Genomic DNA, 57,671 nt, shown 5'->3' on the forward strand with positions numbered 1-57,671 from the left:
CAACTGGTCGGGCAGGGCTTCGAGGACCTGCTGAACTTCCACATGATCAGCGAGGAAGAGAACTACGACCGGCTCGACATCTCGCCCGGCGACGATATCTACGGGGCCGGCGAGCCGGCGACGATCAAGGAACCGTACAGCGAGGACTTCACCATGCTGCGGACGTGGGTGATGCCCTCGCTGTTGATGGTTCTCGAGCGGAACACCCACCGCTCGTACCCGCAGAACCTCGCCGAGATCGGCTTCGCGGCTGCGGTCGACGAGAGCGAAAACACCGGCGTCGCCGAGAGCCGCCACATCGGAGCCGTCCTCGCACACCACGAGGCCGGCTACGAGGACGCCAAGGCACGGCTCCAGGCGCTGGCCCGCAACTTCGACGTCGACCTCGAGACGCCGCCGACCGACCACCCGACCTTCATTCCGGGTCGAACCGCGGCGGTCGTCATCGACGGCGAGGAAGTCGGCGTGATCGGCGAGCTCCATCCGAAAGTACTCATCGAGCACGATCTCGAAGTGCCGGTGTCGGCCTTCGAGTTCGATCTCGAGGCGCTCAGATAGGGCCGCGAGGGATCGAACGCGGTTCTTCGGGGGTTACCGGATCTCGCCGTAGGTTCGGACGAGGTCGCCATCGCGATAGCGCCGCTGCTCGAACCCGAGGGCATTGCACACGAGCGTATGCCCCATAAACGAGAGGGAGTAGTCGGCCATGCCGAACGGATGCAGGACCGTCTGCTGTGCGGGCGGCAGAACCGAGCCGAGGACGTTGATCTCGGCGTCGCCCGCGGTGAGCGTCCCGACGCTGACGCCATCGTCGGTCGTTCCGGCGGCGCGACCGCCGGCAGCGTCGAACGCGTCGCCGTCGACGATCGTCGCCGGCTGGTCGGCGCCGGTGGTGTACCCGAGTTGCGGCCCTTTCCACAGTTCCTGTTGTCGCGGGCGGATGCCATCGAGCAGCGGGTGCTCGAAATCCCTGTCTTCGAGGGTCGCGAACCGGACCGTGACGGTCTCGAGGTCGGCGGGATCGATCGCCGCCGCGTCCCCGACGTCGAGCGCACCGAGGAGGTGGACGCCCGTATCGGTCAGGACGAGGTCGCCGCCGGCCGCGACGAACGATTCGATCGCCGCGATATACCGCGGGTTGTCGAGACCCACGTCGTGAGAGACGACCAGTTTGTCGTAGTGGCGCTTGCCGGAGTTCCCGCGAAGCAATCGACCGTTACAGACGTCGCGAACCCGGAACGCGTCCATGTCGCCGTCCTCGAGGTGGTCGGAGAGATCGGCGAAGAACTGCATCGGGTTGACCGTGTACTCGCGTTGCTCGTACCCGAGTACCGCTCGCGGATCGGGATACTCGTCGTCGGTGTCCAGAACGGTCATCTCCACCTCGATGTCGGCGTCGCTTTCGACTTCGACGTCCCACCGGCCGGCGTCGGGTCGATGGCGGAACCAGCCCTCGAAGTCGTGGGGCCGGGGCGTCGGGTCGTCAGGGTCGGCCTTCGCCGCGAGGTCGATTTCGTGAACGGTCGTTCCGTCGGGATCGGTGATACGGATGTAACCGTCGCTCGCAGCCCCGAGGCCGGTAAACCGGACCGACAGCGAGTGCGACGAGTCGGTCGTCTCGGTGCCGACGGTCCCGCGGTCGGCCGGTCCGGATCGGACGACCTCGTGACGGCTGTGGACCTCGGTCGCGCGGCCCCGACCGGGTCCGCGACCCTTGCCCGGGTGTTGATCGGTGTACGGCAGATCGGTGGACGAACGCGTGAGTTCGTCCGTCGTCACGTATGCGGTGTCCTGACCGCCGGTCGCGACGGTGGCATCGGTCTCCGCCGCGGTCATCTCGGCGTACTCGCGCATCGAGATCCGGTAGGCGGTGACCAGATGGCGTTCGATGTAGGGTTTCCACTCGATCCGGGCGTCGGGAGTGTGGTTGGCGAAGATGATCTCGGGAACGACGGTGATCGCTCCGAGCCCGCCGTACTCCGTCGGTTGGCCGGCCCACCCCAGAAGCGAGCCGGTCACCTGATAGGCGAGGGAATCGTAAACCGTGCCGTAATCGAACAAGCCGTCAGGAACGTAATCCGAGGCACCGTACTGCTCCTCGCAGGCGCGTTCGATGTCGTCCGCGATCGCCTCGACGCCGCCCCAGTGGGCCGCCATCCCTTCGCCGATGCGGATGTTGGCCTCGTCGAGATCGTGGGTTCCGTCGTGATCAAGCGGGGCGTTCGTCTCGAGGTTGAACACCATGTGCTCGGCGGCGTACATCCCGTGGTAGTCACAGAGGTACGTCACGTTCTCGTACTCCCGAAGGTGATCGACGACCGCCAACGAATCCGGGACGACATCGTCGTAGTCGTCGGGTGCGCCGTCGGGTTCGGCGGGCCAGAACGCCGGATCGACCCAGCCCATCGTCGGGTACTGCCGATTGGTGTCGACGTCGGCCGCGTTCCCGCGCCGGAAGTTGAGCCGGGTCTCCCCTCGCGGAATGTCGAACTCGGGCTCGCGCGCCACCCACCCGTCGGGGTTCGTGAACACGAAGACGAACGCGATATCGTCGAGCAGGTCCTCGAAACCGTCGGCCTCGCCCCGAGCGAGGTCCTCGAGGAGTCGGGCACCGGTCTCGACGCCCGCGCGTTCGTCGCCGTGGATCGAGAGGGAGTAGACCACTGTCTCCTTGTCGGCGAACGACGCCGCGTCCCGGACGTCGTTCGTGACATCGACGACGTAGATGTCCTGTGGGACGGGGTCCGTTCCGGTGTACCGGTTCGGCCAGCCCGGCGACTCTTCGAGGGTGTGGACGCGCACGCGGTCGGGACAGGTCGCCTCGAGATGGGCGATCCCCCGACCGACCTCGGGGTAGGAGACGAACGATCGGGCCTCCTCGACCGGCGGGAAGACGCCGTCGACGTACGGGGCCTCGAGTTTCCACCACGGGTTCGCGCCGGGTGAGACGTCCAGTCGCTCGACGCCATCGATTTCGAGGACGGCCGTCACCTCGTCGGCGGTGAGATGCGCATGCGCCGCCGGCGTCGGTGACGCTCGAGTGACCACCTTCGGTGGTCGGGACAGGTCGGGATCGGGGGTTTCCTCGTAGTCGGCCGCGAACGCCTCGAGTGCGGCTCGGTCGGCGAATTCGATGACGGTCGCCGCCTCGTACCCCTCGGGGGTGTGATTGACGACGAACTCGAGCTCGTCGGTCATCGGTTCGCCGCGGACATCCGCGGTGGCGGAGCCGGGGAGCGCGAGCGCGGCACCCGTTGTCGCGGAGAGCGAAAGGAACGTTCGTCGATCGATGGGGCTGTCGGCGAACGCGTCGTCGAAACCGCGGTCGGCAGCATCGTCGGTCGGACGGTCAGCGGGTTGTCGTGGTCGTGTATGGTGAGGGCCGTTTGACATTGCCGATCATGGGGAGGTTCCCCGGACACGGACCACAATAGTACGAAATAAATAACGTAACGAACGAGAGAATGTCTCTGAGAGACGTAGATTTATGTGCTCGGGGACCATCGGCGGCCGCTGTTCGGAGCCAGCGGAGCGAGGACTGCTGGCCCACAGCTGCCGAAAAGCCCGTAAGATCGTACCCGGCGGTAGTGGGACAGTGGGAGACCGGTCGGGACGTAAGAGCGGACGCCCGGACGATTAGAACTCGTGTTCGACGTCGTCTTCGTCGGCCTTCTGAATGATTATTTTCCCGTCCCGGACCCGGACGAAGACCTCGTCGCCGATATCCATGCCCGCGACCTCGAGTTCGTCCTCGTGGAGGTTGAGGTGGACGTTGTGGTAATTCCCGTCGTCGTCTTTCGCACCGCTTGGACTCAGCTTCTTTTTCCGTACCATCGCGGGATTCTATTCCGAACTTCGCCGTAGGATATACTTAAGTGTTTTCGACGCCCGAACGACTGACCGCGGGACGGACTCGTCGGCGCGACAATCGCGGGACGGCGACGAGCGGGGGGCGCGAATAATGCAAGGAACTCGCGTCGGCGATACACTTAAATATACCGCCGCAGTCGGTCGATTTGCGGGGATATCTTTATCACTGATCGTGTGCTGACTTGACACGGAGGCGAAAATCATGGTACGCGAAGACGGGAAACGAAACTTTGCACTGCGCGAATCGGGCGGTGACGAGTCGAGCGTCTTCTCGGGCAACACGCCCCGACAGGCGGCGCTCAAGGCAGCCCGACGGCTCGAGCCCGGCTCGAGCGAGGACGAGGCGGAACGGGTCGAACTGAAACTCCGCGAGAAGGGAACCGACAAGGTTCACATCTACGATGGCTGGGCGTGGGAGGAGACGGCTCCCGACGACAAGCCCGACTGGATGCCCGGCGAGATCACGGAGGCGAACGTCTCGAAGAAAGGCATCGAGCACCTCGACGAGTAAGTCGTCAATCCGACAGCTTTCTCCGGCACGAGCCCGTCCGTGAGCAGTGCCTTCGCCCGTCTCGAGTGTCGAAATCGGGCGGCCGACGGCGAAGCCGGCGAGAGGAGTCCCGTCTCGGTCGGTGTCCGATAACAGCACGTTCGTTCGATGACTAGACGGAATAATATTGGACGGATTTGTTGGGACACTGCCCAAGAGGTGGAAAGACGCTAATAATCAGATTTATACGACAGTCGGCGGTCGAGTCGGGTACGGATGTGGATGAGCGTCGAAGGAATCCGGAATTTAGGTTTAGTAGTCAGAAGTAGTTCGGACATCAACCGAACAAGTGAATCAATATATCCGATCATAGAGTGGCATAGACAACGGGATCAGGCCGGCATCTCCGCAGGTGAGGTGCCATGATTCCGATGACGAAATGGCGGACGCTCGTACTGGCGACGATCGGATTCAACTTCTCGTTTCTGATCTGGTTTTCCTTCGCTCCCTTCACGGGACCGATGGCCGAGGAATTCGGCCTCTCGGTGACCGAAATCGGAATCCTGGCGAGCGCAGCGATCTGGCTCGCGCCGTTCGGGCGGATCTTGACCGGTTGGCTCTCCGATCGCTGGGGCGCGCCGACGGTATTCGCCATCGTCCTGGCCTACGTCGGCGTGTTCTCGATCGCGTCGGCGTTCGCCCGATCGTACGCGGTCTTCTTCGTCGAGCGCCTGATCGTCGCGACGGCAGGGATCACCTTCGTTATCGGCATCCAGCACGTCTCGGAGTGGTTCGACGAGGAGGAACTGGGCACTGCCGAGGGGATCTACGCCGGCGTCGGCAACGCCGGTGCCGCCGGCGGAGCGCTCATCCTCCCCCGCGTGTTCACCGACGGGTGGAGCGGCCCGCTCTTCGAGAGCAACTGGCGGGCCGCCTTCTTCTACACCGGGATCGTCTCGATCCTGCTGGCGATCGTCTACTACACCGTCGGCGAGGCGGCCAAGACCGAGCAACGCCGTCGGGCGACCGCCGAGAGCGCGACGCTCAGGCAGTGGCTTCACACCGCGACCCGGTACGGAACCGTGGTGCTCGCGCTGGCGTACGTGATGAGTTTCGGCCTCGAGTTGTCGATGAACGGCTGGCTGGCGACCTACTACCGCGAGGGGTTCAACACGGACAATCTCGTGCTCGCGAGCACGTTCGCCGCGACGTTCTCCGTCGCTGCTGGCCTGTTGCGGCCGATCGGCGGCTACGTCAGCGACCTGCTCGCTCGCAGGGAAACGAACATCCTGCCGATCTTCACGGGCCGGTACCGCGAGCAGTGGACGTTCGTCTCGCTGTGTTTCATCGTCGTCGCGATGGTCGGAATGACGCTGGCCGGACTGACCGGGCAAGTACTGCTGGCCGTCGCCGCCGGCTTCGTCGTCGGGATGGGCTGTGCGTTCGCCGAGGGGGCCATCTTCGCTCAGGTGCCGGCCATGTTCCCCGACAGTTCGGGCAGCGTCGCCGGGGTCGTCGGCGGCGTCGGGACCGTCGGCGGGATCGTCTACCCGCTGGTGTACGCCGCGCCGGTGATGCCGACCCTCCACACCGGCTACGCCGTCGTCGCGGCCACGATGCTCCCCATCGTCGCGCTGTGCGCGTGGGTCTTCCAACCCCACGTCGCCGCTCGAGCGACCGACGACGGCTTCGTCGCGGCGAGCGAGAAGCCGCCCCGCACACCGAGCGACGACTGACCCCGCTTGCGCACCGACCAGACACGCGAGCGAAATTTCGCGGTACCCGACGGTCTTTTGACCCGTTCGCCCCTATCGGCGGGTAATGGCTGCAGTTACGCTCGGCCCCGAAGGGACCTATTCGCACAGAGCCGCGAGTGCGATCGCCGACGACGACGAGATCGACTTCCGACAGTCGGTCACGACGATCGTCGACGCCGTCGCGAGCGGGGAGTACGACCGCGGCGTGATTCCGATCGAAAACAGTATCGAGGGCTCCGTAACGGAGAGTTTGGACGCCGTCGCCGACTACGACGTCGCCGTCGTCCGCGAAATCGTCACCCCGATCAGACACGCCTTGCTCGCACAGGGGCCGGCGTTCGACACCGTCGCCAGCCACTCCCAGGCCCTCGCCCAGTGTCGGACCTACCTCGAGCGCGAGTATCCCGCCGCCACTCTAGAGGCCGTCGCGAGCACGGCACAGGGCGTCGAGTTCGCCCGCGACGATCCGTCGGTGGCGGGCATCGGCCATCCGGCCAACGCGGGGGACGGGATCGAGGTGTTGGCCGAGGACATTCAGGATCAGGACTCGAACGCGACGCGGTTCTTCGCGCTCGCGCCGGCCGAGCAGCGCTCGAAAGGCGGCGGCAAGACCTCGCTGGTGGTCTACCCGAACGCGAACTACCCCGGCCTGTTGCTCGAGTTGCTCGAACCGTTCGCGGATCGCGACATCAACCTGACCCGCGTCGAGTCGCGGCCGAGCGGCCAGCGACTGGGCGACTACGTCTTCCACGTCGACTTCGAAGCCGGGCTCTACGAGTCCCGAACGAGCGACGCGATCGCGGATCTCGAGGCCCTCGCCGAGAACGGTTGGGTCCGGCGGCTGGGGTCGTACGATACCGAACACGTGGTCGAGTAAGCGCTTCGGGACGGCCCTCGAGCCACGGCCTGGGAGCGGCTTCGACGGCGCGACAGTCCGGGTGCGAGAATCGAACTACGCGTCTCAGCCTGCACAGGCTGAAGGATGACCACTACCCCAACCCGGACACGGGCACGGCGCACTCGAAGCGACCACGACCGACTCCTAATGTGCTGGGAGCGTCCTCACGAGCTGTGAATCACGGGAAAATACTTGGCGGGGGCCGAAACGGGGCGGCAACCGACGGCACGCGATCGGTGGCGAGCGGGTCGCTTCCGGACCACAAACGGTTTTGCCGCGTCACCCGGTACCACGAGTATGCCACTCGCTGCAGGCGACGACGCGCCGACCGTGACCGCACCGAACCAGGACGGCGAGGCGGTCACCCTCGCGTTCGAGGAGCCGACGGTACTGTACTTCTATCCGAAAGACGATACCCCCGGCTGTACGATCGAAGCGACCCAGTTCCAGCGCGAGCGCGAGACCTATCGGGACGCCGGCGTCGACGTCTACGGCGTCTCGACCGACGACGTGGAGTCCCACCGGTCGTTCTGTGACGCCGAAGGCCTCGAGTTCGACCTGCTCGCGGACCCCGACGCGGAGATCGCCGAGGCCTTCGACGTCGAACTGCGTGACGGCGTGACCGTGCGGACCACGTTTTTGCTGGCGGACGGCGAGGTCGCGGCCGTTTACGAGGGCGTCGACCCGGACGGACACGCTCGCGATATCCTGCTCGACGCGCTCGACGACGGCCTCGTGACCCTGCCCGAGTAGCCGCTCCTTCTGTCGTCGCCCCGCGGGCAGAATTTATCCCCGTCGGGCACCTACTGCGACGCATGCGAGGCAACCCGTTCGACGAAATCGAAGCAATGCTCGACCGCGTCAGCCGCCAGGTCGAAGAGGGAATGACCGCCGGCGGGCTGCAGGTACCGGGCTCGGTTCCGGTCGACGTCGCCGACACGGACGAGGAGTACGTCGTCACGGCCGACCTGCCCGGCTACGAGACCGACGATATCGAGTTGACCCTCTCGGACGGCACGCTCCGACTCGAGGCCGATCGGATGGACGACGACCTCACCGCCGAGGGGACGTATCTCCGACGCGAGCGGACCAAAACGTCGGCGAGTCGTCGGATTCGACTGCCGGAGCCGGTCGAGGAGGAGTCGGTGGCCGCCGGATTCGAAAACGGCGTGCTGACGGTACGACTGCCGAAAGTCGCGGGCGGCGAGGACTCGAAGCGGATCGATATCGAGTAGTCGTCGCGTCCCGCCCGCTCGAGACCGATCCCGGGAGACTTCTGCTAGCGGTCGCGAAGCGGCCGGACGGGTCACCGCTCGAGCACGGCGTCGGAACGACAATCGCGAGCCCGCGCCGATGTGGACCCGCACCGGAGATCAGTCGGGCGATTATTGTATTCGGATGATAACTGTCCGGTCATGGTCCAAGTGTTCGCACTCGTCGTCGCCGGGGCCTTTCTCCTGTTCGGGGGCATCGTGCTGTCTCGAGCCGGCGAGCTCGACGATCGCGAGGAGACGATCGGCGAACTCGCGTCGGCGGCGAACGAACGGATCGAACCGGGCGACGAGACGACGATCAGCGGCCGGGTCCGCGTCTCCGACCCGGCGACACCGACGCGGACCGGTCCCGATTCGGACGGGAACGAGTCGGCCGCGCTCTGGGCGTGGCGGGTCCGCCGGAAGCGGCCCTCGGCGAACGGCAGCCAGTGGCGGACCGCCGAGGCCGAGCTTGCGGTCGGCGAGTTCGCCGTCGATCACAGTTGGGATCGCGTCCGCGTGGACGCGGCGACGCTGGCGCTCGACGCGGACGACGACCCCTTCGACTCGTCGGCGCTGTTTCTCGGCGATCCGGCGACGGAGTCCTACCTCGGCGACCTCGGCCCGATCAATCGCTTCCTCGAGCGGACGGGGTTGGCGGACGAGGACGGGCTCGTCAGCGACCTCGAGTTCAACGTGAGCGTCGGCGGAAAGACCACCATGCCCGACAAGTATCAGGCAACCGTCGTCCGCGACGGCGACGAAGTGGTCGTTCGGGGCGAACTGACCGAGACGGCTGACGGCTACGTCCTCCGGGGCACCGAGGAGACGCCGCTCGTCATCGCGACCGGCACCCTCGAGACCCAACGGGAGCAGGTGCGCTCGGAGATCAGGGTCCAGCAGGCCGCGGGTGGGATACTCGTCGGTCTCGGCCTGCTCGTTGCGGTCCTCGCCGTCCTTTAACGACGTGTCTCGAGTCGAGCGGGCTAGTACCAGGCGCCGCCCGACGAGACGTTGATATCCTGGCCCGTGACGTGTCGCGACTCGGCGCTCGCGAGGTGGACGGCCAGATCGGCGACCTCCGCGGGCGGCACCAGGTCGTCGAGCATGAGGCTCTCGCGGACCTCCCCTTCGACCGCGTCGACGGGAACGCCCGCCTCCTCGGCCTGCCGTTCGAAGACGCTCCGGATGCGATCGCCCTCGACCGGGCCGGGACAGATCGCGTTGACGGTCACCCCGTCGGCGCCGAACTCGGCGGCCAGTGCGCGCGTGACTCCGATCAATCCCATCTTCGAGGCGGCGTAGGGAGTTCGGTTGGCGTACGGCCGCTTGCCGCCGATCGAAGCGATGTTGACGACGCTCCCCTGTGCCGACTCGCGGAGGTGGGGAGCCGCCGCCCGCGTGACGCGAGCGACGCCGACGACGTTGACATCGAGGGTCTCGAGCCACTCGTCGTCGCTCGTCTCCTCGAGCGGCGCGGTGGGGCCGGCGATTCCGGCGTTGTTCACGAGACAGTCCAGCCCGCCGAACGCGTCGACCGCCGCGTCGACGGCGTCTTCGACCGACTCGGGATCGGTCACGTCCGTCTCGACCGCCAGCGTTCGATCGGGAGCGTCGATCAGTTCCGCGGTCTCGTATATGCCGTCGCTCCTCGCCGCGAGGACGACGGTCGCACCCTCGTCGGCGAACGCGACGGCGATTTCGCGACCCAGACCCTGACTCGCTCCCGTGACTAAGACAGTGTCGTCTGCTATCATAGCACCTGATGAATCGGGTCGAAGATAAAACCACCTGCTATCGGACGGAAGTTAGGTAGAATTTTCCAAGGACTCATTGCTTATTTTTTCATACCTTGTCGTGTCAACAGAGCCACCAGAAGAAAACGTAGTCTGAGAAACGATCGATACCGTTCCTCCTCCATCTACCTCAGCCGCTAACGTACCAGACTGTTGGTTAGAGCCATCCCATTCTCTATTCCACTTGTCAACTATATCATCAATGATCAACAGGACTGTCGTTTTCTTTGGTTTCAAATCCATATGTTCAGGACATCTGATGTCAATAGTTGTGTGTATATTGGCGTGTGAATTTTTTAGTACGACATCTGGGACGAATATTGTCTGTGAAACGTCGCTTGAGATTCCGTTCCATACTGAACTCGATTTAATGTGGCGGTGAGTCGTCTTGACTTGCTTGTTTTTTCCTGACATACTACAACCGCTGAATCCAAGAACGGAACTGCATCCTATCGTGGTCAAAAAGCCACGTCGGTCCATACAGTATAGAGACTACCAGCGAAATAAATATCTTTTGACACTATAGGGTCGCAGTTTAGAATCCGAACAACGTCACTCGTCGCCGTTCAGCGGCGGTCTGAACGGCGAACTGACGACGGTTCAGTGGACTCACCGTTGCTGTGCGCTCGAGCACACGCCAAGTGTGCGATCGGTACGGAGGGCTGTCGTCCCATTGATGCGAATGCTGCTGGAACCGGTTCGTGCGCACCCGGTTCGAGCGTTCTCGTCAGCCGAGTCCAATACCAGGGTGACTTATGTGATTCACTTTGAAACGTTACGGCGATGCACTTCATCGTCGTCGGGGCAGGGAACGTCGGCAGCCTGCTAGTGGATATTGCATCACGCTCTCGAAACGACGTGGTGGTCGTCGAGCACGACGTGACGAGAGCGAACGACGTCGCGAACGAGTACGATTGTCTGGTCCTCAACGAGGACGCGACGAGGGAGGAGACGCTCAAAGAGGCGGGCGCTGCTCGGGCCGATGCGCTCATCTCGACGCTCGAACTGGACGCAACGAACCTGTTCGTCTGTCTGCTCGCAACCGAACTCGGGATTCCGACCGTCGTGTCCGTTCTGCACCAACCCGAACACCGGGAACTGTTCCGCAAGATGGGCGTCAACGCGGTCAAAAGTCCCGACCAACTCGCCGCCGAATCGCTCTACCGGACGGCACGACAGCCCGCGATCATCGACTACATGCCCGTCGAAGACGATGCGGAAGTCTTCGAGATCGATGTCGCCGACGCGGCACCGATCGCCGGACAGACCCTCGAGGAAGCCAGATCGGGCGGCTTGATTCCCGGCGACGTGCTCGTCGTCGCCGTCGTCCCCGAGGACGGCAGCGGGCCACGGATCGCTCGGCCGACGACCGAAATCGGGGCTGGAGACCGGCTCACCGTCTACTCCGGGCGCGGGACCGATCCGGCGGTGACGGATCTCTTCGGGTTCTTCGACGATTACCGATGAGAACCACAGTGGCACCGATCGGACGCGATCTCGGGTGGATGCTACGGGTTCTCGGGGGGCTGGTCCTGGTGTCGATCCTCGTTCCGCTCGTCTGGGGGGAGTACTACGCGATTCCCGGCCTCGTCGTGTCGGGGGTGATACCGGTAACGATCGGGTGGGTGCTCTCGACGGCGTTCGCCGATGCCGCCCCGCCGGACAAACTCCACGGCATGATGATCGCCGCCATCGGCTGGCTCGCCATCGCGGCGTTCGGCTCGCTGCCCTTTCTCACGACCGCCTGGGTCGTGACGGTCGCACCCGCCGGGCTCGAGACTCCGCCTCCAACGGAGAGCATCGACGCACTCGCGAGTCCGCTGAACGCGCTCTTCGAGAGTATGAGCGGGTTCACCGGGACGGGATTGACCATGACCACAGACGAGAGTTCGCTTCCCCGGACGCTACAATGGTGGCGGAGTATAATCGAATGGGTCGGTGGCGTTGGTGTGATCGTGCTGACGACGGCGATCCTCGCCCGTCCGGGGAGCGGGTCGTTGACGGTGTACGAAAGCGAAGCGCGCTCACAGAAGATTCACCCGAGTATCGTCTCGACCGTCCGCACCATCTGGTGGATCTTCCTGCTTTTCACGTCGATCGCGATCCTGTCGCTCTGGCTGGCCGGAATGCCGCCGTGGCAGGCGATCAATCACGGCATGACGGGTATTTCGACCGGCGGGTTCTCGGTCATCGACGGCTCGATCGGCGCATACGACAGCGTCGTCATCGAAGCCGTCTTGCTCCCGATCATGATCGCTGGCGGCATTGCGTTCCCGATCCACTACCTCGTCCTCCAGGGTGATCTGCGGGGGCTGTATACGGACGTGCAGACGCGATGGTTGGCCGCGGTTCTCCTGCTCGGATCGGGGGCGCTCTGGCTGTCGGTCTCGACGGCGTACGATTCGGTCACGGAAGCGCTCCGATACGGCGTCTTCCAGTTCGTCTCAGCAGTGACCGCCGCGGGTTTCCAGACGGCGACCGACCCGACGCCCCTCTCGCTGGGGGACTGGCCGACGAGTGCGCTTCTCACGCTGGTCTTCGCGATGGTCGTCGGTGCCGCCGCCGGCTCTACCGCGGGCGGCATCAAACTCATTCGATTGATAATGCTGGTGAAGGGCATCCGGTTTCGCGTCTCCTACGTCTTCTACCCCGACAGTACCGTCCATCGGTTTCGGATCGACGACCGCGTCCTCGACGAGGAAGACGGCCCTCGAGAGTTCGGAGAAGCGGCGATCATCGCGCTTCTCTGGTTCGTCTTCCTGGCGGTGAGCGTGTTCGTCCTCTTAGCGACGCTCCCGAGTGGAGCCTATCCGCTGGAACAGATCCTCTTCGAAATCGCCAGTGCACAGGGGAACATCGGTCTCTCGACCGGGATCACCGGCCCCCACTCGCTGCCGACGGCTGGCAAGGTCGCGTTCATCCTGAACATGTGGATCGGGCGACTCGAGATCATTCCCATTCTCGTAACGCTTCGCGCACTCTTTTGGCGGGGTGGCATCTACGAATGAGCCGGCGCCGCTACCGCAGTCGGCTCCTCACGTGGATCGTAAACGCGGGACCGAGCGATACGGTTTTGAACCTCTATCTGGTTCTCGGACCGCTCCTGATCGTGCTCGTCACTGTCGTCGGCAGAACCGCAGCGACGACGATCATCGTTGCGGGCTACGTCGTCGGATTCGTCGGCTACACGATCTACAACGCCCTCACGACGACGGGACGCCCCGACTGGATACGACATCCATAACCCGTGTTGGATCGGGGGACGAGCCACGTCGGCGGCGATCGACCGGCCGCGTGAGACGTCGCGACGACGGCCCGTGGGTCGGCGTCATCGATGGGGTTACACGCCGGTTAGGCTCCGAGTAGCGCTTTGAGCCGCGCGGTACCGGTCGCGTCGGACGTGACACCGCGATCCCACAGGACCAACGCCGGCGGCAGGGCGACGATGGATGCGGCAAACGAGTAGAACACGCTCAACGCGATCAGGAGCCCGAAGTCACCGAGCACGGGCGTGATCGCGAGCATCAGCGCACCCGTTCCGATCGATGTCGTGAGCATACTGCCGGTGAGCGCACCGCCGGTACTCGACAGCGTCGTCGTAAGCGCCGATACCGCCTCCGGGTGGGCAGTGTATTCGTCGACGAACCGGTGCATAAAGTGGACCGCGTAATCGACGCCGAGTCCGATGGCGAACGAGAGGAGCAGCCCCGTGACGGCGTTGAGCGGCATATCGAGCAGCCGCATCGTGCCGAGCAGACACGACACGGCGATCAGGATCGGAAACACGTTGATGAGACCGATCCACGGCTTCCCCTCGAGAACGCCGTACACGATCACGAGAAAGACCGTCGAGAGCACGAGTGCGAGTACCATCCCCTGAATCGATGAGTCGAACAGACTGTTGGTGATCGCATTGTAAATGAGGGGGGTGCCCGTCGCGGTTGCAGTGTACCGGAAGGAGTCGGCGTGATCGGCTCCGTCCGCTGCGATTTCGTCGATCGTGGCGTCCGATTCGATGGTGTACTCGACCTGGGCCGCTCGTCGGTCGGGAGTCAGGTACCGTTCCGCCGATGGCCCTGCCGGCGACGCGAACAACTCGTCGTAGATCCGGTCGAGATTGCTGTCGGGAATGCCGTTCCCGTCCCGGTCGTTACGGGCGACCAGCGCAGCGAACTCGGGGTCCGCGTCGGCATGGGACCGAATCACGGAGACGATACTCCGTGATTCCGCCCGTCCGTTCGGCCCGACGGCGAGCGTCTCCGGGGGATCATCGTCAGGGGCCGCCAGTGCCTCGAGCGCGTGGTCCTCCTCGAACGGCCCCTCGACGTACATCGTTATCGACTGATCCTGATCGGCCGCGAACCGCCCCTCGAGCAGGTTGAGCGTCTCCGTGGCGGTGTACTCGCCCGGGGCGAACGGTTCCGGGACGTAATCGACGTACCACGCCTCCTCTTCGGGCGGGAGGAAGTCCTCCTCCTCGAACGTGGTTTCGACGCCGGTACCGTACGCACCCATCCCGGCCCCGAAGAGTAAGAGGAGAACGACCATGATGACCGGAGCGCGCTTGCCGACCGTCGCGGAGACGGCCAGCAGCCGACCGAGCGAGGATTCCTCGGAGGCGATCGGGGTCGAGTTGAACTCCCGGACGTCGTGTCGGTCCCGGAAGCGGTCGGCCTGCAGCTTCATCGCGGGCAAACACCCGCTGAAGATGACGAACGTAAAGACGATCCCGGCGGAAGCCACAAGACCCATCTCCCGCATCGGCTCGAGGTCGGCGAAGACGTTCGCTCCGAAGCCGAAGACCGCGGTGGCGGTCACGATGAAAAAGGCGGCCGATAGCTGGCTCGTCGCGGTACGCATCGCGGGAACCGTGTCGTCACCCCGGAGCTTTTCCTCGCGATAGCGGTTGATGATGTGGATCCCGAAGTCGACGCCGACGGCCAACAACAGGACGGGAACGATGATCATCTCCTGCCCGAACGGTATCCCGACGTAGCCGAGGAACCCGAACGTCCAGACCATCGTCATCAGCAACGCGATCAGACCGAGTAGCAGATCGAAGGGGTCCCGGTAGGCGACGGCAAGGAAGCCCAAAAGCAGCGCCACGACGACGGGCATGACCATCACGAACGAATCGCTGATGACGTCTTCGAGTTCGGAGTCGACGATACCGCTACCGAACGCGCGGATATCGGCCGGTTCGTCGGCCGCCATCGTATCGATCGTCGTCAGGATACCTTCCATGTCCTCGTCGTCGAACTCGGATGGCACGTCGTGGGAGATCACCGTTATCGACGCCGATGCCGACGCCTGATCGCGGTTGAAGTCCTCCGAGACCAGCCTCGAGAACGCCCGCCTCGAGCCGACTTCGCGGACCGCCTGCCGAAGTTCGGTGTCCGTCGCCCGTTCGACGGCCCGGCGCTGTTCGGCCGGCGTGTCCGCACCGGGCTCGAGCGCCTGCGCGACCATCGTCGCGGGGCCGTTCGCGGACTGCATTCTGAGCGTCGGCCGATCGTCGATTCGCTCGAGCAGGCGGAGAACGTGGAGGAGTTCCTCGCGCGTGAGGACATCGGTGCCGTCATGGACGAGTCGCGTCGTCTCACCCTCGGCCGTAAACGGTCCCTCGAAGTCCGCTTCGACGGCGTCTTGCGCTTCTTTGACTGCGAGGCCGTCGGAATATCGCTCGCGGAGATCGGTCTCCGTTTCGACCAGCGGGATTCCGGCGGCGAACAACGCGGTCAAGAGTAGAAAACAGATAACGATTACACGCGGGCGGGAGACGATGAGGGCGGTCGACTGCGTGATCGCCTCGTCGATCCAGTGTCCGACCCTAGTCATGGGGACGAGTTGAGCGTCGATCGATCGACGGCACTGTCTCGCTCTCGGGTTCGGGTCTCGAGCGCCGTGCCAGCGGTCGCGGGTCCCGACGTGATCGAACCGCCACAGCCCGCCACGAACCGGCACCCCGCGCTACCTGCGGGCCGTCGTCCGGCGACGGCAACGTGACTACGTGGCGACGGCATCGGCACGATGACGCTACGCGGCGGTTGGACGTTCCGTCACCCCCCGTTCACTCGTCCGTTCGAGCCCGAACGAGCGGCGACGCCAGTGTTGGCACCTGTCCGATCGGATCGTCATGCGTGGTATATGAAATTATTATATCAAAATACTTTCGCAGATATCGGACTGAATGGGAATTTGAGAAAGGCTGAAGCACGTTCGGGCCCGGTTTTGCTGGACTAAAATAACACTCTTTGCTAGTTGAATATCATTTTAATACGCGCTCGAGCAACTGCCACAACACGGGCACGGTGCGATCGGTACGGCCGAACGGACACCGCTGACAAGGGGATCGAGGCACCGGCACGAGCGCGGCGACGCGGCATCGGCGAAGGGGACTACTCGCCGCGCTCGAGGACGCGATAGTAGCCACTGCAAGTCAGTGCACACCTGACCGCATGACGACGTTGCGGGCAGTGTGTCAATCGGTTCAGTGGCGACTATATCGCCGACCGACGGACAGCCGTCTCGAAGCTGCCATCGCCGGTCCGGGCAAAGCGAGCTAGTGTATGGAAAGGTATAGGGTGGCGTCCCGTTCTAGAGGTATATAAGCAAATGAGCGACGCGGGATACGACCACGCGACGGTCGAACGGCGCTGGCAAGAGGCGTGGGACGAGGCGGACGTCTTTCGGACGCCCGACAACGTCGAGGACCCGACGTACGTCCTCGGAATGTACCCGTATCCGTCCGGGAAGCTCCATATGGGCCACGTCCGTAACTACACGATCACGGACGCATACGCTCGCTACCGGCGGATGCGGGGCGACGACGTCCTCCACCCGATGGGGTGGGACGCGTTCGGGCTCCCCGCGGAAAACGCGGCCAAGGAGCGCGACACGAACCCCCGCGACTGGACGCTCGACTGCATCGATACGATGCGCGACCAGATGACCGCGATGGGCTTTGGCTACGACTGGGATCGGGAGATCACCACCTGTACGCCGGAGTACTACCAGTGGAACCAGTGGCTGTTCTCCCGGTTCCACGAGGAGGGGCTGGTCGAGCGCCGCGACGCCGAAGTCAACTGGTGTCCCCACTGCGAGACCGTCCTCGCCGACGAGCAGGTCGAGGGCGAGGCCGAACTCTGCTGGCGCTGTGATACGCCCGTCGAGCAGCGCGAGCTCGAGCAGTGGTTCCTGCAGATCACCGAGTACGCCGACGAGTTGCTCGAGGCGATCGACGACCTGGAGGGGTGGCCCAACTCGGTGCGACAGATGCAGCGCAACTGGATCGGCCGCCAGTACGGGACGGAACTCGAGTTTCACGTCGAGGACCACGGCCCGGTCGAGGCCTTTACGACCCGCGTCGACACGATCCACGGGGCGACCTTCTTCGCGCTCGCGCCGGACCACCCGATCAGCGAGGCATTGGCCGAGGAAGACGACGAGATTCGTCGGTTCATCGACCACGAAGCCGATCCCGACGGCGACGAACCCAACGGCGTCGAAACCGGCCTGACCGCCACGAACCCCGCTACCGGCGAGGAGATCCCGGTCTACGTCGCGGACTTCGTCCTCTCGGACGTCGGGACGGGTGCACTGATGGCCGTGCCGGCCCACGACGAGCGCGACCACGCCTTCGCCGAAAAGATGGGGATCGATGTCCGGCCGGTCATCGCCCCCGAACCCGACGGCGACGAGGACCCGACCGCGCCCGACGTGAGCGAGGCGGCCTACACCGAGGACGGCGTTCTGATCGACGCCGGCGAGTACAGCGGGCTGGACAGCGAAACCGCCCGCGAACGGCTGACCGAGGACATCGACAGCGCCGAGGAGGCCACGCAGTATCAACTGCGCGACTGGGGAATCTCCCGGCAGCGCTACTGGGGAACGCCGATCCCGGTCGTCCACTGTGACGACTGTGGCCCCGTGATGGTCCCGGACGAGGAGCTGCCGGTCGAACTTCCCGAGTTCATCAACACGACCGGGAACCCGCTGGACGCCGCCGAGGAGTGGCAACGGACCACGTGCCCGGAGTGTGGGGCCGACGCGACCCGCGAAACCGACACGATGGACACCTTCGTCGACTCCTCGTGGTACTTCCTGCGGTACGTCTCGCCGGCCCTCGAGGACGCCCCCTACGACCGCGAGCGTGCCAACGACTGGATGCCGGTTGACCAGTACGTCGGCGGCATCGAGCACGCCGTGATGCACCTGCTCTATTCCCGGTTCTTCACGAAGGTGCTGGCCGACAACGAGGGACTCGAGCACCGCGAGCCGTTCACGAACCTGCTGGCACAGGGGATGGTCCAGTTGGAAGGCGAGAAGATGTCCAAATCCAAGGGGAACGTCGTCTCACCCCAGCGGATCGTCGAGGAGTACGGCGCGGACACCGCACGCCTGTTCATGATGCAGGCCGCCCAGCCCGAACGCGACTTCGACTGGAGCGAAGAAGGCGTCCAGTCGACGTACGCCTTCCTCGAGCGACTGAAAGGGATGGTCGAAAGCTACGTCGACGAGCAACCGGACGGTGACGCGGACGCCGTCGCGAGCTACGTCGACGCGGAGATCGAGGCGACGATCGCCATCGCGAGCGAGGAGTACGAGGCCCTGACGTTCAACAAGGCGCTGCGGGAAACGCAGGACCTCGTGCGAACGCTGCGCCAATACGCCGACTACACCGAGCCCCACGCCGAGACCTACGAGCGCGGACTGTCGGCCGTGGTCCGCCTGCTCTCGCCGGTCGCGCCCCACATCGCGGAGGAGTTGTACGACGAACTGGGCAGCGACGGGTTCGTCGCCGAGGCCGCGTGGCCGACCGCCGAGGTCGACCGCGACTACGTCGACAAGCGCCGCCGACTGGTCGAGAACACCCGCGAAGACATCCGCGACATCGTCGACGTCGCCGGGATCGAGGACCCCACCGGGATCGACGTGGTCGTCGCGCCCGAGTGGAAGTACGACGCCTTAGAGATCGCGATCGAGAGCGACGCGGAGAACCTGATCGGCGAACTCATGCAGGAGAGTCACATCCGCGAACGGGGCGACGCCGCGGCCGATTACGGACAGGACCTGCAGGCCGAGCGCGAGGCGCTGTCGATGTCGCTCGAGTCGGACGACGAGTACGCGGCCCTCGAGTCCGCGGCGTGGCTGATCGAGCGCGAGTTCGACGCCCCCGTGCGCGTCGTTCGCGCCGCCGAGGCCGACGAGGACGTGCTCGCGAACGCCGAGCCCGGACGGCCCGCGATCGAAATCGACGACTGACAGCGCGCCGACCGAACCGCCATCGGAACCGACAGCAAGCGATCCGATTTATACCCCGGCTCGTGGTAGGGTCGTGACAGCACCGGGTAGCGTCGAGAATGAACGCACACCGTACGGCTCCCGTCCGACGGCCGGTCGTGGATGGGGCGTCGTCGACCGCGCCACACATCACGTCGATGACGTGGCGTGACGGGCTGTTCACCCACTGGCCGGTCGACCCCGACGCGCTTCGTCCGCACGTCCCCGGTCAGTTGACGCTCGAGACGCGGGACGGCCGCGCCTGGCTGAGCGTGCTCCCGTTCGTGCTCACGAACGTGGGGCTTCGCGGCATCCCGTCGATCACGCGGCTGGCCTTCGGCGAACTCAACGTTCGGACCGACGTCAGACATCGGGGCCATCCGGGCCTGTTCTTCTTCAGTATCGACGTCGGAAACTCGTTCGTCGCGGCGACCGTCGGCCGGGCGGCGAGATTGCCCGTCTACCGCGCCCGGATGCGGATCGGGGCCACCGAAGCCAACCACGTGGCATTCCACAGCGAACGACAAGCGGGTGAGACGGCGCACGACGGTCTCCCCCGGTTCGACGCGACCTACCGCCCCGACGGCGAGGTCTTCACCGCCGACCCCAGCACGCTCACACACTGGCTTACCGCGCGCCGACGGTTCTACGCTCCGGACGCCGACACCGTCCTGACCGGCGAAATCGCACACGACCCGTGGCCGCTCCAGCCGGCTACGGTGACGATTCACGAGAACACGATGCGTTCGGCCAACGGCCTGCCGACGCCGACCGGCGACCCGCTCGTCCACTACGCGGACGAACTATCGATGACCGGTTCGGTGCCGCGGCGACTCGAACACTGACCGCGCCTCGACGGGAAGCCACAACCACCCGTACGGGGCCGTCGGCGGGCCGTCGAAACGCCGAGACGGTCCCGTGTCGCGTCTCGAACGCGAGCGCCACGGACCTGTCCCGTGTGGACGCGTATCGTTAGGTTTGTTAACTATGATGTGAAACAATATCTCCACACAGTATCGATGTCAATGACACGCACAGGAACGACCGGCAACGACCGGAATTCGTTCATTTACGTCGTCGCGGCGTTGGCCGCGCTCAACGGGCTACTGTTCGGGTTCGACACCGGCGTCATCTCCGGCGCGATGTTGTACATTCGAAACACGTTCGAACTGGCGACCGTCTTCGGCTATTCGATGAACGCCTCGCTGATCGAGGGGATCATCGTCAGCGGGGCGATGATCGGTGCGATCATCGGGGCGGCACTGGGCGGCCGCCTCGCGGATCGACTCGGTCGACGGCGACTCATCCTCGTGGGTGCCGTCGTCTTCTTCGTCGGGTCGCTTATCATGGCGATCGCGCCGACCGTGGAGATACTGATCGTCGGTCGAATCGTCGACGGGATCGGCGTCGGGTTCGCCTCGGTCGTCGGTCCGCTGTACATCTCCGAGATCTCACCGCCGAAGATCCGTGGGTCGTTGGTCTCGCTCAACCAACTGACGATCACCAGCGGCATCCTCATCGCCTACCTCGTGAACTTCGCGTTCTCCGCCAGCGGCGAGTGGCGCTGGATGCTCGGCCTCGGCATGGTCCCCGCCGCGGTCCTGTTCGTCGGCATGCTGTTCATGCCCGAGAGCCCCCGCTGGCTCTACGAACACGGCCGCGAAAGCGACGCTCGCGAGGTGCTCGCCAGTACCCGCGTCGAGACCCAGGTCGAGGACGAACTGCGCGAGATCAAGGAGACGATCCACACCGAGTCCGGGACGCTCCGCGACCTCTTCGAGCCGTGGGTGCGACCGATGCTGATCGTCGGCGTCGGCCTGGCGGCGTTCCAGCAGGTGACCGGCATCAACACGGTCATGTACTACGCGCCGACGATCCTCGAGTCGACCGGCTTCGCGGACACCGCCTCGATCCTGGCGACCGTCGGTATCGGCGTCGTCAACGTCGTCATGACCGTCGTTGCGGTGCTGTTGATCGACCGTACGGGCCGCCGTCCGTTGTTGCTCCTGGGACTGGCCGGGATGAGCGTCATGCTCGCCGTCCTGGGAGTCGCGTTCTACCTGCCCGGTCTCTCGGGCGCGATCGGCTGGATCGCGACCGGGAGCCTGATGTTGTACGTCGCGTTCTTCGCGATCGGACTGGGGCCGGTCTTCTGGCTGCTGATCTCCGAGATTTATCCGACGGAGATCCGCGGGACGGCGATGGGCGTCGTCACCGTCGTCAACTGGGCCGGCAACCTGCTCGTGTCCCTGACCTTCCTGCGACTGATCGACGTGGTCGGACAGACGGGGACGTTCTGGCTGTACGGCGCACTCTCGGTGCTCGCATTGCTCTTCTGTTATCGGCTCGTGCCCGAGACCAAAGGGCGGTCGCTCGAGGCGATCGAGGCCGATCTCCGCGAGACGGCGTTCGGAGCCGAGGCCGGCGAACGCCCGCAGGCGACGGAAACGGACGACTGACGCTCGAGAACGGCGTTCCGATCGAAAAAATAGCGATCACGTCGGCCGGTCGACGGCCGGCGAGTCGACGTCTACTGGTCGGTATCGATCAGTCCGAAGTCGGTGCCGGCACCGTCCTCGCGGGCGGTCTCGTAGACGACCCGCGCGGCTGCGACGTCCTGAATCGCGAGCCCGGTCGAATCGAAGACCGTAACGCCCGTCTCCTCGGTCCGTCCCGCCTTCGAGCCGACGACGAGTTCGCCGATTTCGCCGTGGATGTCGTCGTCGGTCAACACGCCCTCGTGGTAGGGAACGTTGATCTCGCCCGAGTGGGTACACTGCTCGTGGTCGTCGATGACGATCCGCGCCGCGTCCAGCAGTTCGTCGTGCAGTTCGTGTTTCCCCTCGGCGTCGGCCCCCATCGCGTTGATGTGTGTGTGCTCGCCGACATCTGAGAGTCCCACGATCGGATCCTCGACCGGCGTCACGGTCGAACACACGTCACAGTGACCGGCTTCGGAAATCGAGCCACTGCGGATGTCGAAGCGGTCCTCGTAGGTCTCGACGAATCGCTGTACGCGCTCCTCGTCGGGGTCCGAAACGACGACTTCCTCGATCGGTCGAATCTCGCTGATCGCCTCGAGTTGCGTGTACGACTGGACGCCGGCCCCGACGAGTCCGAGACTCGAGGCGTCCTCGACGGCGAGGTAGTCGGTGGCGACGGCGGCCGCCGCACCGGTTCGTTTCATCGTCAGCGCCGTCCCATCCATGATGGCAAGCGGGAGCGCGGTCTCGGGATCGGAGTAGATCATCGTCCCCAGTACCGTCGGGAGATCGTGATCCGCGGGGTTGTCCGGATGGACGTTGACCCACTTCAGGCCGGCCGCGTCCCAGTCGCCCGTATCGAGGTAGGCGGGCATCGATCGGAAGTCACCGTTGTACTGCGGGAGATCGATGTAGGATTTCGCGGGCATCTGTGTGGTGCCGCGCTCGAACGCACCGAAGGCCTGTTCGATCGCATCGATGACGGCGGACAGTCGTGCGTACTCGTTGACATCATCGCTATCCAACAGAAGCGTAGTCATACTCGCGGCTATTGCGGGCTACTACTTAGTTTATCGTGGTTCAACGGGTGTATGCGGTATGAGAGCAATATGTACACTAATCAACACTAATGAGCAGTGGCAATCGACCCCACGGACCAGGGTACCGGCACGTCGAGTACAGATGTCGCGTCCAATGCCAGCCGACGGGCCACTCGAGGGCCGCGCCGCGTTCGAGCGACCTCCCGCTCGGCTACCCGTCCGCGGCCCCGCCGAAGGCACTGCCGACGGGTCGTGTCGGAGCGGCGGCGTTCGTCATTCGCAACTATTATCGTGAAAATACATGAACGTTTCGGGACGGCCGGTCACGAGCGGTCACCCGTCGAGAGGGCGATCGCAGCGGCTCGAGGATCGGATTCGGAAGCGAGACCAAACGGCAAACGAAGCTGGGCCGACTCGAACCGGCGGAACGAGCGGGCTGACAGCCGATACGGAGGAACGCGAAGCGTCCCGAAACGAAGAGTGGTGTCGGACCGAATTCCGCTTCCGGGACAGTACGCCACCCCGGAACGGGAAGTCGGTTGCTGGCTCGCGGCGTCGTCTCGAGGTCGTCGGTGTGCTCGGACCTCGCTTACATCATGCCGCCCATGCCGCCGCCCATACCGCCCATGCCGCCGCCCATGCCACCGGGGCCACCGGCGGGCATGTCTTCGTCGTCGTCATCGTGGGAGACCGCGAGGTCGCCCGCGGCGATGACGTCGTCGATGCGCAGCAGCATGACGGCCGCCTCGGTGGCGGACTCGATGGCCTGGGTCTTCACGCGCAGCGGCTCGTAGACGCCCTCGGCGTCCATGTCGATGGTGTCGCCGGTGTAGGCGTCGAGCCCGGCGGCGGTGTCGCCGCCGTCGTGGGCACTGCGAAGCTCGACCAGCGAGTCGATGGGATCGAGACCCGCGTTCTCGGCCAGCGTACGCGGGATGACCTCGAGCGCGTCCGCGAAGGCTTCGACGGCGAGCTGCTCGCGGCCGCCGACGGAGTCGGCGTAGTCGCGCAGCGAGAGCGAGATGTCGATCTCGGGTGCGCCGCCGCCGGCGAGCACCTTCCCGTCCTCGACGGTCGTCCGGACGACACCCAGCGAGTCCTCGACGGCGCGGTCGATCTCGTCGATGACGTGCTCGGTACCGCCGCGGAGGATCAGGGTGACGGCCTTGGCGTCGTCGACGTCCTCGACGAAGATGCGCTGGTCGCCGGCGATCTCCTTCTGTGCAACGCTACCGGCAGCGCCGAGGTCGTCCTCGGTCAGGTCGTCGACGCTCGAGACCGGCGAGGCACCGGTCGCGCGAGCGAGCTGGGCCTGGTCGCTGGACTTGACGCGACGGACGGCGATGATGCCCTCCTGTGCGAGGTAGTGCTGGGCCATGTCGTCGATGCCGCCGTCGACGAAGACGACGTCGGCACCGGCGTCGGCGACCTGCTCGGCCATCTCGCGCAGCTGTGCTTCCTCCTGTTCGAGGAACTGCTCGAGCTGGTCGGGGTCGGTGACGTTGACCTCGGCGTCGATCTCGGTCTCCTTGATCTCTAAGTCGCCGTCGACGATCGCGATGTCGGCGTCCTCGGCGAAGTACGGCATGTTCTCGGAGACGCGCTCCTTGTCGACGATGACGCCCTCGACGAGTTCGGAGTTCTCGACGGAGCCGCCGACGACCTTCTCGACTTTGATGTTGTCCGTGTCGACGCCGTCGTCGTCTGCGACCGCGCGAACGGCCTCGACGATGAGCCCCGAGAGCAGGTCCTTGGCGTTCTCCGCGCCCTTGCCGGTCATCGCCGTCGCGGCGATCTGCTCGAGGATCTCGGTGTCGTCCTCGTCGACATCGATGGCGATCTCTTCGAGGGCCGCGGTGGCCTCTTCGGCGGCCTCTCGGTACCCCTGTGCGAGGGTGGTCGCGTGGATGTCCTGGTCCAGCAGGTCCTCGGCCTGGCTGAGGAGTTCGCCGGCGACGACGACGGCGCTCGTCGTTCCGTCACCGACTTCCTCTTCCTGCGTCTCGGCGACTTCGACGATCATGTCGGCCGCGGGGTGATCGATCTCCATCTCCGAGAGCAGCGTGACACCGTCGTTCGTGACGATGACGTTGCCCGAGGAGTCGACGAGCATCTTGTCCATCCCCTTCGGGCCGAGGGTCGTCCGAACCGACTCGGCGACGGCCTTCCCGGCCTGCACGTTCATCGACTGCGCGTCCTCCCCGGAGGTTCGCTGGCTGTCCTCCGAGAGTACGATAAGGGGCTGGTTGCCCATCTGCTGTTGAGCCATAGTCACTCGAAGGATTGATTGTGATTCTATATAAGCTTTTCCCAATTAATCGGACAGGGTGGCTCGAGGTACTCCCTGTCGTGCGTTTTCGATGCGAGTGCTCTCCGGGTATATATAGTCACACTGTATGAGAATCGCCGGGTAGATCCCGCGTCGCTGGCGATTCGGAAAGAAGGCGGCTACCGATGGAAAAGCGGTTCGAACGATCGGCCCGGTCGTGGACAACGGGATCCGTGATGCGCGGCAATCGTAACGGGAGAACGGTCAGGACTGTCCGCCGGGGAACCGGTGGTACTCCATCCCCTTGTGTTTCATCTCGTTGTGCTTCTCCTCGAGGAAGGAGTAGACCGCGCCGTGGGGCGCGCCGTCGAGGAGCATCTCGGCGGCGGTGCGGACGGCGTCGACCTCCTGTGGCGCACCGATGATGCCCAGCGTCGAGCCGTAGATGACGACATCGGCACCGGTTAGCTCTTCCATTAGTTCGCGGGTCCGGCCGCCCTCGCCGATGAGCCGCCCCTTCTTGCGTTTCATGTCGTTTTTGTTGCGCGCGGCGGCGTCGATGTCGACGACGTCGAACAACATCATGTCGTCCTCGAGCAGCCGCAGGGCGTCCTCGGGCGCGAAGCCGCGGCCGATCGCGCGAACGATTTCGGGGCCCTTGAGGCCGAGCACGGGATCGCCGACCGTTTCGACGGCGACGGAGCCGTTCTCCGAGTCGATGTCGAGTCGCACTTCGGCCGCCGCCTCGATCTCGCGCATCGTCTCGCCGCCTTCGCCGATGAGAACGCCGATGCGGTCCTGCGGAATCTTCACGTGCTGCATACTGTCCGATACTGGCTGGGCGAGGTTAAGCGCTTGGTCCGCGAACACCGGGTGCGCCGTGACATCGTCGCACGCGCTGGCTCGAGTCACGGAGCGATCGAAGGCAGCTACTCGCGAAGCGACCGGAATCGGACCGATTCGGAGCGAGTATCGACGATCGCGACCGTGCGGTCAGCCTCGGACGCCAGCACGTGTGCGCCGGGGTTGAGTACCGTCGTCCGGCCGGTTTCCGACAACTCGCGTTCGTGGTGGTGGCCGTAGCAGACGAAATCGTAGGTCTCGGCGGCCGCGATCGACTCGACCTCCTCGAGACTCTCGCCGTGGAGGACGGCGAACGAAAGGCCGTCGAACTCGAGGTGGGCGAAGCGGCCGTGGAGGCGGCTCTCGCCGCCGAGTCGGTCGAACGCCGCTTGGATGTTCGCGACGTCACCGTCGTGGTTCCCGAGTACGCCGTGAAGTTCGAACCCCTCGAAGTAGTCGACCATCAGGGGCGCGACGAAATCGCCGCAGTGAATGACGACCTCAACGCCGTCCGCCGCGAAGACCTCGGTCGCCCGTTCGACGGCTGCGACGTTGTCGTGGGTGTCGGAGACGATGCCGATGTCCATACTCGAGTGCGTGATGAGGGTAATAAAGAACGTTGGGATGATCGGAAGGAAAAACCACGAACTCGCGGGAACGCGTCACCGCTTGCTCCGAGTCGAAGCCGCGTCCGTGCCCCGAGTTCGAACGGTATATTTGGCCACCGAGTATCCACGAGGCTGGGTCTCGGTGCCGAATTCGACGTTCCGTGCGATGGCCTTCCGCTCGTTAGCCACATCGGCACCCAGTCACCACCGGAGCAAGTCGCGACCGGTGTAAGCGGCCCGATCTCGAACGCGCCGGCGACGGCGCTCCCTCAGTCCCGCGACGGGTCCGGCTCCGGGCTCGTGACGAACTCGAGGAGGTCGTCCGCCGTCACCTCGAGCCCTTGCCGCGAGAAAAAGCCCGACACGTTTCGACAGTCCCGCTCAAGGAAGTCGCGGCTGTTCGGGTGATGAACCGTCACGGCCTGGCCGAGGTCGATGAACACGAGTTGGCCCTCGGTCTCGTCGAAGACGACGTTGTACTCGCTCAGGTCGCCGTGGATCAGGCCGGCCGAGTAGAGCCGGCGCATGTACTCGCGCATGACCTCGTAGGCGGTTTGCGGGTTCTCGATGTGGACCTCGCCGAGCCGTTTCGCGCGGCCGTCGTCGGTCCCGATGTACTCCATGACCAGCACGTTGCGCTCGGTCGCGATCGGGTCCGGAACCCGCACGCCGGCCGCTTTCGCCCGCCGGAGGTTCGCTAGTTCCTTTTTCGTCCACGCGAGGACGACGTCTTTCTTCTTACCGCCTAACCCCTCGAATCGGGGATCGCCCTCGAGATACTCCCGCATCTGATTGAAGTTCGAGGCGTTGATCCGGTAGATCTTGACCGCGACCTCGCGGTCGTCGCCCAGCGCGTGGTAGACGTTGGCTTCCTTACCTGTCGAGAGCGGCCCGCCGAAGGCCTCGACGTAGCCGTCCTGGACCAGCTTGTACAGCGCCGCGAAGGTCGCGTCGTCGAACACCGACTGCTCGACCTTGAACTGGTCAGCGTCCTTGATACGCTCCTCGAACTGCTCGAACTCCCGGTCGCGCTTCCGTGCGATGCGATCGGCCTCGGTCTCCGAGATATCGATCTCCTCCCACTCGTCACCCGGGGTGTCGGCTTCCTCGAGGTCGACCAGTCCGAACTCCGTTCCCTGTCCCATCTGTCCGGCCCTACGCGCCGGGTGCGGGTAAATACTGGGGCTCGGTCGATCGGGCGCACCGACGGCGAGCGGACGGGCGGACACTCCACTCTTTTTCCCCTGTCCGTCGTATACCCGACCGTGAGTTCCACGACCGAGCGGCGACCGACAGTCGAGGGCCACCGATGACGAGCTACGACGTGACACTCGAGTGGACCGACGGCCGGACGCGGACGATCGACGTCGACGAGAACAAGACGGTACTCGAAGCGGCCCAGCGACTCGGCGTCCGGTTGCCGTACGACTGCCGAGCCGGGACCTGCATCACCTGCGTGGGCCGACTGCTCGCGCTCGAGGACGACGACGAATCCGACGACGACGGGACGGACCGGCCGCTCGACGTCGCGGACGCGTTCGGCTATCAGCGGCCGCCACAGGCACTGACCGACGACGAACAGGGCGACGGCTACGTCCTGTTGTGTATCGCCTCCCCACGAGCGGACTGCCGTATCGAAGTCGGACCGCGGGTCCGTGCCGAAGTCGGTGACAGCCCCTGGGCGTAAGGTCCTCGCGGTCCGTCGGATACGACCGCGACCGATCGCTTTTTTCGCGAGACGGACCCCGCTCTCAGCACGTCCGAATACTGCAGTTTCGGGAAATGCGAAAAGCAGGAATCAACCCATACGGACGCAACGATATTTCCCGGGTGACCTCGAGCATGGCTGACAGGCTACGTGACTGAACTAGCAGCCATAACCAATGCTTTTACTCCTTTGTGTCGTGGTCACAGATATGAGCCAGGAAGAGCAGAATGAAGACCTCCAAGAGCTACCCAGATGGTTGTTGGATGCACCGCATTTCATCGACGACAAACGAATAAACTCGTTCTACGACGCCGTTATTCGCCCAAAAGCGAAAATAGAGGAGTCGATCACGATCACGGTTCAGAAGGAAGACGTGAAAGAGATAAAGAAGGAGTTCGGGATCGGTATAGAGATTCAACCGCCGGATATCGTTAACATGGTGACGCCGTTTTTGAGAGCAGGCGGTGGACAAACAGGTAGCTACACGCGGTTTGGGAGAAGAAAAAACGAAATCAGACTCAACGAGATAAATACCCCACAACGGCAGTTGATACAGCTCCTACTCCAGTATTTTATAAAACACCCGGATCGGATAGGCGTCGTGCAAAATCGGCTATCACAAGATGGCTGGTATGTCAATCCCGAACGGATACGGAAACCACCGAAGCAACTGATCTTGCTCGATCTGCCGCCGAAGAACGTCGTTGTCGACACGCCGAGACCCGAAACGATGCTGATTCCGACATCTGCGGAGTTCACGAACGGTGAGATAGTTAAATTATACACCGACGATCGCTTTCAGTCCGCGTATCAACAACGAGAAGAACTCAAAAAGAAAGGCCGCGAGTCCTGGAAGCCGTTTTTGGAGGCCTACGATCCTCTCGATGCAACCGAAGTTATAGAAGATACAATCAGTGGAAAGATAGAATGGATAAACTACCGGCTCCCACTCAATAAGGAAGGGAAGACGGCCCAGATTCGATTTTCACCCTCCGGAGAGTACCACAACGGGGATTTTGCCTATAATTTGGTCTATATGGGGCACAAACACGGGCTACGGATCGTTGGAACGGTCCAGTCGGAGCCGGAAATAAACGTCTTAGCAGCGTATCGCAAATGAGAATCGGAGGCGGTTGGAAGCCGTCGATTTCAGAGCTATCGTCCCGTTCCACGAAGGCGAGTATTGGACAGAGGACTGTTCGATAAAGCGGACCCGCCGGATGGGGCGCGTTCATGAACGGATTCCGTTCGAAGAGCGATCGGTAACACGAACACGTTCGGTACGGTACCCGACTAGACTTAACTACGTGTTTGTGGTCGGGGAATACGATGAGTGACGCTAGTACAAATAGCGATGCCGAACCGGACCACGACCACGAACAGCACCACCAGGGGCCCGGCTACGCGACGCCCCAGGCCGCCATCGAGGAAGGCGAGCGAGAAAAACTGGCCTACGTGATGAGCCTCTACGTCGGCACGGATGTCGACGCGCCGGACTTCGTGGCGGTCGTCGACCTCGATCCCGACTCGGACACCTACTGCGAAATCGTCGACCGCATCGAACTGCCCAACCGCGGCGACGAACTCCACCACTTCGGGTGGAACGCCTGCTCGTCGTCGTGTCACGTGGAGGAACTCGAGCGGCGACACCTGATCGTTCCCGGGCAGCGTTCCTCGCGGATCCACGTGATCGACGCGAAAGACCGGCGGAATCCCGAATTGGAGACGGTAATCGAACCCGAGGAGGTCTTCGAATACGACCTCTCGGCACCGCACACCGTCCACTGTATCCCCGACGGCGAGATCCTGATCAGCATGCTCGGCGACGCCGACGGCGAGTTACCGGGCGGCTTCCTCGAGTTGAACGAGGACTTCGAGATCGAAGGGCGGTGGGAGCCGCCGGGTGAGATCGAGATGAACTACGACTACTGGTACCAGCCCCGCCAGAACGTGATGGTCTCTAGCGAGTGGGCCGCGCCGAAGACCTACTATCCGGGCTTCGACCTCGACGACGTGGAGGCCGGCAAGTACGGTCAGAAACTCCACTTCTGGGACTGGGAGGACGGTACCGTCGAGCAGACGATCGATCTCGGCGAGGAGGGACTGATCCCCCTCGAGGTGCGATTCCTCCACACCCCCGAATCGACCCACGGCTTCGTCGGGGCCGCGCTCTCGTCGAACATATTCCACTTCTGGCGTGACGACGCGGGCGAGTACCACGCAGAGAAGGCGATCGACTTCGAGAGCCGGGAGCACCCCGACTGGGAGATGCCCGTTCCGGGCCTGACGACCGATATCCTGATCTCGATGGACGATCGGTACCTGTTCGGCTCGAACTGGCTCCACGGCGAGGTCTGGATGTACGACATCTCGGACCCGGCAAACCCGCGGCGAGCCGACTCGCTCTCGGTCGGCGGTACCTTCGGCGACGTACAGGAAGTACAGGACCGCGAACTGAACGCCGGCCCACAGATGATACAACTCTCGCTCGACGGCGAGCGCCTCTACTGGACGACGTCGCTGTTCTCGTCGTGGGACGAACAGTTCTACCCCGAGGAGGGTGAGCAGGGGTCGGTGATGCTGAAAGCCGATGTCGACTCCCGCAACGGCACGCTCGAACTCGACGAGGACTTCCTCGTCGACTGGGGGGAGTGCCCCGAGGGACCTGCCCGCGCCCACGAGATCCGGTGGCCCGACGGCGACTGTACGAGCGATGTCTGGCAGTGAGCGGGCACTCGAACGACCGGTCGTCGAGCCACGCGGTCACCCTCGAGTGGCCCGACGGTCGGACACGGACGATTTCGGCTCGCGAAGACGAGACGGTGCTTGAGGCCGCCGATCGGGCGGACATCGCCCTTCCCCATGGCTGTCTGACAGGCGCCTGCGGGACCTGCACTGGCCGACTGCTCGGGAACGACGGGCCGAGCCAAGCGGCTGGTGATAAGGACCCGGACGCCACCGTCGAGGACATCTTCGCGTACCAGCGCCGACCCCGTGCGCTGAAGGATCGACACCGAACGGAGGGGTACGTGCTGCTGTGCGTCGCATCGCCACGAGCCGACTGTCGGATCGCGGTCGGCTCGAGCGTGCAGTCGGAACTGGTCGAAAACCCCTGGAAGTAACTCAGGAATCCGACGATGCAATATCAGTCACCGAACTGCTTTCAGAGAGCGTTTCGAGTGTGAATCCGCCACCCCCGACAGCACAGATTATCCGTCAGACTGGACTATAATACAGGATGTTAATAAACGGTATAATCGAGATGATCTCTCGGAGAAGGGGATATCGTGTAATATGCCACATTTAATCTCCAAACATATAACAAAATATTAATCGCTGGGGGGAGTATCTAACTGCTGTATTCGGGTCGTTACCGACTCGGCGACGAAACACAGGAGACAGACATGAGCAAGCAAGGAGACGACGACACGCAAATCGTACAGTACACCGAAGAATTGGAATATGACGAATCTTGGCTGACCGCAGCCGACGCTGACCGGCCGTTTCTGGCTGTCGAAGACGAGGATACCGTGGTGTACGACATGCTCACCACCGATCAGTCCCTCACCCAAGAGGGGGTCGCAGAGATTACTGCCGCAGCCGAATCGAGCGACGTACGCATCGTGTCGCTAACGCCGGTCGCAGGACGATTCAAGGCAGACGACGAGATGAACGCCGAGGCGTTCGTGGACCGAATCGCTAGCGTCGTCCGTGACTCGGCCAACTGGGAACCAGGACAGACGTTCGAAGCGGCGATTGCCGAGTGACGGGACCGCCGATTCGATGACCGACCCGGACCACCGTTGACCGGATACTCAGATGTGACCGATAACCATCGTCTTCACGCCGAGGAAGATATCGAGGTTGCCGACGACATAGGCGTACACCGGGTACTCGCCAGTAGGGAGTTCGGACGTATCGACGACGAACGAAGCAGTTCGCCGTTCGTTCGGGTCGAGTCGGAGCTCGACAGATTTCGGCTCGAACCAATCGGTGCCGCGGATCGCGTCATCGTCCGAGTGGAGCCACGGGAAGTATGTCGCCCGTAGCGGCACGTCGTGGGGATTCTCGAAAGTTACATCGAACTCCACCTCGCCGACCGATGAGTCGAACAACAACTCTCTGTCTACTGTCGGGTACGACGTGTCGGTCCCCTCAAAGCGAGGGACATCGAAGATGTTGAGACACCGGGGACACATCCCTCGATCTCTCGTGACACTTCCCCGAATATTACGGAACCGTTTCACGAACACCGGCCGACCGCAGTACTCACACGGTTCTTCGGCCTCAAACACGTCGCTCGGGATGGTTCGGTCCGTGTACTCTCCGGACAGGAAGCCCGGACCTCGTTCGGTCAGCTTCTCTCGGAGACGGTGTTGGATTCGGTCGATACTGTCGAGTGCAGTCTCGACCCGACGACGAACATCCCGATAGGCGTTCATCCGGGAACGTTGCGCCGTGAGATCGTCGGTGAATCCGGCGATCTGATTTTCGAGGTCTTCGAGTTGCCCCTTCGCTTTGCGGTCGAGAAACCCGATCTCTCCCAGCCCTCTGCCGTTTTCCACTGCCTGATAGATAGACATGAGCTCGTCGCCGCGATAGGGGGCGTCGTCGACGACGAGCCGCAGGTGGTCCGTTTGAATCGTTCCCCACGAGTACAAAAGAATACGAACCGTCTCGCCCTCCTCGAACGCCGTGAAGAATAGCGGTGCGTCGGCGTGTTCGTCAGTAAGGTTCCGTACGTAGTACTTCCCGTCTTGGGCGTCGAATCGGTCTCGGTCGAGCGACACGTCGACGACGTTGCAGTCGATATCGGTCACACTGAGGATGCACCGACCGTTCTCGGTCGTGATCGTCGCTTCGTACTGTTGTTCGACCGGCTCGGCGGTCGTGATCTCCGGACGACCGAACACGCAGAATGGGTGAGATTTGACGCTCCCTACATGTGCGTTCCGGTTCAGCACCTCACACCGTTCGGCCGCGGTGTACCCGGCCCGCAGTAGCGCGTAGTGAAGTGCCATCTCCTGATTCTTCCCGTCGTATGGCCGGTAGCCAGCGATCACCGCTCCCGACTCCCGGAGCAGTGACAGGCCGACGTGGACGGGTAGACCTGTTCCCTCCATATTGTTGGCTGGGACCATCGGGGAGCAGGAGTTGAGAAAGACGTTGTCGAACGACCACTCGTCGGCCATCACCAGCGTTCCCTCGAGCGGGCAGTCCTGTTCACCGTCGGTAACGCAGTGGGGTTGTGGTCCGTCAAACGACCCCACGTCCATCGTCGTTGGGAATCCACAGAGGTAGCCGTCGGTAAGGAACGAGTGAATCGTCCGCCCGTTGGTCAGCATCGACAGCGACGAGTACTCCTCAAAACGGTCCTCGATTCGGTCGGCAGTCGCGTCCTCTCGAACCAACACCTCACTGTCGTCGTCGTACGTATGGATCGACTGGTTTTCCATCCGCAAGACGATTCCGTGGTCGCAATTGCCTTCGACCTCATACTCGTACAGTTCGCGTGCTTCCTCAACGGTTCGTCCCGTGATGATTCCGACGTCGCCCTCCGTTTCGAGTGTGTGTTGCTGAATAGCTAGCAACTCCGATTCATCCAGTTCCGCCGCTGGACAAACAAATATATTGTCCCGCATAGCCGACAGTTCATCGAGTGTCTCGGCGAGTTTGTCGTCACGGTCGTCAGCAATGTCGGCTGCGAGCGAACGATATTCGGAACGTCTAGTGTTACAAACCACTGCCATAATAAAATATAATATTATGGTTAGCAAAAAGAATGTGGTTATCATACAGTCCCCGAATCGACACAAGTAGCCGTCCTTCAGACCGAAACACCCTCTTCGAGGAGCCGAAAGCTCCCCTCTTCGGAGTCCAGTTCGGCCTCAACGCCGTATGGGAGGGTCAGCTGCGGATCGGTGTGGCTGACGTCGACACCGTAGAGGATGGGAAAGTCGTACTCTTCGGTAACCGACAGAATTATTTTTCGGAACCGCTTCGACTCCTCGCTGTCGTACTGTTCGAACCGTCCAACAACCAGTCCTTCGATCTGCTCGAACAGTCCGGCGTTCCGTAGATCGATAAAGTACGACTCTATCTCACGAAGCGACGACTCCTCCATTGTTTCCTCTAACACAAGGATACTCCCATTGTGATCCGGCCAGTAGTCCGTCCCGATAACGTGTAATAAGGAGTACGCGTGGCCGCCCAACAGTCGCCCGCGTGCGCTCCCCTCTCGGAGCCACTCGTATCCGTTATTGTCGTGTAGCTTGCGGCGTCGTTCCAAGTCACGACGCTCGAACCAATCGAGGAACTCGTCGGTCCAAGATTCCGACGGTTCGATCGTACCTGCCAACTGTCCCGAGATCGCGTCGAAGAAATGGTCGATCGTGTACTCAAACGGTTTCGGATACTCGCCGAGTTGAGGCATCGCCGTTGGACCGTGGAACGTACAGAGTTCGCTCTGGGACAGCAGCGCGTACTCCAACACGGTGAGATCAGAATAGCCAGTCAGTATCGTCGGGTTGACAGCGATTTCCTCGTAATCGAGGTGCGGCAAGAGTGCACTCGTCCGGTAGCCCCCAATGGTCGGCACAATTACGTCCACATCTGGGTCACGGAACGCCGCCATCAGATCTTCGGCGCGCCGTTCTGCTCGGCGCTCACCCCACGATCCTGACTCACGTGTCGTCTCGTACTCACGTACGTCGAACCCGACCCGTTCGAGGAATGTCCGCGCCCGGTCGACCCGATGGTTGGCAACAGACGCCAGCGATGAACTCGGAGACACCAGTGCGACCGTACTTCCCGGCGTTGCTGGACTTGGCTTTTTCATACATCCATAAGTAATATAATATTTGAATTGTATAAAACTTTTTGGTTAGAACGGGAGTGTACCGTCACTGAACGTCCGAGCGGGTCGTGATCAAGAGGAGAAAGATACCAGCGACAGCGAACAGGAAGTCGACGGTGAGGAGGACAAAGAAGGCCTCGAGTGGACTGTTGGCGAGTGGGAGATTGCTGACGACGTTCCGACCCAGGATAATGGAGCGAGCGACATCGACCCCGTACGTAACGGGGTTGACGAGAGCTACCGGCTGAATCCATTCGGGAAGCGCTTTGATTGGGAGAAAACTACTGGAGAGAAACAACAGCGGTAACTGGAGGAGATTGGCGACGAGGGTGGTCGACTCTTGGTCCTCGGTGAGCACTGCCAGTGCGTTCGAGAAGGCTAGATACCAGCCAGAGAACACAACACCGACGCCGACGACGCCGAGTATCCCGAGAACCCCGGTTTCGATCTGTGCGCCGAGTAGGAAACCAATCACGACGACGACCGCTATCTGTACGACGATCCGGACGAAGTCGGCAAGGATCTTCCCGAGTAGCATCGCCGACGGCCGCATCGGCGACGCGAGAATCTTCTCGAACATGCCGGTCTCTATGTCGTTGACTAAGCCGACACCCGAAGAGACAGCGGAGGCGAGCGCTACTTGCATGACGATAGCTGGCAAGAGGAACGTCTCATAGCCGATCCCAGGGATAGTGCCGTTCACGGCTGTACCGGCCACGTTACCGAATACTGTCAGGAACAACACGAGGAATACCAGTGGCTGAATAAGCGACACGGCCAGCACGAATGGGTTACGAATGGCCTTCAGTCCCCAGCGTTTCGTGTTGACTACTACGTCTCCGCCAAACGAGTTCCCGGACAATTCGTCGGTCACGTCAATCCCTCCCCAGTGACGGTAAGGAACACGTCGTCCAACGTCGGTTCACGAACATCGAATCCCACGACCGAAATGCCAGCTTCGTCGAGTGCGACCAGCAGCGTCGTTCCGTGTTCCCGAACACTGTTTCCTGTGACGCTGATCCCGTTGTCAGTCTCCTCAATTGCGTTACTATTGAACGGACCGAGATCGCGAGCGATCTCCGCAGCTCGTCGTCTCGCGCCCTCATCGCCCGTGAGTTCCACGTCTAGAATCTCCTCGCCGACCCGGCCCTTCAGATCGTTCGGGCTTCCTTTGATTATAACAGACCCGTCCTGTACGAGGACCAGTCGATCACATAGCTTGTCGGCCTCTTCGAGGTACTGGGTCGTCAATACGATCGTCGTCCCTTGGTCATTGATTCGCCGAAAGTAGTCCCACAGTCGGTCACGAGCTTCTGGGTCAAGACCGGTGGTCGGCTCGTCGAGAAACACTACCGGCGGCTCATGGACCAGCGCCATTGCGGCGTCAAGCCGCTTTTGCATTCCGCCGGACAGTTTGTCGGCCGGCTTGTCAGCCACGTCTGCGAGGTCAACCAGCGACAACAGAGTCAAAACCCGCCGGTCTCGTTCGTCGCGTGAGACACCGTACATTTCGCAGGCGAATCGCACGTTTTCCTCGACAGTGAGCTCTGGATCGACGCTTGTTTCTTGTGCCATATAGCCGATCGATTTGCGAACATCGCGGCCGTCGGTCCGTATGTTAAAGCCGTTGACCCGTACCTCGCCGTCACTCGGAGTGAGTAGCGTTGCCAATACTTTGATCGTTGTTGTCTTGCCTGCGCCGTTCGGTCCAAGGAAGCCGAAAAACTCCCCTTCTCTGACAGTCATGTCGATATCGTCGACTGCTGTCGTCCCATCTGCGTATGTCACACGGAGCCCCCTCACATCGATTGCCGAGTCCGTTGGCACTCCATCGATCCGTTTTTGCTGCCCCATATTATTAATAGTAATCTGAAAAGACGGATAAACTATTTTACGGCTTGAGGCCGGTGTGAGTGCGCGGGAAGTGTGCCACAGAGATTATACTCGGCATGTTCAGCAGACCCTGTACAAGCCGCTCCCACCCGATGCCGAATCCAGAGGTTCGCTCGTAGTCATCAAACTGCCGTGCACGAATGTACGGCTCATAGTCCTCGCGTGGCAGATTAAAGAGTTCTGCCTTCTCCTCTACGTCTTCAAGATGGGCGACCCGCTCGCCGGTTCCAACCGTCTCTCGGTAGCCCGGCCAGATGAAGTCGGAGTTCTTTGCCACTCGCGGACCGTTGGTATCTTTTTCGGCATGGTAGAACGGCACCTCCAACAGTGGATACTCTTGGACAGCGACGATTTTCCCGTCGAAGAGTTCGGTTAGTCGGACTTCCTCCCAGTCGCCGAAGTGGGCTTCGGTGAACTCCTCGTACTTTTGATCCCCAGTATCTTCGCGGAGCAGCGACAGTGCCTCGTCGAACGATATCCGCCGAACAGGATCGGCCCTCAGTTCCTCCAGTTCCACTATCTCGTCGTGACCGAGGAACTGTTCGAGATCCGACCGGCCTTCATCGAGCAGTCGGTCGAGAATCTTCACGAGAAGTTCCTCAACGATCTCCTCGTTGCGTTCCTGTCCGACCTGACCCTCGTATTCAATGTGGTGGAACTCGGAGAGATGCGTGTTGTCGGCTTCTTCCTTCCGGAACGAGTTGTAGATCGAGTGAACCTGATCGACCCCTTGCTGAGCGAGCGCGAGTTCGAGGTAGACTTGCGAGGACTCCGAGAGGAACGCCGTCTTGTCCATATCGAACCACTCCAGCGTAATTGGGCTGGTGTCTTCCGTGTAGTCGATAGTCTCGGAACCGAACACTGCGCCCGGGGAAGAGATGAGACGGGTGGTTAGCGGCAACAGAGTGTACTTTGAGCCGAGCTCATGGAAGTAGTCTACCGTCGCTTGGTAGATGTGATGATTGACATTCGTGAGGTACGACCAGTGCTCTTGTTCATGAAGTTGATACTGCCGGTCGCCGATTCGCTCGAGGAACCGATCGTCGCCCTGAATGTTTTCTATTGGGTCAAAAACCTTGTTTCCCTCGTAGTTAATCGTTCCATCTTCGTTCGTCGAATATACCATGGTTAAATTTTAGTGTTCTATCAATTAAAATCTTTCCCTGCATCTACATATATGTTTCTTCGGGTCTGTGTACTAATTAGTGGTTTATAGAATTATTAGTGAGTTCGTCTGAAACGCTCGATAGTACACTCGAAACAATACATTTAGTAATTTGGCAACCAATATAATTTATATATAATTCTAATTCGAACAGTATTTTAATGAGTAACGTGAAATAAGTCGATATGAGCGGTTATGACCAGAGTGTAATAGAAGAGAAGTGGCGACAGCGGTGGGAGGAAACCGGTCGCTATCAATCCGACCCCAACGACGGGGAGGATGGAACACTAATCACCGTCCCGTACACGTATCCGAGCGGCGGGATGCACATGGGGCACGCGAGTACATACTCGATTCCGGACGGAATCGCTCGGTATCACCGAATGAAAGGGGAAAACGTCCTTTATCCGATGGGATGGCACGTCACTGGGACGCCGATCGTCGGTGCTGTCAATCGACTGAAAGAGGGCGAAGAAGCCCAAATCTCTACTCTTCGGGATACATACAATGTGCCCGAATCAGACCTCGAGTCCCTCGAAACGCCGATGGGGTTTGCACAGTACTTCATCGAGAACTATTACAAGACAAATCTTCGGGCTCTCGGCGTATCTATCGACTGGCGACGCGAATTCACGACGCACGACGAGCGATACCAGCGATTTATCCAGTGGCAGTACCAAACCCTTCACGATCGAGGGTTGTTGGAGCAGGGACTTCATCCAGTCAAGTACTGCACGAGCGAAGATCAGCCGGTGACGACTCACGACATTCTAGAAGGGGAGCACACGGACTTCCAGGAGTACTCCCTCATCAAGTTCCAAGGCGACGACTTGCTGGATGAGGCAGTCGTTCCAACGGCGACGCTCCGTCCCGAGACGGTTCGCGGAGTGACAAACGTGTACGTGAACCCGGATGCGACGTACGTCCGTGCAGACGTGGACGGCGAGTCGTGGCTCGTCTCGACGGAGGCGGTCGAGAAGCTTCAGATGCAGGCGCACGACGTCTCAATCACGGGAGAGATCCCCGGCGAGGAGTTGGTCGGGTCTCGCCTTACGAATCCAGTCACCGACGAATCGATCCCCGTATTTCCGGGAGAGTTCGTCGACTCAAACGGAGGGACCGGCGTGGTAATGTCGGTTCCAGCCCACAGCCCAGACGACTGGCTGGAGCTACACCGTCTTCAGTCGGACGAAGAGTACTTGGCCGAATACGGTCTTGACCCCGAAGTCGTTCGGTCCATTGAGCCGCAAGCGGTCGTCTCGACGGAGGAGTACGGTGAGATTCCAGCGCGCGACGTCGTCGAACGAAACGACATCTCGTCGGTCGACGATCCCGAGTTGAGCGAAGTCACCGAAACACTGTACGAACGTGAATACCATCAGGGTCGTCTCATAGATGAGTACGACGACAAGTACGCCGGGAAAGTCATCGAAGACGTTCGCGACCAACTCCGTGCGGAATACGAAGCCGATGGAATCGCCGATTCGCTATACGACTTCGCTGAAGAGGTGATCTGTCGGTGTGGTGGCAATGTAGAGGTCGCAAAACAGGAGTCGTGGTTCATCCGGTACAACGACGAATCATGGAAGCAGAAGACGCGCCAAGCGGTCAAACAACTCGAGCCGGTACCTGAAAACACTCGCGAACAGTTCCACCATGCTATCGGTTGGCTGGAAGAGTGGCCCTGCATCCGAAACTTCGGGTTGGGAACGCCGCTTCCAGCCGACGAGGACTTCATCATCGAACCGCTGTCAGACTCGACGATCTATCCAGCGTACTATACTGTCGCCCACCGGTTGCAGGACATTCCACCTGAGGAACTGGACAAAGAGTTCTTCGACGCGCTGTTCTTCGGTCCGGAAGCGGTCGAGGATCCCGACGAGCGTGCCTTGGACCTGCGTCAGGAGTGGCAATACTGGTACCCGGTAAACGTGCGATTATCAGCGAATGATTTGGTCGAGAATCATCTCACGTTCTACCTCTACCACCACGCGGAACTCTTCGAGAAGCCGATGTGGCCAGAGGGAATCACTATAATGGGAATGGGCCTGTTGGAAGGTCGCGGGATGAGCTCTTCAAGCGGGCACGTCGTCCTGCCGGATAACGCTGTCTCGAAGTACGGTGCGGACGCCGTGCGGCTGTTCCTGTTTAACAGCTCGGAACCGTGGCAGGATTTTAATTGGAAAGAAGAATCCGTCTCTTCGGCGCGGGATCAGATCGAGAGCTTCTACCAGCGGGCGATGGAAGTCATCGAGATGCCGGAAGGCGAGCAGTCGTTAGAGCGCATCGACCGGTGGTTACTCTCGAAGCTCCAAGACGCTATCCGGGAGACGACAACGGCGATGGAGGATTACGAGACCCGCTCTGCGAGTCAGACAGCCCTATATCAGATGAACAAACACCTCCGGTGGTATCGACGTCGGACGGACCGTGACCGACCTGGCGCACGCTGGACGCAACGACAGGTGCTGGAAACGCGACTCCGACTTCTTGCGCCCTTCGTCCCGTTCGTCACGAACGAGTTGTACGAGCAATTGGCTGGCGAACCGGTAGAGGATGCGAGTTGGCCGACAGTGAACGAAGAGTTCGATGACGAGCGTGCCAAACTGCAAGAGGAGTTGATTCGAGACTTGACTGACGACATACGTGACATCGCGGAAGTCACCGACACAGACCCCGACACAATCACACTGACGCTCGCCGACAAGTGGAAGCACGAGGTCTTCGAGACCATCGTAGCAGCGGACTTCGAGGTAGACGTGGCGATGGAAGAGTTGATGACCACTGACGAGATGCGCAAACGTGGTGACACAGTCAGCGATCTCGTCACACAGTTCGTCGACCGGTTCCGTGGTCGCGACGAGGCAGAGCTTACGCTGTTGACTGATATAAACGAACGGGGCGTCTACGAATCAGCTGTCGAGTTCCTCGCCAACGAATTTGACGCGAGTGTCGAAATCGATGTCGGTGATGCTCCCGGCACGGAGACGGAGAAAGCAGATCCGTTCCGGCCCGCAATCCACATCGAGTAACGCCACTCGCGATTCATCGTTCACGTCAACCGATCCATCTTCGCACGGAAAACAGCGGATTCAACGGTCGGTCGTCAGTTGTTGACCGAACTGCTGGTGAACAGCTCGGGTTCGTACCCCGGATCCTTGCGATAGACCAACAATGAGTACCGGAGGTGTTGGAGGTTTTCGCGGAATAAAAGCAAGTACTCGCGGTAAGTCTCATTGATCAGTTTGCGGTCGTCTCCATCGAACTCGGAGAGATCACTCTGTTCGAGAATCTCGTCGGCGTATGCTTCGACTGCCGACTCTGGGACGAAATCGAACTCGTATTCGGAATCGTGATACAGCCTGAGATCGGACTGATCGAAGAATTCCCGCCAGTGGTCGCGGGTCGTCACGTCGATGTACGTCCCAATGGCATCACGTACGTCGGCCAACAACTCTTCGTCCGGCTGTCGGACATAGTACATCGGTACTGCGACGAGGAATCCGCCTGAACGAAGGACACGTCGGTACTCTTCAAGTGCAGCCTCGGTATCACCGACGTACGACGTGACGTTACCGACGAATACTACGTCAAACGTTTCATCATCATACGGTAGGTCCGTCGCATCTTCCTGCTCGAATGAGATGTTTTCGTCGGCGTTAAGCTCCTCGGCTCGTCGTTGGGCTTCCGCAAGGCTCTCCTCATTAATGTCGATGGCCGTCACTGAACAGCCGATGAGTCGCGATAGTTCAATGGCAGTGAAGCCGGTACTCGTCCCCACCTCCAATACCTCGTCGTCAACTGTAAGTAGGGTTCGCCGAGCCGCTTCTGTCACAGACTCAATCCCGCCAGGTGGACGGTTCGTCTCGTCGACTATTCCGATGATATCCATGTAATTTGGATTCTCTACACCCATAGTTAGTAGTATTAGACATAATAAATATAACTAACGGTCTATTAATAATAAAGGAAGAGAATGAATCGATCGAGTACATCTGAAGGTCACGGATAGGTTTGATCAGTAGAAGTTATTCATCATGCAATAGATTATATAATCAATAATGTCATAAAACAATGGATATTACTACGGTATTGTGCTCTTTCGATTAGCCAGTTCGTCGTTGCCACGTCCCGATACGACGTTTCAACTATCTCGTGGAGTGTCCCGGTAGAACGCTTGTCGTCATTGATCTGGGAGGTTCGTTCCGAACGATCCTTCTGACGACGAAGATGATAGTTATACTCCGATGAAACTCTCCGAGTACGAATCGTCGGTGTTCGATTTTCGGGCGACAAAGACGCTATTTTTCTGAGATCGTGTGGCTCAAACTACCGTTCACATCCGCTGAGACGTCTTTGACGTAAATAGTCTCCCCATATGAATATTAATTATTATATGCCAACTTTTTATTGTTGTCCGCTCACCCAACCGAATTCTCTATAAAAATCAATATATAGCCACATTATAAATTATTTATTTATGAATGTTGTGGAGACATAGGAGAGACTACATTAGCGACTCAAGACTATACCGACGCGATTGATGGGATGGCAATAACATTAACTGGCGCAGGTAGCCACCTTCAAGCAATGCCAGTTGCCGACGAGGACGAGACCAATCCCTATCTCCGCGATCCGCCGACCGATTTCGAGCCACTCGAGGCGCTCTCGGAGGCCGAGGCCGAGCGGCAGGTCGAACAGTTGCGCGCGGCCGTCCGCGAGCACGACCGCCGGTACTACGTCGAGAGCGAGCCCGTCATCGCCGATCGGACCTACGACGCGCTCTTCGCCCGGCTACGGGAGCTCGAGGCGGAGTTCGACCTCAGCCACCCCGACAGCCCGACGCGAAGCGTCGGCGGCGAACCGATCGAGGAGTTCGAGACGGTCGAGCACGTCGCGCCGATGCTCTCGATCGAGGGGAGCGGCGACGTCGAGGACGTCCGCGAATTCGACGACCGCGTACAGCGGGAGGTCGGCGACGTCCGCTACGTCTGTGAGCCCAAATTCGACGGTGTCTCCATGGAGTTCGTCTACGAGGAGGGGCGTCTCGAGCGCGCGGTCACCCGCGGAGACGGCCGCGAAGGCGACGATGTCACGCGCAACGTGCGCACGATCGGTGCCGTCCCGCAGCACCTCCACGGCGACTATCCCGACTTCCTCGCGGTCAGAGGCGAGGTTTACATGCCCAAAGACGCTTTTCAGGCGTACAACCGCGAGCGCATCGAGCGCGGCGAGGAGCCGTTTGCCAACCCGCGAAACGCCACCGCCGGCACGATTCGACAGCTCGATCCCGCTGTCGTCGCCGAGCGTCCCCTCGCGGTCTTCTACTTCGACGTGCTCGCGGCCAGCGAGCTCGCGGACACCCACCACGCCGAACTCGAGCGGTTCCCCGACTGGGGGCTGCGGGTGACCGATCACGTCGAACTCGCCGCCGACATCGACGCGGCCATCGACTACCGCGACCGCATGCTCGAGGGCCGTGACGAACTGGACTACGAGATCGACGGCACCGTGATCAAGGTCGACGACCGCGAGGCCCGCGAGGAACTCGGCCGGACGGCCCGTCACGACCGCTACGCCTTCGCCTACAAGTTCCCGGCCCGCGCGGAAGTGACGCCCATCGTCGACGTGGCGGTTCAGGTCGGCCGAACCGGCCGACTGACTCCCGTCGCCCTGCTCGAGCCGGTCGACGTCGGCGGCGTCACCGTCTCGCGGGCGAGTCTCCACAACCCCGAGGAGATCGCCGAAAAAAACGTCAATATCGGCGACACGGTTCGGGTCCAGCGTGCGGGCGACGTGATCCCGTACGTCGAGGAGGTCGTCGAGAAAGACAGCGAGGGCCACTACGAACTCCCCGACGCGTGTCCCGTCTGTGACAGCCCGGTCGAGCGCGACGGTCCGATGGCGTTCTGTACCGGCGGCCTGGGCTGTGCCGCTCAGCTGCGCCGGTCGATCGAGTACTACGCCAGCGACGACGGCCTCGATCTCGAGGGACTCGGCGAGCAAAGCGTCCGCCAACTGGTCGACGCCGGATTGCTCGACTCCGTCGCGGACCTCTACGAACTCGAGCGCGAGAACCTCACCGATCTCGAGGGGTGGGGCGAGACCAGCGCCGAGAACCTGCTCGAGGAGATCGACGCCAGCCGCGAGCCGCCGCTGCCGGAGTTCCTCTCCGCGCTGGGCATCCCCCTCGTCGGCCCGACGACGGCTCGCGAACTCGCCCGCGAGTTCGAGACCTTCGAGGCGTTCCGCGAGGCAGCCGAAACCGATCCAGAGCGACTCGAGGGCGTCAGCGATGTGGGCGACACGGTCGCCGAGACGATCCACGAGTTCTTCCTGAGCGAGGCCAACGCCGCCGTCGTCGACGACGTGCTCGAGCACGTCACACCGCAGGCGGTCGCGATCGACACCGGCGACGAACTCGCTGGCCTGACGTTCGTCTTCACCGGCTCGCTCGAGGACATGACCAGAGGCGAGGCACAGGACCTCGTCGAGACCCACGGCGCGAACGCGACGGGCAGTGTCTCGGGCAACACCGACTACCTCGTTGCCGGCGAGAACCCGGGGGCGACGAAGCAGGAAAACGCGCGGGACAACGACGTCCCGATTCTCGATGCCGCCGAGTTCCGAACGCTGCTCGAGGAAAACGGGATCGACCGCGAGTGAGCGCGCCGATCGCCCGACCGAGCCGCCGTCAGCGAGCACCGACGACCGCCGAAGCGGCGCGGGCTATTTGATTCGGACGAGTCGCCCACTCCAGCATTCCTGACAGGTCGTCTCGTTGGTCCCGTACGTACACCCGCAGTTCGAGCACCGATAGATCCGCTGTTCCCTTTTTACCCGATACAACCGCCGTAAGTACGCCTCGAGGCGCTTCACGTGGATCAGTAGCGTGCCAGCTACGACCGCGAACAGTCAGTATCGGAGTATAAGCTTCGTGGTTAGTATAGTGTATATTACAATACTGGCCGGGAGGAGATGGCGATATACGGACGGTCAATAACCGAAGGACGACGACGAACGATGGAGGGACGCGCTCGCCGGTCCCGCCACGCGGAACGGAGAAGCCACTCACTTACCGATCCGGCCGCGAGGAGTGACGACAAACGCGGCCTCACCCGCGACGGCTGAGAACCACGGCGACAGCGATACCCGCGGCGACGACGCCGATCACCGTCGGGACGAGCCGTCCGGAGCCCCAGTCCCAGCCGAGGACCTGCGTGCCGACGATGGCGACGAGTGCGACGGCGACGCCGATCCCCGTGACGATTGGAGACGAGTTCCGGCCGAGCGAGAGCGCCATACTGGAACGGAGGAGGGCCAACATCATAATACCGGGCGTGGAACCGCTCGGTCGCTCAGGCTGGCAACCGCTCGGCGATCACCGCCAGCGACTCGCGTCCCCCGACTTCCCCCTCGAGTTCGGGAAGCGTCACGACCTCGAGGTCCGGAAACGTCGAGCGTACCTCCGCGAGCCGGGCCTCGTGGCGCTCCCGACGCGACCGACAGCGCGGACAGCCCTCGTGGGGGTCCTCGAGGATGCGGTTCACGAGCAGCCGTTCGACCGGCACGCCGGCCTCGCGGAGCCGATCGACGAGCCGTTCGGATTCCGAAATCGCCATCGATTCCGGCGTGAGGACCACGCGAAACTCGGTCCGTGACGGATCGACGAGGAGGTCGCGAGCGCGCTCGAGGCGGGCCTGAAACGCTTCCAGACTCTCGTCTTCGTCGTCGCTGTTGCCGGTCATCATCGACATCGGTCCCAGGACGGCCGTTCGGGCGGCGTTGCCGATCCGCTTTGCCTGCCCGCGAAGCGACCGCGCCGTCTCGAGTGCCAGTCCCATCACCTCGGGCATGTCGAACAGCCGCAGGGTGTGACCCGTCGGCGCGGTGTCGAAGACGATGGTGTCCCACTCGCCCGCGTCGACGTACTCGACCAGTAAATCGAGCGCCGCGATCTCGTCGCTGCCGGCCGGCGCACCCGTCGCGAAGAGCCGTTCGACCTCCGCATCGGACAGACTGATCCCGGCACGCCGGAGGTCCGTGGCCAGCGCCCGCGCCAGTTTCTCGTACCGCTCGCGTTGGGTCTCGGGATCGATCTCGACGGCCCACAGGCCGCCCGTCGGGTCCGCATCCGCGGCGGGTGCCGGCACAGCGTCGCCTCGCTCGCGTACGACGGGAGCCGCGAGTTCGGTCGGTTCCGATCCGATATCGGCCTCGAGCGAGTCGGCGAGCGAGTGCGCGGGATCGGTCGAGACGACGAGCGTCTCCCGGTCGGCGGCGAATTTGAGGGCGGTCGCGGCCGCACAGGTCGTTTTACCGACACCGCCCTTGCCGCCGTAGAAGATGCAGTCGGTCACGGCCGCGCGTACGACGGCTACGACCGTAAACGGAGTCCCCTGCGGAAACCGGGTCACCGACGCGTGCTAGGGACGACCCGCGATGGCTCCGCGGTCAGATGTCGCCGCGATCGAACAGGTAGAGCGCGACGGCGATCGGGACGACGATCCAGAACAACAGGATGACGAGGGAGAACCAGTCCTGCAGATAGAACGGGAGCCCGTTGGGGAAGGCGGCCTCGTTGAACGTCGTCCCGATGTTCTCGCCCGAGAGGCCGCTGAACAGCGTGATGGTGTTCTGATACGCGTTCCCCGGATCGATCATATCGATGAACAGCGCCCAGTCGGGCAACCGAGTCATCTCCTGTTGCTGGCCAGTGAGGGTCGTCCCCGTGTAGCTGACACCGTCGATGTACCCCCGCCGCATCAGGAGTCCCAGTGCGGACTGAATCGAGTTCCAGACGATGTAGAACAGAACGAAGACCCCGAACATCGCCGCACCGGCCATCGTCGTCGACCGCGTCACCGACGAGAGCGAGACGGCGATGCTCATGTACGCCAGTCCGTACAGGATCGTCATCGCCAGGAAGGCGACGTACGCGGGGAACGAGAACTCGGCGACGGCGAACGCGACGGCGAGCATCCCGATGACGAAGCCGATGCCGAGCGACAGCGAGAGGACCGCCGTTCGGCCCAGCAGCTTACCGACGAGGACGTCCTTCCGGGAGTGTGGAAGCGACAGCAAGACCTTGATGCTGCCCGTCTCGCGTTCGCCGGCGATCGACTTCCAGCCGAGCACGAGTGCGATCAGCGGAATGACGAGCTTACAGACCTGACTGATGAGGCTGATAAACCCGAGCGTCGTCAGTTCCTCGGGCTCCGCCCACGCGATGAAGCCGGCCAGGACGGCCATCAGCGTGAAGAAGAACACGCTCAGCCCCCAGAACAGCCACGACCGGATCGAATCCTGGAAGTCCTTCTTCGTGATCGCGCGGACGCTCTCGAGGGTGAGCGAACTCGAGGCCGAGCCGCCCGTGGCCGCCGCTTCGGTTCCGGTCCCGGTCTCGGAGCTCATCGCGCGTGCACCTCCGCGTCCGTCGTGTACGACTGGAAGACATCGTCGAGCGACGCTTCGGTGGTCGAGAAGTCCCGGACCTCGATGCCGCGGTCCTCGAGCGTCGAGAGGACGGCGGTCTTCGAGCCGTCGACCGTGACGACGATAGTCGGCGGCGTCCGGTCCTCGACGGTGGCGTCGCCGACGTCCGGCAGCGATCGGACCGCCTGAAGGGCGTCGTCGTCGATTCGATCGACGGTGACGCGCAGCGTTGTGCCACCCTCGACGGAGTCGCGCAGGCCCTCGACGGAGTCGACGGCGACCATCTCGCCGTCGCGCAGAATGCCGACGCGGTCACAGACCGCCTCGACCTGCTCCATGATGTGACTCGAGAAGAAGACGGTCGCGCCCCGTTCGTTCTCCTCGCGGACGATCTGGCGCATCTCGCGGGCCCCGTTGGGGTCGAGGCCGGTCGAGGGCTCGTCGAGGATCAGCAGGTCGGGGTCGCCGACCAGCGCCATCGCGAGCATGAGTCGCTGGGCCATTCCTTTCGAGTAACCGCCGGCCTTCTTGTCGATGGCGTCGACGAGGCCGACGCGCTCGAGCAGCCGTTCGGGGTCGGTATCGGCGTTTTTGGATTCGATGGCGAACTCGAGATGTTGGCGGGCGGTCAGGCGGTCGTACAGGTCGACGCCTTCGGGGAGGACGCCGGTTCGGTGCCGGATCGCCCGGCTGTGTCGCTGGGCGTCCATCCCGAGGACGCTGACATCGCCGGTCGTCGGTCTGGCGAAGTCGAGCACGATGTTGATCGTCGTCGACTTGCCGGCACCGTTGGGTCCGAGGAAGCCGAACACTTCGCCCTCTTCGACCTGGAAGGATAGATCGTCGAGTGCGAGGGTCTGACCGAAGGATTTGGTCAGATTGTCGACTGTGATAGCGGGCATAGCTGTGTGGTCGCAGCGTTGCCCGAAAAGGGTTGTGACATCACCACTATCGGAACACCTGCCGATATCAGCCGTTTCGACGCCCCTGTCACGTTATTTCTCCGCGCTGCTCGCGGATGAAATACCTATATCGGATCGTCCGGATCGTATCGCTGTGCGGTCCGGTCGACTTCCTCGGCGTATCGCTCCCGGGTCTCCGCGTCGGGCACCGGCTCGAGTTCGGCTTCCGGGATGTCGGTCGCCGCGGTCACCTCGGGTCCGGTCCGCAGCGCCGTCGACGACCGCTGGCGCTGCTGGAACCGCGACCCGTCCGGGGTCGCGTAGACGAGCGTCACGAAGTCCCGATCACCCAGTTCCCGTTCGACGAGCCAGCACTGTACCGTCGAGTCGCTCATACCCAGCGGGTTGGCAGTCGAGCACCGAGAATGTACCGAGTCGGTTCCGCACGAAGGAACAGCTTACTCGGTCGAACGGGCACCGACGTACTTGGCGGTCGGCATCGGAGGAGTGGCAACCACCGATGGCCCGAACCCGACGCGAGCGCGTCGAGCAGTGGCGCGATCACGTCGACGAACTCTGCCACGAGGGGGAGCACGTCGACCACCGGACGGACCTCGCGGACACCACCGTCGCCGTCACGAACCAGCGCGTGCTGGCGTTGCGGGCCGACTCGAGCGACGGGACCTTTCGCCACGTCGACCGGCCGAACGTCGGGACCGTCACCGTCGAGACCAGCGCGCGGTTGAGCCACCTCTGTGCAGGACTCGCCGCGGCGTTCGTCGGGGTCGGCGTCCTCGAGGTAGCGACGAACGGCAGCGGCGCGACGCCGGTTCCGGCCGTCGATCTCGAGGGCGTTTCGGTTCCGGGACCGAACGCGCTGACGCGGCTCGCCGAGAGCGCGGTCGCGGCCGTCGAAACGCTCCTGGTACTGGTCGGGTGGGGCGTACTCCTAGTCGGCGTCGCCGCGCTCGCGCTCGCCGTCGGCCTCGTCGGCTCCTATCTGCGCTCTCGGTCGCGGCGGCTCGTACTCCGGGTGAGCGGCGGCGACGACCTCGTGGTGCCGGTCGGGGACGCCAAACTAGACGACGGAACGGTCGCCGACCTCGAGCGGACGATTCGGCCGGGATCGACGTCGACGCTCGAGGGCGCGGGCCGGAGCGACGGCGAACAAGCGGGCGAGGAGCGGCGCTCCGAGATCGACCGGCCGGCCGGTGACGGGATCGAGGCCGATGAGTCAGGCTGAAGCCTCCCGCGTCCGTAGGCCCGCCGATGAACGCCGATGGGGTTCGCGAGCGCGCCGGATCGTTGCCCCGCGAGCCGGGAGTCTACCAGTTCCGCGAGGGAGAGACGACCCTCTACGTCGGAAAGGCGGTCGATCTGCGCGATCGGGTTCGATCCTACGCCGATCCCCGCAGCGCGCGGATTCGCCGGATGGTCGACCGCGCCGACGACGTGGAAATCGCCGTCACGGACACCGAGACCCAGGCCCTGTTGCTCGAGGCGAACCTGATCAAGCGCCACCAACCCCGCTACAACGTCCGGCTCAAGGACGACAAGTCCTACCCGATGATCCAGGTAACCGCCCACGAGGCCCCGCGGATCGAGATCACCCGCGATCCGGACGGCGAGGCCCGAAGCGCCTCGAACGGGAGTAGCGCGGAACGGAGTTCCGCGGACAGTCACGCAGTGCAACCGCACGACGACGGCGAAACCGCGACCGGAGCCGCGACCGTCTTCGGCCCCTACACCAGCAAGACGGAGGTCGAGACCGTCGTGAAGGCCCTGCGGGAAACGTACGGGATCCGTGGCTGTTCGGACCACAAGTACGCGGGCCGCGAGCGGCCGTGTCTGGACTACGAGATGGGGCTGTGTACCGCGCCCTGCACCCGCGAGATCGACCTCGCGAGTTACGGCGAGGACGTGACCGCCGTCAAACGGTTTCTCGAGGGCGAAACGGGGGTGCTCGCGGATCCGCTACGCCGGGAGATGGAGGCCGCGGCGCAGGACCGGAACTTCGAGCGCGCGGCGAACCTCCGGGATCGGTTGGAAACCGTCGAAGCATTTCACGGCGAGGGCGGCGAGGCAGTCCAGTCGATCGGCGACGAGCGGGGCGTCGACGTCCTCGGCGTCGCTATCGAGGGCGCGGACGCGACCGTCGCCCGACTGCGCGCCGAGGACGGCAAGCTGGTCGATCGGGACCGACACACGCTCGAGGCACCCGGCTCCGCCGGAACGGGGGTCGACGCAGCTGGTCGGACGGACGGCGTGCCGGCCGTGCTCGCCGCCTTCATCGTGCAGTACTACGCCGAGCGCGAACTGCCGGATGCCCTGCTCCTGCCGGAACGCCACGGCGACGAGGAAGTCACAGCCTGGCTCGCAGCCGAGGGCGTCTCGGTCCGGGTCCCGGGCGCGGGCCGGGAGGCGAAGCTCGTCGAACTCGCGTTGAAAAACGCCCGCCGTAACGTCGGTCGGCGTGACGAGTGCGGCATGCTCGCGGACGCCCTCGAGATCGAGTCGGCCCGGCGGATCGAGGGGTTCGACGTGAGCCACGCACAGGGGAAAGCTGCGGTCGGCAGCGACGTCACGTTCGTCGACGGGGGCGCGGAAAAGAGCGACTACCGCCGGAAGAAACTCACCGATCAGAACGACGATTACGACAACATGCGCGCACTGCTCGAGTGGCGCGCCGCTCGCGCCGTCGAGGGCCGCGACGACCGGCCCGACCCCGATCTACTGTTGATCGACGGCGGCGAGGGGCAACTCGAGGCGGCCCGCGACGCGCTCGAGGCGGTCGGCTGGGAGGTGCCGGCGGTCGCGCTGGCGAAGGCCGAGGAGCGCGTGGTCACGCCCGAGCGGTCGTTTTCGTGGCCCAGCGACGCGCCGCACTTGCACCTCCTCCAGCGCGTCCGCGACGAGGCCCACCGGTTCGCCGTGCAGTACCACCAGACCGTCCGCGACGAGGTCACGACCGTGTTAGACGACGTTCAGGGAGTCGGTCCCGAAACGCGCAAACGGCTGTTGGGACGCTTCGGCAGCGTCGAGAACGTCCGCGAGGCGAGCGTCGACGACCTCCGGAGCGTCGAGGGAGTCGGCGAAAAGACGGCGGAAACGATCAAGTCCCGGCTCTAGCGGGCCGTCGAGGACGCCGCCGACGGCGACCGATGTTACAGCCGACCGATTCGGGCACTCGCACGTGCGGAAGGAATATTCGTCCGTACGGTTGATGACACTGATATGGACGACGACGTACCCCGGCGACGCGTTCTCGGTGCCGCCGGCGCGGTCGCGGTCGCCGGCTGTCTCGACACGGACGATTCGGGAGAAACAGCCGACTCGAGGGACACGGGCGACGAGAGAGCCGGTGACGAGGAGGACAGTGACGGCGCGGAGACGACTGAGCCGAGTCCGAACGAGTCAAACGACGCTGCAGAAACGATTCACGAGGGCTACGAGACGACCACGGTCCGGGCCGTAGGGGCCGACGGCGACGAACTCGGGAGGGTGACGGCGGCGATCGCCGACACGGACGATCTTCGGTATCTCGGACTCAGTGACACCGACGAACTGCCGCCCGACCGGGGTATGCTGTTCGTCTTCGGCGCGGTCGCGGAACGGTCCTTCGTCATGCGGGAGATGGACTTCGGCATCGACATCGTCTACGCCGACGCGGACGGGACGATCACCGGCATCCATCACGCGCCGGCACCCGGTCCGGACGAGAACGGGAACGACCAGCACTACCCCGGACGGGGACAGTACGTACTCGAGGTCGCCTACGAGTGGACGAGCGATCACGGCGTCAGCGAAGGGGATGTCCTCGAGTTCGCTCTCGAGGAGTGATCGATCCCGCCGACGGAACAGCCACACCGACCGTTGCGAACGCAAGGAGAGGGCTATCCCACCTGCCGCACCTATGCTACCGCATGGCAAATGACGACGACCTCGACGATCTGCTCGACGACCTCGACAGTCAGGGCGACCTCGAGACCTCCCAGCAAGTCCTGTCGGTCCGAACGGAGAGCCGTCGGTACGACAAGCCGGTGACGATCGTCGAAGGGTTCGATCTCGGACCGGACGAGATCAAATCGATCGCGTCCGACCTCAAGCGGTCGATGGGGACGGGCGGGACCGTCGACGAGGACCGGATCGAACTGCAGGGTGACCACCGGGACCGGGTGCCCGCTCTCCTTCGCGAGCGGGGATTCGACGTTCGCGAGTGACCGGGCGGTCGACGGTCACCAGCGGACGCGACACCACACTCGAGGCCGCTCGCTCGAGTCGCGTGCCCGACCGCTCGAGTCCCGATCGTCGTCCGGTTCCACGGTCCCGTGTCGGCGAGTTATTTATGTCTCACGTTCAATAATGAGGTATGAACGTTCGATCCGCGACGGCCGAGGACTTCGAGGCGATCACGGCCGTCGCTCGCGCCACCTGGCACGATACTTACGACGAACTCGAGGCGGACGTGATCGACCGGACCGTGGATACCTGGTACACCGACGATTCGATGCCGCTCGAGGCCTCCTCGACGGTCGTGTTCGTCGCCGAACGGGCGGGCGACCTCGTCGGGTTCACCCACGCGGTCGCCCAGGGCGAGACCGCCGACATCCTCCGAATGTACGTTCACCCCGATCACCAGGGTGAGGGGATCGGGAGCGAACTCCACGAGCGACTGATGGCGACCCTCGAGACGACCGACGCCGAGCGGGTTCGCGCGTTCGACTTCGCGTTCAACGACACGAGTCGCACCTTCTACGAGGGGTTGGGCTTCCAGCGGACCGACGAGGGCACCGTCGAGATCGACGGTGAGTACTACCCCGAAGCTGTCTACACGCTCGAAATCGACTGACCGGCCCCGGCGGATCGTGCCGTCGCGGACCGGCAACTCGACGCACCGTGGGGAGTCGTCCCGGACCCGCCGGACGGCACCTAACTGAGACGGTGGAATTACTTTGGTAATCGATGACGTACCATCCAGTATGGAGATCAGACCGGCCAACCGCGACGACCGCGAACGGATCAGGAGCGTCGCCCGCGAAACGTGGCACGATACCTACGACGAACTCGACGGCGAGACCATCGATCGGACCATCGACGAGTGGTACGGCGACGAAGCGCTCGAGACGGCGCTCTCGAAGCCGGGTACCGCCTTCCTCGTCGCCGAGATTGACGGGGAGGTCGTCGGCTTCACCCACGGCGTCGTCACCGTGGACGAAGGTGATGTCCTCCGCATGTCCGTGCATCCGGCCTACCAGGGCGAAGGGATCGGGACGGCGCTGTACGAACGGCTCCGCGAGGACCTGCGGGACTTCAACATGGAACGGATGCGGGCGATCGACCTCGCCTCGAACGAGGGAGGTCGGGAGTTCTACGAGGCACACGGGTTCGAGCCGACGGACGAGGACGAGGTCGAGATCGGCGGCGAACAGCGGCGGGAAGTGGTCTACACGCTCGAATTGTGAACCCGCCGTACCGAGCGGGTCGACTCGACGGGCACCGGCGCACGGGATTGGATACCGGCGGCGGATTCGGAGACGTCGTTCGGGGGTGGAGGGGGCGGCGCGCTCGGGCACGAATGTAAGCGATCGTTCGGCGGCGACCTCGACCTTGCAAATTCAGTGCACGGACGCAAGTGAGCGGCCGATGTGTTCCACCGTAGCACGATGGGGACGAAAACGCCGAGCGAGGCCGACATCTTGCGGCCGATCGGAGCAGTGTCGAAAACGTACGTCGCGATGGTCGGGATCGCGGGGCTGGCGCTCGTCGCTTTCCTGATCGGGTGGGCCTACCAACTCCAGCAGGGGTTGGCCGTCACCGCCCTCGGCGACTGGGGCAGCGGCGGCGGCGTGACCTGGGGGGTGTACATCGGCGCGTTCATCTGGTGGGTCGGCATCGCCCACGGCGGGATCATCCTCTCGGCAGCGGTCAGGCTCCTTGGAATGGACCGGTACATGCCCGTGGCGCGACTCGCGGAGTTGCTGACTATCGGCGGCCTCTCCGCGGCGGGCTTCTATATTATCGTCCACCTCGGCCGGCCGGACCGGATGGTCACGAGCGTCATCGGCCACTATCATATCACGGTTCACGCTTCGCCGTTGGTATGGGACGTGACCGTCATCACGGCCTACTTCGTGTTGACGGCGACCTATCTGTCGCTGACGCTGCGCTACGATATCAGCCGACTGCGTGACCAGCTCCCCGACCGTCTCGGGCCGCTGTACAGCGTTCTGACGATCGGCTACACCGAGACGGAAGACCGCGTCGTCGAACGGATGGTCTGGTGGCTCGCGCTGGCGATCATCATCATGGCCCCGCTGTTGCTCCACGGCGGGGTTATCCCGTGGCTCTTCTCGGTGATCCCGACGATGCCGACCTGGTTCGGCGGCGTCCAGGGACCGCAGTTCCTCACCATCGCGCTCACCTCGGCCATCAGCGGGGTGATCATCCTCGCCTATTCGTTCCGGGCCGCCTACGACTGGGATCACATTTTCACCGACGACATCTTCCGCGGATTGCTCCTGTGGCTGGGCTTTTTCTGTCTGCTCTTCCTGTGGCTCCAACTCCAGCAGAACATCACCGGCCTGTTTCAGGCCCCCGTGGACCTGACCCACGCCGCCGTCGCCCGAGCTACCAGCCCGATCTATCTCACCTCGATGTCGCTGGTCTTCCTGACGCTATCGTACATCTTCGCGCAGTCGATCCGGCCGTCGCTGTTCACCAAGAAGCGGGCCGTCGTCTCCGGATTCGCCGTCCTCACCGCGACGATCATGGAGAAGGTGCTGTTCGTCGTCGAGGGATTCCTTCACCCGACCTTCGACATCTACGCCGCGACGCCCGGCACCTACATCCCGAGTCTGATCGAGATCCTGTCGATCATCGGGACCATCGGCATGGTGACGCTCCTCTTCCTCACCGTGTCCAAGGTCGTCCCGGTGGTCGAACTCCACGCGATCGAACACCTGCGCGACGAGCACGAGTAGCGACGGACCGATTCCGACTCGAGCAGGTCGCAAACACCACCCGGTCCACTCCCTCCAATACTACAGTACGCCTGTCCCGATAATCCACGCCTCGCCGATCGGCTTCGGTGTCCTCGTCCGCTCGAAGCGACTACTTAGCCCGAATCCGCCCGCGACCGTCATCACCAGCAACTATTTACCTTATGCTACTAAACCTATTTTTAGAGATGTCTAAATCTCGGTTCGATCGGACTCGAGTATCGAGTGATGCCCAATGAACGAACTCCTCGTGGTCCTCCTCGAGTCGTTACGGGACGGCTACGTTCAAGTGAGCGCGTTCGTCGCAGTCACGGTGCTGGCGTTCGGCCTGCTCCAGTACTGGACCGACGGCGCGGTGATCGGCGCGATCGAGGGCAACGAGCGATTACAGGTGCTGTTCGGCGGAATCCTCGGACTGACACCCGGCTGTGGCGGCGCGATCGTCGTGATGCCGCTGTACGTCCGCGGGACGGTCAGCTTCGGGACCGTCGTCGCGACGCTCGGCGCGACTGCGGGCGATTCGGCGTTCGTCATCCTCGCGCTCGCACCCGAGGCCGCGGTGTATGCCTACGCCATCGCCTTCGCGGCCTCGGTCGCGACCGGCTACCTCGTCGACTCCGTCGGGCTCGGCGTTTCCCGCGTCGACGCCGCCGTCGCACAACTCTCGCCCACCGCGACGCCGGACGGCGGCACCGCGGTCGACGGGGGTATCAGGCCGAACCCCGCCCACGACTACGGCGGCCCCGCACCGACCCACGCCCACGAGAGCGGCCCCGATCGCCACTCGCGAGTACTCACCCCGCTCTCCCATTTCGCACACGTCCTGTGGTGGGTCACCGCCGTCTCGGGGCTCGTCCTCGGAACGCTCTACCTGCTCCGCGGCGGTCCCGAGGTCGCGCTGGTCGCCGACTTCGGCTTCGACGGCCTGTTTACCGTCACCGGCATCGTCGGCGCGGTGCTGTCGCTGTATCTCTACGCGGTCGGCCGCCACTACGTCGGCGAGGGAGAAATCGCCCGGGCTCGAGACTCCTTCGCGTCGGCTTACGATACGCTCACCCACGCGGCGATGGAAACGAGTTTCGTCACCGTCTGGGTGCTCGTGGCCTTCCTCGTCTACGAGTATTTCGTCCTCCTCAGCGGGGTGAACGTCGCGACCCTCGCGGCGACGGCGGGCGTCCTCGCCCCGATCGGCGGCGCGGCGGTCGGGCTGATTCCCGGCTGTGGCCCGCAGATCCTGCTGGCGAGCGTCTACGCCGAGGGCGGACTGCCGTTTTCCGCGCTGACCGCGAACGCGATCTGTCAGGACGGCGATGCCCTGTTCCCGCTGCTGGCCGTCGACGCCAAGGCCGCCATCGTCGCGACGATCTACAACTTCCTGCCCGCCGTCGTCGTCGGCGTCGCGCTCCACTTCCTGTGGGGGCCGGTCTTCGGTATGGCGGAGTTCGGGTTCGGGGTGCTGTGAACCCGGTACGATAGCGGCCGATCGGCGTCGTGCCCGGAGCTACGGTTTGCTGCGAATCGCCTGGGAACGCCTAGGTGTTCCCTGTTACTACGATAGCAGGACACGCTGTTCTTCAGAACACGATCTGATGAATCGAACGCGACCACCTCGACAACGGCGACCGAGTTCCGTTCAGAACTCCTCGGTCGGCGGCGCGATCCCCTCGTCTCCGCCCTCGAGTTCGAACTCCTCGCGCACCTCCCGAATCCGGTCGCGAATATCGGCCGCCAGTTCGAACTCGAGGTTGTTCGCCGCCTCCTGCATCTGGTCCTCGAGTTCGTCGATGTAGCGGGCGGCGTCGGCCTCGTCCTCGAGTTCCCGGCCGGAGACCTCCGAGGTATCGGTCTTCGACCCGGGCAGGTTGGTCTCGCCGATCTCCTTCTCGATCGTCGTGGGCTCGAGGCCGTGTTCCTCGTTGTATTCCTGTTGGATCCGGCGGCGGCGCTGGGTTTCCTCGATGGCGGACTCCATGGCGTTCGAGGGGTCGTCGGCGTAGAGGACGACCTCGCCGTTGACGTTCCGGGCGGCCCGGCCCATCGTCTGGACCAGCGTCGTTTCGCTCCGCAAAAAGCCCTCCTGATCGGCGTCCAGAATCGCGACCAGCGACACCTCTGGAATGTCCAG

At 62.9% G+C, this 57,671-nt stretch carries 50 protein-coding genes (2 of these 50 cut by a window edge); 28 read left to right on the forward strand and 22 right to left on the reverse strand.

All coding sequences use genetic code 11. The annotated features are described in order from the left end of the window. A protein-coding gene (gene pheT / locus ALTAJ2_RS09295; RefSeq protein WP_007109825.1) for a phenylalanine--tRNA ligase subunit beta crosses the window boundary here: on the forward strand, window positions 1-558 show its final stretch. 1,155 nt of this gene lie to the left of the window's left edge; 558 of the gene's 1,713 nt are visible here — the last part of the coding sequence; the start codon falls outside the window, past its left edge; it ends in the stop codon at window positions 556-558. 33 nt (window positions 559-591) lie between these two features. Here pheT and ALTAJ2_RS09300 read toward each other — a convergent pair whose 3' ends face one another. Together ALTAJ2_RS09300 and ALTAJ2_RS09305 are read right to left on the reverse strand one after the other, a co-directional pair. Beyond that, window positions 592-3,393 (reverse strand): M14 family zinc carboxypeptidase, encoded by a 2,802-nt coding sequence (locus ALTAJ2_RS09300; RefSeq protein ID WP_007109826.1) that lies wholly within the window; start codon window positions 3,391-3,393, stop codon window positions 592-594. 243 nt (window positions 3,394-3,636) lie between these two features. Next, window positions 3,637-3,834: a SymE family type I addiction module toxin gene (locus ALTAJ2_RS09305; RefSeq protein WP_006185211.1), complete on the reverse strand. Its 198-nt coding sequence runs from the start codon at window positions 3,832-3,834 to the stop codon at window positions 3,637-3,639. 238 nt (window positions 3,835-4,072) lie between these two features. On the opposite strand from ALTAJ2_RS09305, the gene ALTAJ2_RS09310 reads away from it, so the two are divergent. The 6 genes from ALTAJ2_RS09310 (at window position 4,073) to ALTAJ2_RS09335 (ending at window position 9,231) form a co-directional block, all read left to right on the forward strand. Continuing rightward, window positions 4,073-4,381, forward strand: coding sequence for a non-histone chromosomal MC1 family protein (locus tag ALTAJ2_RS09310; protein WP_006185210.1), 309 nt, complete (start codon window positions 4,073-4,075; stop codon window positions 4,379-4,381). Between the two features lie 410 nt (window positions 4,382-4,791). Continuing rightward, window positions 4,792-6,096, forward strand: coding sequence for an MFS transporter (locus ALTAJ2_RS09315; protein WP_193365031.1), 1,305 nt, complete (start codon window positions 4,792-4,794; stop codon window positions 6,094-6,096). Window positions 6,097-6,181: 85 nt separating this feature from the next. Next, complete coding sequence (gene pheA, locus ALTAJ2_RS09320) at window positions 6,182-6,994, forward strand: prephenate dehydratase (RefSeq protein WP_007109828.1); 813 nt, start codon at window positions 6,182-6,184, stop codon at window positions 6,992-6,994. A 318-nt stretch (window positions 6,995-7,312) separates the two neighbouring features. Beyond that, a complete protein-coding gene (locus tag ALTAJ2_RS09325) occupies window positions 7,313-7,768 on the forward strand; it encodes a peroxiredoxin (RefSeq protein WP_007109829.1) in 456 nt (151 codons plus the stop codon). A gap of 62 nt (window positions 7,769-7,830) precedes the next feature. Continuing rightward, window positions 7,831-8,250, forward strand: coding sequence for an Hsp20/alpha crystallin family protein (locus ALTAJ2_RS09330; RefSeq protein ID WP_007109830.1), 420 nt, complete (start codon window positions 7,831-7,833; stop codon window positions 8,248-8,250). Window positions 8,251-8,430: 180 nt separating this feature from the next. Beyond that, window positions 8,431-9,231 (forward strand): hypothetical protein, encoded by an 801-nt coding sequence (locus tag ALTAJ2_RS09335; RefSeq protein ID WP_007109831.1) that lies wholly within the window; start codon window positions 8,431-8,433, stop codon window positions 9,229-9,231. A 23-nt stretch (window positions 9,232-9,254) separates the two neighbouring features. Here ALTAJ2_RS09335 and ALTAJ2_RS09340 read toward each other — a convergent pair whose 3' ends face one another. Continuing rightward, window positions 9,255-10,025 carry an SDR family NAD(P)-dependent oxidoreductase gene (locus ALTAJ2_RS09340; protein WP_007109832.1) on the reverse strand — a complete coding sequence of 257 codons (771 nt, stop codon included), beginning with the start codon at window positions 10,023-10,025 and terminating at the stop codon, window positions 9,255-9,257. A 51-nt stretch (window positions 10,026-10,076) separates the two neighbouring features. Continuing rightward, window positions 10,077-10,544 carry a hypothetical protein gene (locus ALTAJ2_RS19150; RefSeq protein ID WP_144240231.1) on the reverse strand — a complete coding sequence of 156 codons (468 nt, stop codon included), beginning with the start codon at window positions 10,542-10,544 and terminating at the stop codon, window positions 10,077-10,079. A 303-nt stretch (window positions 10,545-10,847) separates the two neighbouring features. Between ALTAJ2_RS19150 and ALTAJ2_RS09345 the strand changes: the two genes are divergently transcribed. From ALTAJ2_RS09345 to ALTAJ2_RS09355, 3 genes are read left to right on the forward strand one after another with little or no spacing between them, the layout of a single operon-like run. Then, on the forward strand, window positions 10,848-11,531 hold the full coding sequence (locus ALTAJ2_RS09345; RefSeq protein WP_081603376.1) for a potassium channel family protein: 684 nt from the start codon (window positions 10,848-10,850) through the stop codon (window positions 11,529-11,531). Then, entirely contained in the window at window positions 11,528-13,072 is a 1,545-nt protein-coding gene (locus tag ALTAJ2_RS09350) for a TrkH family potassium uptake protein (protein WP_049900574.1), read from the forward strand. The genes ALTAJ2_RS09345 and ALTAJ2_RS09350 overlap by 4 nt, the downstream gene beginning before the upstream one ends. Beyond that, window positions 13,069-13,308 carry a hypothetical protein gene (locus ALTAJ2_RS09355; RefSeq protein WP_050031456.1) on the forward strand — a complete coding sequence of 80 codons (240 nt, stop codon included), beginning with the start codon at window positions 13,069-13,071 and terminating at the stop codon, window positions 13,306-13,308. Before ALTAJ2_RS09350 ends, ALTAJ2_RS09355 begins: the two co-directional genes overlap by 4 nt. Window positions 13,309-13,415: 107 nt before the next feature. On the opposite strand, the gene ALTAJ2_RS09360 is transcribed toward ALTAJ2_RS09355, so the two are convergent. Further along, window positions 13,416-15,902, reverse strand: coding sequence for an efflux RND transporter permease subunit (locus ALTAJ2_RS09360; RefSeq protein WP_007109835.1), 2,487 nt, complete (start codon window positions 15,900-15,902; stop codon window positions 13,416-13,418). 777 nt (window positions 15,903-16,679) lie between these two features. Here ALTAJ2_RS09360 and leuS (ALTAJ2_RS09365) point away from each other — a divergent pair. The 3 genes from leuS (ALTAJ2_RS09365) (at window position 16,680) to ALTAJ2_RS09375 (ending at window position 21,805) form a co-directional block, all read left to right on the forward strand. Next, window positions 16,680-19,328, forward strand: a complete 2,649-nt coding sequence (leuS, locus tag ALTAJ2_RS09365; protein ID WP_007109836.1) for a leucine--tRNA ligase — start codon at window positions 16,680-16,682, stop codon at window positions 19,326-19,328. Window positions 19,329-19,426: 98 nt separating this feature from the next. Further along, window positions 19,427-20,191, forward strand: coding sequence for a YqjF family protein (locus tag ALTAJ2_RS09370; protein ID WP_007109837.1), 765 nt, complete (start codon window positions 19,427-19,429; stop codon window positions 20,189-20,191). 174 nt (window positions 20,192-20,365) lie between these two features. Further along, complete coding sequence (locus tag ALTAJ2_RS09375) at window positions 20,366-21,805, forward strand: sugar porter family MFS transporter (RefSeq protein WP_050031457.1); 1,440 nt, start codon at window positions 20,366-20,368, stop codon at window positions 21,803-21,805. 71 nt (window positions 21,806-21,876) lie between these two features. On the opposite strand, the gene ALTAJ2_RS09380 is transcribed toward ALTAJ2_RS09375, so the two are convergent. The 5 genes from ALTAJ2_RS09380 to rio1 all read right to left on the reverse strand — a co-directional run bounded on the left by ALTAJ2_RS09380 (window position 21,877) and on the right by rio1 (window position 27,734). Continuing rightward, entirely contained in the window at window positions 21,877-22,869 is a 993-nt protein-coding gene (locus tag ALTAJ2_RS09380; protein ID WP_007109839.1) for an alanine dehydrogenase, read from the reverse strand. A 589-nt stretch (window positions 22,870-23,458) separates the two neighbouring features. Next, window positions 23,459-25,123 carry a thermosome subunit alpha gene (thsA, locus tag ALTAJ2_RS09385; RefSeq protein WP_007109840.1) on the reverse strand — a complete coding sequence of 555 codons (1,665 nt, stop codon included), beginning with the start codon at window positions 25,121-25,123 and terminating at the stop codon, window positions 23,459-23,461. Window positions 25,124-25,402: 279 nt separating this feature from the next. After that, window positions 25,403-25,960, reverse strand: coding sequence for a KH domain-containing protein (locus ALTAJ2_RS09390; protein WP_007109841.1), 558 nt, complete (start codon window positions 25,958-25,960; stop codon window positions 25,403-25,405). A gap of 107 nt (window positions 25,961-26,067) precedes the next feature. Then, window positions 26,068-26,568 (reverse strand): YfcE family phosphodiesterase, encoded by a 501-nt coding sequence (locus tag ALTAJ2_RS09395; protein ID WP_007109842.1) that lies wholly within the window; start codon window positions 26,566-26,568, stop codon window positions 26,068-26,070. Between the two features lie 290 nt (window positions 26,569-26,858). Continuing rightward, entirely contained in the window at window positions 26,859-27,734 is an 876-nt protein-coding gene (rio1, locus tag ALTAJ2_RS09400) for a serine/threonine-protein kinase Rio1 (protein ID WP_007109843.1), read from the reverse strand. Between the two features lie 164 nt (window positions 27,735-27,898). Between rio1 and ALTAJ2_RS09405 the strand changes: the two genes are divergently transcribed. The 5 genes from ALTAJ2_RS09405 to ALTAJ2_RS09425 all read left to right on the forward strand — a co-directional run bounded on the left by ALTAJ2_RS09405 (window position 27,899) and on the right by ALTAJ2_RS09425 (window position 32,064). After that, the gene (locus ALTAJ2_RS09405; RefSeq protein ID WP_007109844.1) at window positions 27,899-28,276 is read left to right on the forward strand and encodes a 2Fe-2S iron-sulfur cluster-binding protein; all 378 of its coding nucleotides are present in this window, start codon (window positions 27,899-27,901) and stop codon (window positions 28,274-28,276) included. A 229-nt stretch (window positions 28,277-28,505) separates the two neighbouring features. Further along, entirely contained in the window at window positions 28,506-29,417 is a 912-nt protein-coding gene (locus ALTAJ2_RS09410; RefSeq protein WP_144240232.1) for a hypothetical protein, read from the forward strand. A gap of 209 nt (window positions 29,418-29,626) precedes the next feature. Next, window positions 29,627-31,024: a selenium-binding protein SBP56-related protein gene (locus tag ALTAJ2_RS09415; protein ID WP_007109846.1), complete on the forward strand. Its 1,398-nt coding sequence runs from the start codon at window positions 29,627-29,629 to the stop codon at window positions 31,022-31,024. After that, window positions 31,021-31,419: a 2Fe-2S iron-sulfur cluster-binding protein gene (locus ALTAJ2_RS09420; protein WP_007109847.1), complete on the forward strand. Its 399-nt coding sequence runs from the start codon at window positions 31,021-31,023 to the stop codon at window positions 31,417-31,419. The genes ALTAJ2_RS09415 and ALTAJ2_RS09420 overlap by 4 nt, the downstream gene beginning before the upstream one ends. Before the next feature lie 282 nt (window positions 31,420-31,701). Then, window positions 31,702-32,064 (forward strand): hypothetical protein, encoded by a 363-nt coding sequence (locus ALTAJ2_RS09425; protein ID WP_007109848.1) that lies wholly within the window; start codon window positions 31,702-31,704, stop codon window positions 32,062-32,064. Window positions 32,065-32,112: 48 nt separating this feature from the next. Here ALTAJ2_RS09425 and ALTAJ2_RS09430 read toward each other — a convergent pair whose 3' ends face one another. The 5 genes from ALTAJ2_RS09430 to ALTAJ2_RS09450 all read right to left on the reverse strand — a co-directional run bounded on the left by ALTAJ2_RS09430 (window position 32,113) and on the right by ALTAJ2_RS09450 (window position 38,172). Then, window positions 32,113-33,939 carry a hypothetical protein gene (locus ALTAJ2_RS09430; protein ID WP_007109849.1) on the reverse strand — a complete coding sequence of 609 codons (1,827 nt, stop codon included), beginning with the start codon at window positions 33,937-33,939 and terminating at the stop codon, window positions 32,113-32,115. 185 nt (window positions 33,940-34,124) lie between these two features. Next, window positions 34,125-35,135, reverse strand: a complete 1,011-nt coding sequence (locus ALTAJ2_RS09435) for a S66 peptidase family protein (protein ID WP_081603377.1) — start codon at window positions 35,133-35,135, stop codon at window positions 34,125-34,127. A gap of 64 nt (window positions 35,136-35,199) precedes the next feature. Then, window positions 35,200-36,027, reverse strand: coding sequence for an ABC transporter permease (locus ALTAJ2_RS09440; RefSeq protein ID WP_007109851.1), 828 nt, complete (start codon window positions 36,025-36,027; stop codon window positions 35,200-35,202). Next, window positions 36,024-37,007, reverse strand: coding sequence for an ABC transporter ATP-binding protein (locus ALTAJ2_RS09445; RefSeq protein WP_049900599.1), 984 nt, complete (start codon window positions 37,005-37,007; stop codon window positions 36,024-36,026). The genes ALTAJ2_RS09440 and ALTAJ2_RS09445 overlap by 4 nt, the downstream gene beginning before the upstream one ends. A 37-nt stretch (window positions 37,008-37,044) precedes the next feature. Continuing rightward, complete coding sequence (locus tag ALTAJ2_RS09450; RefSeq protein ID WP_007109853.1) at window positions 37,045-38,172, reverse strand: amino acid--tRNA ligase-related protein; 1,128 nt, start codon at window positions 38,170-38,172, stop codon at window positions 37,045-37,047. A gap of 224 nt (window positions 38,173-38,396) precedes the next feature. Here ALTAJ2_RS09450 and leuS (ALTAJ2_RS09455) point away from each other — a divergent pair, with 224 nt between their 5' ends. After that, window positions 38,397-41,243 carry a leucine--tRNA ligase gene (gene leuS, locus ALTAJ2_RS09455; protein ID WP_049900602.1) on the forward strand — a complete coding sequence of 949 codons (2,847 nt, stop codon included), beginning with the start codon at window positions 38,397-38,399 and terminating at the stop codon, window positions 41,241-41,243. Window positions 41,244-41,317: 74 nt separating this feature from the next. Here leuS (ALTAJ2_RS09455) and ALTAJ2_RS09460 read toward each other — a convergent pair whose 3' ends face one another. Beyond that, the gene (locus ALTAJ2_RS09460) at window positions 41,318-42,127 is read right to left on the reverse strand and encodes a class I SAM-dependent methyltransferase (RefSeq protein WP_049900604.1); all 810 of its coding nucleotides are present in this window, start codon (window positions 42,125-42,127) and stop codon (window positions 41,318-41,320) included. Window positions 42,128-42,801: 674 nt separating this feature from the next. Between ALTAJ2_RS09460 and ligA the strand changes: the two genes are divergently transcribed. Then, window positions 42,802-44,877 (forward strand): NAD-dependent DNA ligase LigA, encoded by a 2,076-nt coding sequence (gene ligA, locus ALTAJ2_RS09465; RefSeq protein ID WP_007109856.1) that lies wholly within the window; start codon window positions 42,802-42,804, stop codon window positions 44,875-44,877. 448 nt (window positions 44,878-45,325) lie between these two features. On the opposite strand, the gene ALTAJ2_RS09470 is transcribed toward ligA, so the two are convergent. The 5 genes from ALTAJ2_RS09470 to ALTAJ2_RS09490 all read right to left on the reverse strand — a co-directional run bounded on the left by ALTAJ2_RS09470 (window position 45,326) and on the right by ALTAJ2_RS09490 (window position 48,943). Then, window positions 45,326-45,514: a hypothetical protein gene (locus ALTAJ2_RS09470; RefSeq protein WP_008455852.1), complete on the reverse strand. Its 189-nt coding sequence runs from the start codon at window positions 45,512-45,514 to the stop codon at window positions 45,326-45,328. A gap of 55 nt (window positions 45,515-45,569) precedes the next feature. Further along, window positions 45,570-46,571, reverse strand: coding sequence for an ArsA family ATPase (locus ALTAJ2_RS09475; RefSeq protein ID WP_049900635.1), 1,002 nt, complete (start codon window positions 46,569-46,571; stop codon window positions 45,570-45,572). Between the two features lie 94 nt (window positions 46,572-46,665). Beyond that, on the reverse strand, window positions 46,666-47,625 hold the full coding sequence (locus ALTAJ2_RS09480; protein ID WP_007109859.1) for an ABC transporter permease: 960 nt from the start codon (window positions 47,623-47,625) through the stop codon (window positions 46,666-46,668). Next, the gene (locus tag ALTAJ2_RS09485; protein ID WP_007109860.1) at window positions 47,622-48,548 is read right to left on the reverse strand and encodes an ABC transporter ATP-binding protein; all 927 of its coding nucleotides are present in this window, start codon (window positions 48,546-48,548) and stop codon (window positions 47,622-47,624) included. The genes ALTAJ2_RS09480 and ALTAJ2_RS09485 overlap by 4 nt, the downstream gene beginning before the upstream one ends. 125 nt (window positions 48,549-48,673) lie before the next feature. Continuing rightward, window positions 48,674-48,943 carry a hypothetical protein gene (locus tag ALTAJ2_RS09490; protein WP_007109861.1) on the reverse strand — a complete coding sequence of 90 codons (270 nt, stop codon included), beginning with the start codon at window positions 48,941-48,943 and terminating at the stop codon, window positions 48,674-48,676. A 125-nt stretch (window positions 48,944-49,068) separates the two neighbouring features. On the opposite strand from ALTAJ2_RS09490, the gene ALTAJ2_RS09495 reads away from it, so the two are divergent. The 8 genes from ALTAJ2_RS09495 (at window position 49,069) to ALTAJ2_RS09530 (ending at window position 57,008) form a co-directional block, all read left to right on the forward strand. Further along, window positions 49,069-49,791, forward strand: a complete 723-nt coding sequence (locus tag ALTAJ2_RS09495; RefSeq protein ID WP_007109862.1) for a hypothetical protein — start codon at window positions 49,069-49,071, stop codon at window positions 49,789-49,791. 26 nt (window positions 49,792-49,817) lie between these two features. After that, entirely contained in the window at window positions 49,818-51,677 is a 1,860-nt protein-coding gene (locus ALTAJ2_RS09500) for an excinuclease ABC subunit C (protein WP_007109863.1), read from the forward strand. Between the two features lie 105 nt (window positions 51,678-51,782). Continuing rightward, on the forward strand, window positions 51,783-52,388 hold the full coding sequence (locus tag ALTAJ2_RS09505) for a DUF192 domain-containing protein (protein WP_007109864.1): 606 nt from the start codon (window positions 51,783-51,785) through the stop codon (window positions 52,386-52,388). 83 nt (window positions 52,389-52,471) lie between these two features. After that, window positions 52,472-52,768, forward strand: coding sequence for a translation initiation factor (locus tag ALTAJ2_RS09510; RefSeq protein ID WP_007109865.1), 297 nt, complete (start codon window positions 52,472-52,474; stop codon window positions 52,766-52,768). A gap of 149 nt (window positions 52,769-52,917) precedes the next feature. Continuing rightward, window positions 52,918-53,397 carry a GNAT family N-acetyltransferase gene (locus ALTAJ2_RS09515; RefSeq protein ID WP_007109866.1) on the forward strand — a complete coding sequence of 160 codons (480 nt, stop codon included), beginning with the start codon at window positions 52,918-52,920 and terminating at the stop codon, window positions 53,395-53,397. Between the two features lie 130 nt (window positions 53,398-53,527). Further along, on the forward strand, window positions 53,528-54,010 hold the full coding sequence (locus ALTAJ2_RS09520; protein WP_007109867.1) for a GNAT family N-acetyltransferase: 483 nt from the start codon (window positions 53,528-53,530) through the stop codon (window positions 54,008-54,010). Window positions 54,011-54,211: 201 nt separating this feature from the next. Next, complete coding sequence (nrfD, locus tag ALTAJ2_RS09525) at window positions 54,212-55,528, forward strand: NrfD/PsrC family molybdoenzyme membrane anchor subunit (protein WP_050031458.1); 1,317 nt, start codon at window positions 54,212-54,214, stop codon at window positions 55,526-55,528. A gap of 253 nt (window positions 55,529-55,781) precedes the next feature. Then, on the forward strand, window positions 55,782-57,008 hold the full coding sequence (locus ALTAJ2_RS09530; RefSeq protein WP_007109869.1) for a putative manganese transporter: 1,227 nt from the start codon (window positions 55,782-55,784) through the stop codon (window positions 57,006-57,008). A gap of 171 nt (window positions 57,009-57,179) precedes the next feature. Here ALTAJ2_RS09530 and uvrB read toward each other — a convergent pair whose 3' ends face one another. Then, window positions 57,180-57,671, reverse strand: partial view of an excinuclease ABC subunit UvrB gene (uvrB, locus tag ALTAJ2_RS09535; protein ID WP_007109870.1) — the final stretch only. It continues 1,563 nt past the right edge of the window; 492 of the gene's 2,055 nt are visible here — the last part of the coding sequence; its start codon lies off the right edge, out of view; the stop codon is at window positions 57,180-57,182.

The organism is Natrinema altunense, assembly GCF_000731985.1.
Lineage (GTDB): Archaea > Halobacteriota > Halobacteria > Halobacteriales > Natrialbaceae > Natrinema > Natrinema altunense.

Excerpts from the sequence above, each read along its gene's own strand:
- ALTAJ2_RS09300 (WP_007109826.1), bottom strand. The coding sequence starts at position 3,393 with ATGTCAAACGGCCCTCACCATACACGACCACGACAACCCGCTGACCGT.
- ALTAJ2_RS09305 (WP_006185211.1), bottom strand. The coding sequence starts at position 3,834 with ATGGTACGGAAAAAGAAGCTGAGTCCAAGCGGTGCGAAAGACGACGAC.
- ALTAJ2_RS09310 (WP_006185210.1), top strand. The coding sequence starts at position 4,073 with ATGGTACGCGAAGACGGGAAACGAAACTTTGCACTGCGCGAATCGGGC.
- ALTAJ2_RS09315 (WP_193365031.1), top strand. The coding sequence starts at position 4,792 with ATGACGAAATGGCGGACGCTCGTACTGGCGACGATCGGATTCAACTTC.
- pheA (WP_007109828.1), top strand. The coding sequence starts at position 6,182 with ATGGCTGCAGTTACGCTCGGCCCCGAAGGGACCTATTCGCACAGAGCC.
- ALTAJ2_RS09325 (WP_007109829.1), top strand. The coding sequence starts at position 7,313 with ATGCCACTCGCTGCAGGCGACGACGCGCCGACCGTGACCGCACCGAAC.
- ALTAJ2_RS09330 (WP_007109830.1), top strand. The coding sequence starts at position 7,831 with ATGCGAGGCAACCCGTTCGACGAAATCGAAGCAATGCTCGACCGCGTC.
- ALTAJ2_RS09335 (WP_007109831.1), top strand. The coding sequence starts at position 8,431 with ATGGTCCAAGTGTTCGCACTCGTCGTCGCCGGGGCCTTTCTCCTGTTC.
- ALTAJ2_RS09340 (WP_007109832.1), bottom strand. The coding sequence starts at position 10,025 with ATGATAGCAGACGACACTGTCTTAGTCACGGGAGCGAGTCAGGGTCTG.
- ALTAJ2_RS19150 (WP_144240231.1), bottom strand. The coding sequence starts at position 10,544 with ATGGACCGACGTGGCTTTTTGACCACGATAGGATGCAGTTCCGTTCTT.
- ALTAJ2_RS09345 (WP_081603376.1), top strand. The coding sequence starts at position 10,848 with ATGCACTTCATCGTCGTCGGGGCAGGGAACGTCGGCAGCCTGCTAGTG.
- ALTAJ2_RS09350 (WP_049900574.1), top strand. The coding sequence starts at position 11,528 with ATGAGAACCACAGTGGCACCGATCGGACGCGATCTCGGGTGGATGCTA.
- ALTAJ2_RS09355 (WP_050031456.1), top strand. The coding sequence starts at position 13,069 with ATGAGCCGGCGCCGCTACCGCAGTCGGCTCCTCACGTGGATCGTAAAC.
- ALTAJ2_RS09360 (WP_007109835.1), bottom strand. The coding sequence starts at position 15,902 with ATGACTAGGGTCGGACACTGGATCGACGAGGCGATCACGCAGTCGACC.
- leuS (WP_007109836.1), top strand. The coding sequence starts at position 16,680 with ATGAGCGACGCGGGATACGACCACGCGACGGTCGAACGGCGCTGGCAA.
- ALTAJ2_RS09370 (WP_007109837.1), top strand. The coding sequence starts at position 19,427 with ATGAACGCACACCGTACGGCTCCCGTCCGACGGCCGGTCGTGGATGGG.
- ALTAJ2_RS09375 (WP_050031457.1), top strand. The coding sequence starts at position 20,366 with ATGTCAATGACACGCACAGGAACGACCGGCAACGACCGGAATTCGTTC.
- ALTAJ2_RS09380 (WP_007109839.1), bottom strand. The coding sequence starts at position 22,869 with ATGACTACGCTTCTGTTGGATAGCGATGATGTCAACGAGTACGCACGA.
- thsA (WP_007109840.1), bottom strand. The coding sequence starts at position 25,123 with ATGGGCAACCAGCCCCTTATCGTACTCTCGGAGGACAGCCAGCGAACC.
- ALTAJ2_RS09390 (WP_007109841.1), bottom strand. The coding sequence starts at position 25,960 with ATGCAGCACGTGAAGATTCCGCAGGACCGCATCGGCGTTCTCATCGGC.
- ALTAJ2_RS09395 (WP_007109842.1), bottom strand. The coding sequence starts at position 26,568 with ATGGACATCGGCATCGTCTCCGACACCCACGACAACGTCGCAGCCGTC.
- rio1 (WP_007109843.1), bottom strand. The coding sequence starts at position 27,734 with ATGGGACAGGGAACGGAGTTCGGACTGGTCGACCTCGAGGAAGCCGAC.
- ALTAJ2_RS09405 (WP_007109844.1), top strand. The coding sequence starts at position 27,899 with ATGACGAGCTACGACGTGACACTCGAGTGGACCGACGGCCGGACGCGG.
- ALTAJ2_RS09410 (WP_144240232.1), top strand. The coding sequence starts at position 28,506 with ATGAGCCAGGAAGAGCAGAATGAAGACCTCCAAGAGCTACCCAGATGG.
- ALTAJ2_RS09415 (WP_007109846.1), top strand. The coding sequence starts at position 29,627 with ATGAGTGACGCTAGTACAAATAGCGATGCCGAACCGGACCACGACCAC.
- ALTAJ2_RS09425 (WP_007109848.1), top strand. The coding sequence starts at position 31,702 with ATGAGCAAGCAAGGAGACGACGACACGCAAATCGTACAGTACACCGAA.
- ALTAJ2_RS09430 (WP_007109849.1), bottom strand. The coding sequence starts at position 33,939 with ATGCGGGACAATATATTTGTTTGTCCAGCGGCGGAACTGGATGAATCG.
- ALTAJ2_RS09435 (WP_081603377.1), bottom strand. The coding sequence starts at position 35,135 with ATGAAAAAGCCAAGTCCAGCAACGCCGGGAAGTACGGTCGCACTGGTG.
- ALTAJ2_RS09445 (WP_049900599.1), bottom strand. The coding sequence starts at position 37,007 with ATGGGGCAGCAAAAACGGATCGATGGAGTGCCAACGGACTCGGCAATC.
- ALTAJ2_RS09450 (WP_007109853.1), bottom strand. The coding sequence starts at position 38,172 with ATGGTATATTCGACGAACGAAGATGGAACGATTAACTACGAGGGAAAC.
- leuS (WP_049900602.1), top strand. The coding sequence starts at position 38,397 with ATGAGCGGTTATGACCAGAGTGTAATAGAAGAGAAGTGGCGACAGCGG.
- ALTAJ2_RS09460 (WP_049900604.1), bottom strand. The coding sequence starts at position 42,127 with ATGGGTGTAGAGAATCCAAATTACATGGATATCATCGGAATAGTCGAC.
- ligA (WP_007109856.1), top strand. The coding sequence starts at position 42,802 with ATGCCAGTTGCCGACGAGGACGAGACCAATCCCTATCTCCGCGATCCG.
- ALTAJ2_RS09470 (WP_008455852.1), bottom strand. The coding sequence starts at position 45,514 with ATGGCGCTCTCGCTCGGCCGGAACTCGTCTCCAATCGTCACGGGGATC.
- ALTAJ2_RS09480 (WP_007109859.1), bottom strand. The coding sequence starts at position 47,625 with ATGAGCTCCGAGACCGGGACCGGAACCGAAGCGGCGGCCACGGGCGGC.
- ALTAJ2_RS09485 (WP_007109860.1), bottom strand. The coding sequence starts at position 48,548 with ATGCCCGCTATCACAGTCGACAATCTGACCAAATCCTTCGGTCAGACC.
- ALTAJ2_RS09490 (WP_007109861.1), bottom strand. The coding sequence starts at position 48,943 with ATGAGCGACTCGACGGTACAGTGCTGGCTCGTCGAACGGGAACTGGGT.
- ALTAJ2_RS09495 (WP_007109862.1), top strand. The coding sequence starts at position 49,069 with ATGGCCCGAACCCGACGCGAGCGCGTCGAGCAGTGGCGCGATCACGTC.
- ALTAJ2_RS09500 (WP_007109863.1), top strand. The coding sequence starts at position 49,818 with ATGAACGCCGATGGGGTTCGCGAGCGCGCCGGATCGTTGCCCCGCGAG.
- ALTAJ2_RS09505 (WP_007109864.1), top strand. The coding sequence starts at position 51,783 with ATGGACGACGACGTACCCCGGCGACGCGTTCTCGGTGCCGCCGGCGCG.
- ALTAJ2_RS09510 (WP_007109865.1), top strand. The coding sequence starts at position 52,472 with ATGGCAAATGACGACGACCTCGACGATCTGCTCGACGACCTCGACAGT.
- ALTAJ2_RS09515 (WP_007109866.1), top strand. The coding sequence starts at position 52,918 with ATGAACGTTCGATCCGCGACGGCCGAGGACTTCGAGGCGATCACGGCC.
- ALTAJ2_RS09520 (WP_007109867.1), top strand. The coding sequence starts at position 53,528 with ATGGAGATCAGACCGGCCAACCGCGACGACCGCGAACGGATCAGGAGC.
- nrfD (WP_050031458.1), top strand. The coding sequence starts at position 54,212 with ATGGGGACGAAAACGCCGAGCGAGGCCGACATCTTGCGGCCGATCGGA.
- ALTAJ2_RS09530 (WP_007109869.1), top strand. The coding sequence starts at position 55,782 with ATGAACGAACTCCTCGTGGTCCTCCTCGAGTCGTTACGGGACGGCTAC.